The following is a 57671-nucleotide window of genomic DNA, read 5'->3' on the forward strand; positions in this document are numbered from 1 at the left end:
GCGTCCCCCCGTGATTGGTCCACCGGGCCTGCGGGGTCCGCCCGGGGGCGGCGGGCACCACGCGAGTGGGGGCCCGGCACCTGGTGCGGGGCCGCCTCTCGCGACGTGGACGAGGCTCAGGCCTCCGCGGCGACGGCCTCGGGCGAGACGGCCGGCAGCGACTGCGGCTTCGGCTTGCCGAGACCCGCGGCGCTCATGGCGCCGCCGACGACCGCGGCGACGGCGAGCAGGGCCATGCCCGCCCAGAAGCCGACGGGGTCGCCCATCACCATGAAGGCGCCCGCGACGCAGAAACCGATGAAGGCGATGATGACACCGGTCCAGGCGGCCGGGGTGTGTCCGTGGCTGCTGTCCGCCATGGTTGCTCCTCGTTGCTCAATGCGTGGCTGATGCGCGGCCCCGTACCCCGCGCGTGGTACCGCGCTGGGTGGTGAGCCTGACGCTCTTGCCCATTGTCCCGCACTCGCGGGAATGGGCGGCACTCGGGGTCCGGGGCCCCGCTATGCCTCGTGTGTGGGGTCCTCGCCCCGGTCGAGGGCCTTCCACAGCTCCTCGGGGCGCTCGGGATCGACGGGTCGGGCCGCCTTGCGGGGCCGCGGGGTGCCGTCTCGCTCGTAGCGTCCGCCCATCGACGGCCAGGAGCGGCCGTAGCGCAGGGCGAGCAGACCGGCCAGGAGGATGAGCGCGCCGCCCGCGGCACCGACGTACGGCCAGACGGTGTGACCGAGGGAGCCGATGGTGGCGGCGGTGTTGCCGGAGACCTCTGCGGCCTTCTCGTCGAGGGCCGCGCTGTCGGTCGCGCCGAGGACGGCGGCGACGACGGCGCCCGCGCCGCTGAGCGCGAGGAGCCCGGCGACGAGCATGCGCCCGGCGCGGCGGACCGCGAAGACGGCGACGAGGGCCGCGAGCCCCACTATGGCGAGAGCCGCGGGCACTCCCGTGACGTCACTGCCCTTGGCGGCGAGCGGGAAGCTGCCGCCGGGCACGGTCGCGGACCCGGAGGCCCACTCCTGCCGCGAGGAGAGCAGGGCCACCGCCGCGCCGAGGGCGCCGAACAGGAGCGCTGCGGCGAGGCTGCGGCGGCCGTTGCGCGCGGCGGCCGTCTCCGGGGAGGCGGTCCCGGCTTCGGTTCGGGGGGATGGCACTGCGGAAGTCACCTCACCACTATCCCCCACGTCGTCAGGCGTCGTGCATCCGGTTGGCCGTGTGCACGGCACGCAGCACCGCCGCCGCCTTGTTGCGGCACTCGGTGTCTTCGGCGACGGGATCGGAGTCGGCGACGATACCCGCTCCGGCCTGCACATATGCGGTGTTGTCGCGCAGGAGCGCGGTGCGGATGGCGATGGCCGTGTCGGAGTCCCCGGCGAAGTCGAGATATCCGACACATCCGCCGTACAGACCGCGCCGGGAGGGTTCGAGCTCGTCGATGATCTGCATCGCGCGCGGCTTGGGCGCGCCCGAGAGGGTGCCCGCGGGGAAGCAGGCGGTGAGGACGTCGAAGGCGGTGGTGCCCGGGGCGACCCGGCCGGTGACGGTCGACACGATGTGCATGACGTGCGAGTACCGCTCGACGGACATGAAGTCGACGACCTCGACGGAGCCCGGCTCGCAGACGCGGCCGAGGTCGTTGCGGCCGAGGTCGACGAGCATCAGGTGCTCGGCGCGCTCCTTGGGGTCGGCCAGGAGCTCGTCGGCGAGCGCCTGGTCCTCCTGCGGGGTGTCGCCGCGGTGCCTGGTCCCGGCGATGGGGTGCACCATGGCGCGCCCGTCCTCGACCTTGACGAGGGCCTCCGGCGACGAGCCGACCACGTCGAACCCCTCGAAGCGGAAGAGGTACATGTACGGCGACGGGTTGGTGGCACGCAGGACCCGGTAGACGTCGAGTGCGCCGGCCGTGCACGGCGTCTCGAAGCGCTGCGAGGGCACGACCTGGAAGGCCTCGCCCGCCCTGATGCGCTCCTTGATGTCCTCGACGGCCTCCTGGTAGTCCGTGCCGCCCCACAGAGCGGTGAACTGAGGGAGTTCGGACGGGGGGAGCGAGGCGGGGGCCTGGACGACGGGCCGGGAGAGGTCGGCCTCCATCGCGTCGAGGCGGGCCACGGCGTCCGCGTACGCCTCGTCGACACCGGTGTCGAGGTCGTTGTGGTTGATCGCGTTGGCGATCAGCAGGACCGAGCCGTCCCAGTGGTCGAGTACGGCGAGGTCGCTGGTGAGCAGCATCGTCAGCTCGGGGAGCTTCAGGTCGTCGCGCTCGCCGGGGCCGATCTTCTCCAGGCGGCGCACGATGTCGTAGCCGAGGTAGCCGACCATGCCGCCGGTGAACGGGGGCAGGCCCTCGTAGCGGGGGGTGTGGAGGGTCTCGACGGTGGCGCGCAGGGCGGCGAGCGGGTCGCCGTGGGTGGGGACGCCGACGGGCGGGGTGCCGAGCCAGTGCGCCTGGCCGTCGCGGGTGGTGAGGGTGCCGGCGGAGCGGACGCCGACGAAGGAGTAGCGGGACCACGAGCGGCCGTTCTCCGCGGATTCCAGGAGGAACGTGCCGGGGCGTTCACCGGCCAGCTTGCGGTACAGACCGACGGGGGTGTCGCCGTCCGCGAGGAGCTTGCGGCTGACGGGGATCACTCGGCGGTCGGTCGCGAGCTTGCGGAAGGTCTCGAGATCCATAGGAAGAGCTTAGGGCGTGTCCGGGCGGGTCCGGTGCGCCGCCCGGTGCGTGGGACGGGCGGAGCGGCAGTGCTCTCAGGCGCCCGTGCCGGTCACCGTCAGCTCGCCCGCGTCGAAGCAGGTGCGGTCACCGGTGTGGCAGGCCGCGCCGACCTGGTCGACCTTCACCAGGAGGGTGTCCGCGTCGCAGTCGAGGGCGACCGACTTCACGTGCTGGAAGTGGCCGGAGGTGTCGCCCTTGACCCAGTACTCCTGGCGGCTGCGGGACCAGTACGTGCAGCGGCCGGTCGTCAGCGTGCGGTGCAGCGCCTCGTCGTCCATCCAGCCGAGCATGAGCACCTCGCCGGTGTCGTACTGCTGGGCGATCGCGGGGACCAGGCCGTCGGCGCTGCGCTTGAGGCGGGCGGCGACGGCGGGGTCGAGGCTGCTGGGCGGGGGCGTGCTGGTCATACGGACCATTGTGCCGCGCCGCGTGTGCCTCTTCGGGCGGCCGTCCACTGATTGAGAGCAGCGGCGCGGGGCGCCACGTCGAGGGGCGGCGGTCGGGCGACGGGTGGGCGGACCGGTCGGGCGGTCGTACGCTGGCCTTATGTCGACCCATGCAAAGCGTGAACGACTTCTTCTCGCCGACCTGTTGGAGGCGTCGGGCCCCGACGCCCCGACCCTGTGCGAAGGCTGGAACGCCCGTGATCTCGCGGCCCATGTCGTGGTGCGCGAGCGCCGCGCGGACGCCGCGGGCGGGATCCTGATCAAGCAGCTGGCGCAGCGTCTGGAGCGGGTGCAGGCCGAGTTCGCCGAGAAGCCCTACGACGAGCTGATCCAGCTCATCAGGACGGGCCCGCCGCGCTTCTCGCCGTTCTCCCTCAAGCAGATCGACGAGGCGTCGAACGCGGTCGAGTTCTTCGTCCACACGGAGGACGTGCGTCGCGCGCAGCCGGACTGGACGCCGCGCGAGCTCGATCCGGTCTTCGCGGACGTGCTGTGGGCGCGCCTCGAGCGGATGGCCCGTGTGATCGGCCGCAAGTCGCCGGTCGGCCTGGTCCTGCGCCGCCCGGACGGCCGCACGGCGGTGGCGCACAAGGGCACGCCCGTGGTGACGGTGACCGGTGAGCCCGCCGAGCTGCTGATGTTCGCCTTCGGCCGGCAGGACGCGGCGCGGGTGGAGACGGAGGGCGAGAAGGACGCGATCGGGAAGCTGCACGAGGCGAAGCAGCTGGGCATCTGACGCGCGTCCAGGCCGGGACTTCGGCGCGCGCGGCGCAGGCCGTGGACGCCGGGCGAGAGCGGGCCTCGCCGGGGCGCCGCTTCCCGGCGGGCCGCCGGGCGCGACGCCGAGATCGCCCGGCGGCGCGCCCACGACGGCGGCGGGGTCCCCCGCGTCAGCGGACGGGACGGCCCGCCTCGCGCAGTGTCTCCTTGACCTCGCCGATCCGCAGATCGCCGAAGTGGAAGACGGACGCGGCGAGCACCGCGTCGGCGCCCGCGGCGATCGCCGGCGGAAAGTGTTCGAGGCGCCCCGCGCCGCCTGACGCGATCACCGGCACGGTGACGTGCTTGCGGACGGCGGCGATCATCTCGATGTCGTAGCCGTCCTTCGTGCCGTCGGCGTCCATCGAGTTGAGCAGGATCTCGCCCGCGCCGAGCTCGGCGGCCTCGTGCGCCCACTCGACGGCGTCGATCCCGGCGGACTTGCGGCCGCCGTGCGTCGTCACCTCGAACGTGCCGGACGGCGTGCGTCGCGCGTCGACGGACAGGACGAGCACCTGGCGGCCGAACCGCTCGGCGATCTCGCGGATCAGCTCGGGGCGGGCGATGGCGGCCGTGTTCACGCCCACCTTGTCCGCGCCGGCCCGCAGCAGCTTGTCCACGTCGTCCGCCGTGCGGACGCCGCCGCCGACGGTGAGCGGGATGAAGACCTGCTCGGCGGTGCGGCGCACCACGTCGTAGGTCGTCTCGCGGTTGCCGGAGGACGCGGTGATGTCGAGGAACGTCAGCTCGTCGGCGCCCTCGGCGTCGTACACCTTCGCCATCTCGACGGGGTCGCCCGCGTCGCGCAGGTTCTGGAAGTTGACGCCCTTGACGACCCGTCCGTTGTCCACGTCCAGGCAGGGGATGACCCGTACGGCCAGCGTCATGACGGTGTGTCTCCTCGGTACGCCTCCACCTCGACCTCGACGACCAGGCTGGGGTCGATGAAGCCGGAGACGATGATCATGGATGCGGCGGGGCGGACGGCGTCGAACAGCTCCTTGTGGGCCCGGCCCACGTCGTCCACATCGCGCGCATGGGTGATGTACATACGGGTGCGCACCACATGCTCGCTCCCGAGTCCCAGCGTCTTGAGGGCGTCGAACGCGGCCTGGAACGCGTTGAGCGTCTGCTCGTACGGCGTTCCCGCGTCGATGACGCCGTTGACCACGGACGTGCAACCGGACACCAGGACAAGGCCGTTGGGCAGTTCGACCGCGCGCGAGTAGCCCACGGCCTCCTCCCACGGCCCGTCCGAGCCGACCTTGCGTACGCCCTCGCTCATGAGGCCACCGCGGCGAGCGCCTCTTCCAGCGTGAAGGCCTTCGCGTACAGCGCCTTGCCGACGATCGCGCCCTCGACGCCGAGCGGGACGAGCTCGGAGATGGCGCGCAGGTCGTCGAGCGACGAGACGCCGCCGGAGGCGACGACCGGGCGGTCGGTGGCCGCGCAGACGTTCTTCAGGAGCTCCAGGTTCGGGCCCTGCAGCGTGCCGTCCTTGGCGATGTCGGTGACGACGTAGCGGGCGCAGCCCTCGGAGTCGAGGCGCGCGAGCGTCTCGTAGAGGTCGCCGCCGTCGCGGGTCCAGCCGCGGCCGCGCAGCGTGGTGCCGCGCACGTCCAGGCCCACCGCGATCTTGTCGCCGTGCTCGGCGATGACCTTGGCGACCCACTCGGGGGTCTCCAGGGCTGCGGTGCCGAGGTTGACGCGGGTGCAGCCGGTGGCGAGCGCGGCGGCGAGCGTGGCGTCGTCGCGGATGCCGCCGGACAGCTCGACCTTGATGTCCATGGCACCGGTGACCTCGCCGACCAGCGCGCGGTTGTCACCGGTCCCGAACGCGGCGTCCAGGTCCACGAGGTGCAGCCACTCGGCGCCGGATCGCTGCCACGCGAGGGCGGCCTCGAGCGGGGAACCGTAGGAGGTCTCCGAGCCGGACTCGCCGTGCACGAGACGTACGGCCTGACCGTCGCGGACGTCGACGGCGGGGAGGAGTTCGAGCGTGCGGGACATCAGAGGGTTCCGATCCAATTCGTGAGGAGCTGGGCGCCGGCGTCGCCGGACTTCTCGGGGTGGAACTGTGTCGCCCACAGTGCGCCGTTCTCGACGGCGGCGATGAACGGCTCGCCGTGCGTGGCCCAGGTGACCTTGGGCGGGCGCATGTGGACGTTGCCGACCTCGAAGTCCCACTGCTGCACGGCGTAGGAGTGCACGAAGTAGAAGCGGGCCTCGCTGTCGAGACCGGCGAAGAGCTCGGTGTCCTCGGGCGGGCGGACCGTGTTCCAGCCCATGTGCGGGACGATCTCGGCCTTGAGGGGCTCGACCGTGCCGGGCCACTCGTCGAGGCCCTCGGCCTCGACGCCGTGCTCGATGCCGCGCGCGAAGAGGATCTGCATGCCGACGCAGATGCCCATCACGGGGCGTCCGCCGGCGAGGCGGCGGTCGATGATCCAGTCGCCGCGCGCCTCCTTGAGGCCCTTCATGCAGGCGGCGAAGGCGCCGACGCCGGGGACGAGGAGGCCGTCGGCGTTGAGTGCGGTGTCGAAGTCGCGGGTGATCTCGACGTCCGCGCCGGCGCGGGCCAGGGCCCGCTCGGCGGAGCGGACGTTGCCGAACCCGTAGTCGAAGACGACGACCTTCTTGCCGGCCGTGCCGGCGGGCTTGGCTGAAGTCATGACTGGCTGCTCCCTGCCCCTCAGTTCCAGTAGTCGAGCCGCAGGACGCCGGAGACCAGGCACATGGCCGCGGCGATGGAGAGCAGCGCGATCAGGCCCTTGGGCAAGCCCTGCTTGACGAAGGAGATGACGCCGCCGATCAGGAAGAGACCGACGAGGATGAGGATGGTGTTGAGGCCGTTCATGGCTTTACAGGGCGCCCTTCGTGGACGGAAGGATGCCCGCGGCGCGCGGGTCACGCTCGGACGCGTACCGCAGCGCGCGGGCCAGCGCCTTGAACTGGCACTCCACGATGTGGTGCGCGTTGCGCCCGTACGGGACGTGGACGTGCAGCGCGATCTGGGCCTGCGCGACGAACGACTCCAGGATGTGCCGGGTCATCGTCGTGTCGTACGAGCCGATCATGGGGGCCATGTTCTCGGGCTCGGTGTGCACCAGGTAGGGGCGGCCGGAGAGGTCGACCGTGACCTGGGCGAGCGACTCGTCCAGCGGGACGGTGCAGTTGCCGAAGCGGTAGATGCCCACCTTGTCGCCGAGCGCCTGCTTGAAGGCGGCGCCGAGCGCGAGGGCGGTGTCCTCGATGGTGTGGTGCGTGTCGATGTGCAGGTCGCCCTCGGTCTTGACCGTGAGGTCGAAAAGGCCGTGGCGGCCGAGCTGGTCGAGCATGTGGTCGTAGAAGCCCACGCCCGTGGAGACTTCGACCTTGCCGGTGCCGTCGAGGTCGATCTCGACGAGGACCGAGGTCTCCTTGGTGGTCCGCTCCACCCTGCCTACGCGACTCATGCGTTCCGCTCCTTCTTGATTGCGCGTACCGCATCGAGGAACGCGTCGTTCTCGTCCGGGGTGCCCGTGGAGACACGCAGCCACCCGGGTACGCCGTTGTCCCGGACCAGGACGCCCCGGTCGAGGATCTGCTGCCAGACCGCGTGCGCGGCGCCTTCGCCTTCGAACCGGCCGAACTGCACGAAGTTGGCGTCCGAGTCGGTCACTTCGTAACCCGCCGCCCGCAGCTCGGTCACCAGGCGGTCGCGCTCGTCCTTGAGCTGCTCGACGTAACCGAGGAGCGTGTCGGTGTGCTCTAGGGCGGCGAGCGCCGTGGCCTGGGTGACGGCCGACAGGTGGTACGGCAGGCGCACCAGCTGGACGGCGTCGACCACGGCGGGGGCGGCGGCCATGTAGCCGAGGCGCAGGCCCGCCGCGCCGAACGCCTTCGACATGGTGCGCGAGATGACGAGGTTCGGCCGGCCTTCGAGCAGCGGGAGAAGGGACTTCCCGTGGCTGAACTCGATGTAGGCCTCGTCGACGACGACCATGGACGGCCTCGCCGCCTGTGCGGCCTCGTACAGGGCGAGGACCGTCTCGGGCGGGACCGCGCTGCCCGTGGGGTTGTTGGGCGTCGTGATGAAGACGACGTCCGGGCGGTTCTCGGCGATGGCCTTCACGGACGCTTCCACGTCGATGGTGAAGTCCGCGCTGCGCGGTCCGGAGATCCAACCGGTGCCGGTGCCGCGCGCGATGAGGCCGTGCATCGAGTACGAGGGCTCGAAGCCGATGGCGCTGCGGCCGGGGCCGCCGAAGGTCTGCAGGAGCTGCTGGATGACCTCGTTCGAGCCGTTGGCGGCCCAGACGTTCTCGATGCCGACGTGGTGGCCGCCGGTGCGCGTGAGATAGGCGGCGAGCTCGGTGCGCAGCTGGACCGCGTCCCGGTCGGGGTAGCGGTTGAGGTCGCGGGCGCTCTCGCGGACCCGCTCCGCGATCCGCTCGACGAGCGCCTCGGGCAGCGGGTACGGGTTCTCGTTCGTGTTCAGGCGTACGGGTACGTCGAGCTGGGGGGCGCCGTACGGGGACTTGCCGCGCAGCTCGTCCCGTACGGGCAGATCGTCGATGCCGGTCACTGGCCGGGAACCTTCCATTCGAACCTTGCCTTGATCGCCGCGCCGTGCGCGGGCAGGTCCTCCGCCTCGGCGAGCGTGACCACGTGGTGGGCGACGTCGGCGAGTGCGTCGCGCGTGTAGTCCACGATGTGGATGCCGCGCAGGAAGGACTGGACGGACAGACCGGACGAGTGGCAGGCGCAGCCGCCGGTGGGCAGCACGTGGTTGGAGCCCGCGGCGTAGTCGCCGAGGGACACCGGCGCCCAGGGGCCGACGAAGATCGCACCGGCGTTCTTCACGCGCTGGGCGAGGGCTGCGGCGTCGGCGGTCTGGATCTCCAGGTGCTCGGCGCCGTACGCGTCGACGACCCGCAGGCCCTCGTCGACCCCGTCGACCAGGACGATCGCGGACTGCCGGCCGCGCAGGGCCGGGAGGATCCGGTCGTCGATGTGCTTGGTGGCCGCGACCTGCGGCTCCAGCTCCTTCTCGACGGCGTCCGCGAGCTCGGCCGAGTCGGTGACGAGGACGGCGGCGGCGAGCGGGTCGTGCTCGGCCTGGCTGATCAGGTCCGACGCGACGTGCGCCGGGTCGGCGGTGGAGTCCGCGAGGACCGCGATCTCGGTCGGGCCCGCCTCGGCGTCGATGCCGATGAGACCGGTGACGTAGCGCTTGGCCGCGGCGACCCAGATGTTGCCGGGGCCGGTGACCATGTTCGCCGGGGGGCAGGACTCGGTGCCGTACGCGAACATCGCGACGGCCGTGGCGCCGCCCGCGGCGTACACCTCGTCGACGCCGAGCAGCGCGCACGCGGCCAGGATCGTCGGGTGCGGGAGGCCGTCGAACTCGGCCTGGGCGGGGGAGGCGAGGGCGATCGACTCGACCCCGGCCTCCTGCGCGGGCACCACGTTCATGATCACGGAGGACGGGTAGACGGAGCGGCCGCCCGGCGCGTACAGGCCGACGCGCTCGACGGGCACCCACTTCTCGGTGACCGAGCCGCCGGGGACGACCTGCGTGGTGTGGGTGGTGCGGCGCTGCTCGCGGTGGACGATGCGGGCCCGGCGGATCGACTCCTCCAGAGCGGCGCGCACGGCGGGGTCGAGCTGCTCCAGGGCGTTCTGGAGGGCCTTGGCGGGAACCCGTACGGACTCCAGCTTCACGCCGTCGAACTGCTCCGCGTAGTCGATCAGCGCCGCGTCGCCACGATGATGCACGGCCTCGCAGATCGGACGCACCTTCTCGAGGGCGGCCGAGACGTCGAAGTCGGCTCGGGGCAGCAGGTCGCGCAGTGCGGGGCCCTCGGGGAGGGCGTCGCCGCGCAGATCGATTCGGGAGATCACGTGCTCAATTCTCGCAGACGTCACATCAGCGCCCGACGTCCGTATCAATGGCTGATACGGATCACCGCGGGAGACCGGAGGATGACCTTCACCAGTAGCGTTCAGGCCGTCACTCAGCGGGCATGAACAGTTGTACTAAACCCGCGAGTAGCGGAGCCGTACCGGGACGTGCGGGGCTCCGTGAGGATCCGGGGGTCTACGGGGAGGAAGACGAGTCGTGGTCGACGGTACCGGCACCGGTGAACCGCCGGACGGTCTCACGGGCGCCGAGATCGGCATGTGGCAGGCCTTCCGCAACGGCAGTGTCTACGACCTGAGCTCGGGCGACCCGGACGTGGACGACCCGCACGGCGGACACGCCTGGGGGCCCGGCCGCAGCGTGCGGGCGCGGATCGTGGCCTGGCTGCTGCTCGACGGGCCGCCCGCGCTGTCGGGGCGTGTCGCGTCGCTCAAGCTCAAGGGCGTACAGATCACCGACGTGCTCGACGTCGCGGGCGGCGGGGTCGTGCCGTACGTCGAGATGAAGCAGTGCCGCTTCGAGAAGGAGATCCTGCTTCCCGAGGCGCGGTTCACCACCCTGCGCCTGGTCGACTGCTCGATCCCCCGCCTGGAGGGCGCCCGCGTCCACACGGAGGGCGATCTGCATCTGCCGCGCTGCCGCTTCCACAGCGGTGTACGCCTCACCGACGCGCACATCGGTACGGACCTGCTGCTCAACCAGGCCGTCGTGTACCGCGACCGGCGCGGCAAGTCGATCATGGCGGACGGCATGTCCGTCGGCCAGGACCTCCAGGCCGAGATGCTGGAGACGCACGGCGAGGTGAGCCTGCGCGGCGCGCAGATCGGCGTGTCGCTCAGCCTGCGCGGCAGCCGGCTCTCCAACGCGTACGGGCGCCGCGCGCTCAACGCGCCGCAGCTGACGGTCGAGCGGTCCCTGTATCTGACCCCCGCCGGTGTCGGCAATCCGCTCCAGACCAGCGGCACGACACCGGCCCAGGGCACCCGCGTGCAGCGCTTCGAGTGCCAGGGCGGGGTCCGGCTCGACGACGGCCGGTTCGGCGACGCCGTCGACCTCGACCAGGCGCGCTTCCATCTGGAGAACGACCAGGAGGTGTCGCTGCGCCGCATCCAGACGCCCGAGCTGCGCTTCCTGTGCGAGCGGCCGCAGCGCGGGCGGATCGTCCTGTCCGGCGCGAAGGTCGTCAACCTCATCGACAGGGCGGCGAGCTGGCCGGGCCCCGGCGGTCTGCGCGTGGGCGGCTTCACGTACGAGAACCTGATCCCCACCGGTCCGTTCCCGCTGTCGCGGCGCCTGGAATGGCTGTCGGCCGCGACTCCGGAGTACAGCCCGGAGCCGTACGAGAAGCTCGCGGCCGTGCTGCGCAACAGCGGCGAGGACGCCGACGCGCGCGAGGTACTGCTCGCCAAGCAGCGCCGCCGCCGCGAGACGCTGCCGCCCGCCGCGAAGATCTGGGGATACATCCAGGACTGGACGGTCGCCTACGGGTACCGCCCTGGGCGGGCCGCGGTGTGGATGGCCGTGCTGTGGGCGGCGAGCACGCTGGCCTTCTCCCACTCGTCACATCCGGCCATCAAACCGGGTGAGTCGCCGAACTGGAGTCCGGCACTCTTCTCGCTCGATCTCATCCTGCCCGTCATCGACCTGGGCCAGGACGGCTACTGGCAGCTGCGGGGCGGCTGGCAGTGGGCCGCAACCGCGCTGATCCTGCTCGGCTGGATCCTCGCCACGACGGTCGCCGCGGGGGCCACCCGGCTGCTCCGCAGAAACTGACCGGGCACCCTCGCATTTTTTGCCGGACCGCGGGCAACCATGGGCGCATTTCAGCCGTCATCCCAGCGCAACCATCAACAGAGCGACGGGGAGCGGGGTCCACACCTTGGCACTGCTGCGCGCCCTCATCCGCACCGCGCGGATGGTCCGCCACACCTCGGGCCTCGCGGCCGGCCTGCCCGCCGACGACGACGTCCTCCTCGACGTCCCCGACGAACGCCTGGCGCCCGCGCTCGTCGACGCGGGCCGGGGCGAGTACGAGGCGGCCGCCAAGCTGCTCGCCGCCACCCGCGAGGCCGGCGAGTGGGAGAACAGGGACCGCTACGTCACCCGGCTCGCCGCCTTCGCCAGATCGCGCGGCGAATGGTTCGACGACTGGCGGTTCGCGGCGCCCCACGACCCGGACGCCCTCCTCGTCAAGGCCGAGCTGGAAGTCGCGCGCGGCTGGGAGTCGCCCGCCCGCGCCGAGCTGCTGCGCGAGGTGACGCCGCTGATCACCGCCGCCGCCGAGGGCGACCCCGGCGACCCGGTGCCCTGGCGGGTCGCCCTCGACCACGCGCGCGGCACGAATGCCTCGCACACCGTCTTCGAGAAGCTCTGGACCGAGGCCGTGCGCCGCTCCCCGCACCACTACGGCTGCCATGTGTCGGCGCTCCAGTACCTGTCGGCCGCCTGGTACGGCTCGCACCGCGAGTGCTTCGACTTCGCCGAGCGCGCGGCGCAGGACGCCCTGCCCGGATCCCTGGTGCAGGCGCTCCCGGTGCGGGCCGCGTTCGCGTACCTGACGAGCGAGGAGGGCCCGGGGCCTGCGGCGAAGGTGCCCCGCGAGCGCCTGGACGAGGCCGCCGATCTGGCGATCGCCCTGTCCCGCGAGTACACCGCCGACGACCCCTGGCCGGCCGAGGTCCGCAACCTCCTGACCTACGTCCTGGTCCGCCTGGAGCGCTGGTCCGACGCCCTGGAACAGCTGCGCCTGACCGGCCCGTACGCGACGTCGTTCCCCTGGGACCGGATCTCGGACGACCCGCTCGGACAGTTCCTGGAACTGCGTGACGGCGTACGCATCGAGGTCGCCGCGAACCGCACGCTCGGCGGCCGCGACACCGGTCGCGGACCTCTCGCCTCCGGCTCCCATTAGGCTTGACCGTCGTGACCACCGTCCGGCTTCCGCTCTTTCCGCTCAACTCGGTGCTGTTCCCGGGACTCGTGCTTCCGCTGAACGTGTTCGAGGAGCGCTATCGCGCCATGATGCGCGACCTGCTGAAGACCTCCTCCGGGGGTTCCGAGGCTTCCGGCGACCCCGCCGACTCCGACGAGCCGCGGCGGTTCGCCGTCGTGGCGATCCGCGACGGCCACGAGGTCGCGCCCAGCGCCCCTGGCATGCCGGATCAGGCGGCGAAGACCGCGGCCGAGGCGGGCCCGGCCGCGGGCTTCGGAGACGACCCGATCAAGGCCCTGCACGGCGTGGGCTGCATCGCCGACGCCGCGACGATCCGCGAGCGCGCCGACGGCAGCTTCGAGGTGCTCGCCACCGGCACGACCCGCGTGAAGGTGCACTCGGTCGACGCGTCGGGCGCCTATCTGACGGCCGAGGTCGAGGAGCTGCCCGAGGAGCCGGGTGACGAGGCGGGCGCCCTCGCCGAAGGGGTGCTGCGCGCCTTCCGCTCCTACCAGAAGCGGCTCGCGGGCGCCCGTGAGCGCTCCCTGGCCACGGGCGCCGACCTGCCGGACGACCCGTCCGTCGTGTCGTACCTGGTGGCCGCGGCGGCCGTCCTCGACGTGCCGACGAAGCAGCGCCTCCTCCAGGCCCCGGACACGGCGTCGCGGCTGCGCGACGAGCTGAAACTCCTTCGCGCCGAGACGGCGATCATCCGTAATCTGCCGTCCTTGCCGGCCGGCGACCTGACCCGGCAGGCGACCAGCCTCAACTGACGTGGCCGGTCCCGACTGACGTGACGTAAGGCATGAGGACGTTGGCGAAGAAGTCCAAGAAGCAGCAGTCCGGGGGAACTCCCGCGACCGTGGCGCTCACCGCCGCGGGCACGCCCTTCACGACGCACGCGTACGAGCACGACCCGGCCCATCCCTCGTACGGGGACGAGGCGGCGGAGGCGATGGGCGTCTCCCCCGACCGGGTGTTCAAGACGCTCGTCGCCGACGTGGACGGCGAGCTGACCGTCGCCGTCGTGCCCGTGGCCGGCCAGCTCGACCTGAAGGCCCTGGCCACGGCGGTCGGCGGCAAGCGGGCCGCGATGGCCGACCCGGCGGCGGCGGAGCGCACCACGGGCTACGTGCGGGGCGGCATCTCCCCGCTGGGCCAGCGCAAGAAGCTGCGTACGGTCCTGGACGACTCGGCGCGGGCGCACGACACGATCTGTGTCTCGGCGGGCCGCCGCGGCCTGGAGGTGGAGCTGGCCCCCACGGACCTGGCGACGCTCACGTCCGCGGTCCTGGCCCCCATCGGCCGCACCTGACGCCGCCAGGCCTCCGGCTACCCGGAATCCCCGCCACCTCTCGACGCACGACATGTCCTCGGCTAAATACCGATGACATGTCGAAGAGGACGCGCAAGCGGAAGTGGCGGGTCAGGAAGCACAAGGCCAATCACGGGCGCAGGCCCGCCTGAGAGCCGCCCTCAGGGAGCCGGAGGGGTGTCCTGCGGGTAGTGGGTGTCGAAGTACGGGTCGGGATCGCGGGGCCCGAACAGGCCGGTCAGGCCGAGGTGGACGATCATCGCGGCGAGCGGCCAGGCGAGGAGCGCGCCCTTCGCATTGAGTTCGAGCGGCGCGTCGAACGTGACGCCCTTGCCGACCTCCTTGGCGTGGGCCGCCACGTCCTGCGTCGGGCCGAGCCAGATCCCGAACCGCCAGGCGAGAAGCCCGCCGAGGAGTCCGCCGAGGGCCAGGGCGATGACGAGCGGTACGCCGCCGCGCTTGCGCCACAGGAAAACGGCGACCGCGCTGACCACGCCGAACGCGACGCCGAGCAGGGTGAACGTCCCGTCGACGCCGACGGCCTGCTCGCCCTCGGTGTCCTTGAGGTAGACGGCCTGCGCGTCCGCGACGAGCGGCACGTGCGGCGCGAGCCACATCCACAGCGCGCCCAGGAGCAGCCCGCACACGGCCAGCGAGACGGTGACGACGGCGGCCTCCCGCAACTCGGTCCTCATCCCTGGCCCGTCCTCCTGGTGCTGGTGAGCGTGAGACGGCACAGCTCCCGCGGGCCCGGAGGCCTGCCAGGGGTCGTGCTGGGGTTGCTGGGGTCGTGGCGTCAGCGGTGCGGTCACTCTGCCATCGTGCCAGGCATGCGCGGACCGCGCGTCACCGGACGGCTGCCCGGCGGTATGCCCAGGTCGCGAGGGCCAGCGAGGCGACGCCGACGCCCGCGCAGACACCCAGATCGAGGAGCACGACGCCCCAGTCCGGATGCGCCCCGAAGGTACGGGCGAAGGCCTCCACGCCGTACGTCGACGGCAGCAGATCGCGCGCGTACTGGATGATCCCCGGCATGCGGTCGGCCGGCAGGACGCCGAGCAGGAGCGCCGCGGACATGCCCAACTGACCGAGCAGCGTGGCGAGTTCGGGCCGCGGCGCGAGCAGCCCGAGTGCGGCGCCGAGCCCTGCGAGCGCGGCACCGGCGAGCGGGATGACGGCGGCGAGCACCCACAGGTGCGCGAGCGGGAGCTGGAACATGACACAGCCGACGACGGCGGTCACCACGGTCCCCGGCGCGGTGAAGGAGGCGTACGCACCGGCGGCGCCCAGCACCACGGCGGCGGGCGGCACGGGCAGTGTCGCGTAGTGGTCGAGCCCGCCGGCGGCCCGCAACTGCCCGAAATACTGCGCGAGCAGATTAAGAGCCACAAACGCCACCACCAGCACGCTGGACCCGGCGACAACGGCCTGGGCCTCCCGGCCCCCGTCCACCACGCCCCGCATCAGGATCATGATGCCGACGGACTGGAAGGTGGCGACGAAGAGCAGCGGGATCCTGGCGACGCGCGCCCGCGAGAGCTGAGCGCGGTACACGGCCGCGAGGGACGGCAGGAGCCGGGCCCTCGGGGCGAGCTCGCCGACGGCGTCGACCTCGGCGCTCAGCCCGCTCGCGCCCGCCCGGGCGCCGCCCTGAAGGATCTCAGCGGGTACGACACTCACGGTGCGCGACTCCTGTCGTGACTGTTCCGTCGGGTACTACGTCCATGGGGGCCGCCGTGTTCAAGACTTCACCAGCCCCTTGGCCTCGCCGCCGAGCGCCAGGTACACATCTTCCAGGCTCGGCGTGGTCAGGGAGAAATCGTCGAGGGCGGCGAACGCGGGGCCGCCGGTGACGGCGGCGACGGCGGCCCGCGCCTCGTCGGGGCCGAGCCGCAGCGACCAGCGGCGCCCGGACTCGGCAGCAGAGGCCCGCAGCGCGGCGACGGCAGGCACATCGAGCGGCGCCCGCTCCCGCCACACGAGCTCGACACGCACCTCGCCGGCGACCTTCTCCTTCAGTCCGGCCGGGGTGTCGCAGGCGATGACGCGCCCACGGTCCAGAACAGCGACGCGATCGAGCACGGTCTCGGCCTCGATGACGTTGTGGGTGACCAGCACAACCGTGGCGCCGCTCTCGGCCCGCCGCCGGTCGACGGCGGCCCAGACGGCCCGACGGGCGACGGGATCCATCCCCGTGGTCGGCTCATCCAGCACCAGCAGCGGCCGCTCCCCCACAAGGGCAGCAGCAAAGCAGGCAAGCCGCCGCTGCCCGCCGGAAAGCTTCTTCAGGGGCCGCGACGCGATCGCCCCGAGCCCCAGCTCCTCGACCACGGCGTCCCGCTCGGCGCGGGCCGTACGCAGATCGAGCCCCCGCAGCCGCCCCGTCGTCTCGGCGGCGAGCGACACGGTCAGCTCGTCCAGGGCGCTCGACTCCTGCCCCAGGTAGGCCAGCATCCGCGAGGCCCGCTCCGGATACCGGACGATGTCGTGCCCCAGGATCCCGACGCTCCCGCTGTCGGGCCGCATCAGCCCGGTCAGCTGCCGCACGAGGGTGGACTTACCGGCGCCGTTCGGCCCGAGCAGCCCGAAGATCTCCCCGCGCCGGATCTCGAGGGACACCCCGTCGGTGGCCCGGACCGCGGCACTCCCGGGCGCTCCGCGACGCCCGCGGGTGGCGGGATACGTACGCACGAGATCCCGCACGACGCACACCACATCTCCCCGTCGCCCTCTGGGGGCCGCCTGTGCCGTGCGCGTACTCACGAAGGACGAGACTACGGGGTCGCACCCTCCGGACGACGCCCGGGTAGGGACATGCCACCGAAATCGGGACGCCCTCCCCACCCACGTACACAGATCGGTCGCCCCCGGCACGAAGGCAGCCGCACCCGCGACACAACGGAAGGGGCCCACCGGCGCGAGCCGGATCACCCCGACATGGGGCCACCCGCACCCGCACCCGCACCCGCACCCGCACCCGCACCCGCACCCGCCAAGAACACCACCCAAGGCAAGACCGCCCCGCCCCGCCCCGACTACTCCGCAGTCACCCGCTCCGCGGAGCTGCGCACATCAACCTCGCGCCAGAACCCGGCCCGGATCGCATACCGATCGTGCTCGTCGATCTGATCGTCCTTATGGGCAAGGAGCCCGAACCGCGCGGCATACCGCAGCAGTTCCCCGTCAATGCGATGCGGCACCCGGGGATACATGGTGGACAGCTTCTGCAACTCCACCCGGTCCCCCAGCCGCTCCATCCAACGCCGGGCGAACACCTGCCCCACCTCGAAGGGGTCACCTCCGACGGTGGTGATGTCCTCCTCGCGGTCGGCCCACCGCTGCTCCGCGGTGGTCAGCTGCGCCAGCGTCGGCAGGGACGCCGCGTCCGCGGACTCCCCCACGCCCCCGGGCCGCTCGACCCACCCCTTGTCGGACGACCACCGCAGCGTCGCGTTGGCGGGGTGCTGCGCGGGGTGGACATGAGGATGCGCGCCGAGCCCAGGAGCGGCACCGGGCCCCCGCAGGGCCGCGAGGTCCTTGGGCGTGGGCACGCCCTTCCCCACGCCACCCCGCTCGTCCTCGGTCCCTCCCCCGTCACCTTCACGCGCGGCCACACCATGATCGGCACCGTCACCGCCCGCCGCGCCCCCCGGCACCCCGCCGGAGACCGAGGCGCCGCCACCCCCCGGCACATCGGACAGATCCGCGGAGTGGTCCGCCGCGGAGGCGAGCGCCGACTCGGGCAGCGGCGCGGACAGAATCGCCGCGATCTCCGGCCGCGGAGCGGGCTGCGGCGCACAGATCCCGCCGACTTCCTTGGCCCGCACGGCCTTGGTGATCCAGGCCCGGTCGAGCACGCGCCGCTCATCGGCCTCGGCGACGAGGTCCTCGGACTGGTTGTAGTCGCCGTCAGCGGCCTGCACGGCCCACAGATGCACGGCGACCCCGTGCTCCTTCGCGGCCATCATGCCGGGCAGCAGATCGCCGTCGCCGGTGACGAGCACGATGTCGGAGCAGGCGCGGTTACGGGCGAGTTCGGTCAGCTCGGCGTGCATCGCCGCGTCGACCCCCTTCTGCGCCCACCGCCCGTCGCTCCGTGTCAGCGCACCGAGCCGCACGGTCACGCGGGGCATCACGCGGAGCCGGCGGTGCTCGGGCTGGGGCACCCGGTCCGGCGCCCCGTCGAACCAGTAGATCCGCAGAAGTGGCCGCTCGGTGTCGGATTCGGCGCGCTCACGCAGCCCCTGGATGAGGGCGACGTGATCGACGGTGATCCGGGACCGGGACGGCTCCCCCGCGAGGAGACTCGCGGCGGCCCCCAGCAGGTAACCGGCGTCCACCAGGACGATGCAACGGTCCACGCGATCCACCCTCTTTCGCTGAATTACCGGCGTCCGGAGGTCCCACGGTGTCGACGATCGCGGGTTCGCTTCGGGTTTCCTTCGAGTCTGCCCGACCACGCGGAGGTTAACGGCCCGAACTCGATCTTCGGCGTGGCGGATCCGGACGAAATTCCCGAGGCCGCCCGCTCACAGAACTCCCGATGCGGCTCCGACAACGCCCTGACAGCGCTTATTACGCACGGTAATTCTCTGAAATGCGTGCCCCGTCAGCATATGTGAATCTGAATCCGGCCCTGGCCCCTAGACCCCCCGCAGGAGGCAGTCACCATGGCCAAGAACAAGAACCGTAAGCAGGGCGACCAGCGCAGCCGCGCTTCCGCCTCCGAGCAGGCGTCCGAGAAGGCCAAGTCGGCCGGTATGGAAGCCCAGTCGGAGATGCAGTCGCAGGCTCAGGGCACCCCCGCGGATGTTGCCCGTAAGCACCAGCGCCGCTTCGGCCACAACTGACGCCTTCCGCAAGGCAGGTAGCCCTTAGGGCACACGGTGAGGGGCGTTCCCGGAATCTTCCGGGAACGCCCCTCACTCACGTAACCACCCACGCCTCAGGCCTCGCGGCCCGCCGCCTCAGCCCGCCAGGCAGGACGGCCCGAGCAGCACCTTGAGGTCGCCGAAGAGCGCGGGATCGGGCTGCACGCGATGCCGGTCGAGCCGCAGCACCGTTGTCTTACGGGCCCCTTGGAGCTTGATCCGCACCTCGCTGTTGCCCTTGTGGTGGCTGAGGATCTCGCCGAGCCTGCTGACCATCGGCGGGGTCACCTTCACCGTGGGGATGGTGATCGTCACGGGCGCGTTGGTCCCGGCGTTCGACAGGTCGGGGACCATGAGTTCCATCGCGACGAGGCGCGGCACGTCCTCGCGCTTGTCGAGGCGGCCCTTGACGAACACGACGGCGTCCTCGACGAGTTGGGTCGACACCAGCTGGTACGTCGCCGGGAAGAACATGCACTCGATGGAGCCGGCCAGGTCCTCGACGGTCGCGATGGCCCAGGCGTTGCCCTGCTTGGTCATCTTGCGCTGGAGGCCGGAGATGATGCCGCCGATGGTGACGATCGACCCGTCCGAGTAGTCGCCGCCGGTGAGCTGGCCGATGCCCGCGTCCGCCTTGTCGGACAGCACGTGCTCGAGTCCGAACAGCGGGTGGTCGGAGACGTACAGGCCGAGCATCTCGCGCTCCTGGGCGAGGAGATACGTCTTCTCCCACTCGTCCTCGGAGAATTCGACGTCGAGCCCGAAGCCCGGCTCGCTGCTGTCCTCCTCGCCCATGCCGCCGAAGAGGTCGAACTGGCCCTCGGCCTCCTTGCGCTTGACCTGTACGACGTTGTCGATCATCGGCTCGTACTGTGCGGTGAGGCCCTTGCGGGTGTGCCCCATCGTGTCGAACGCGCCTGCCTTGATCAGCGATTCCGTGGTGCGCTTGTTGCACGCGGCGGCCTCGACCTTGTCGAGGTAGTCGGGGAAGGAGGCGTACTTCCCCTTCGCCTTGCGGCTGCGGATGATCGACTCGACCACGTTCGTACCGACGTTACGGACGGCGGAGAGGCCGAAGAGGATCACGTCGTCGCCCTGGGCGGCGAAGTTGTGCTCGGACTCGTTCACATTCGGCGGGAGGACCTTGATGCCCATGCGGCGGCACTCGTTGAGATAGACCGCGGACTTGTCCTTGTCGTCCTTCACCGACGTGAGCAGCGCGGCCATGTACTCGGCCGGGTAGTTCGCCTTGAGGTAGGCGGTCCAGTAGGTGACGAGGCCGTACGCGGAGGAATGTGCCTTGTTGAACGCGTATCCGGCGAACGGCACCAGGACGTCCCACAGGGCCTGGATCGCCGCGTCGGAGAAGCCCTTCTTCTTGGCGCCGGCCTGGAAGAGGACGAAGTTCTTCTCCAGCTCCTCGGGCTTCTTCTTGCCCATCACGCGGCGCAGGATGTCGGCCTCGCCGAGCGAGTAGCCGGCGATGATCTGGGCGGCCTTCTGCACCTGCTCCTGGTACACGATGAGGCCGTAGGTGAGACCCAGGGTCTCCTTCAGCGGCTCTTCGAGCTCCGGGTGGATCGGGGTGATCTCCTGGCGCCCGTTCTTGCGCTCCGCGTAGTTCGTGTGCGAGTTCATTCCCATCGGGCCCGGGCGGTACAGGGCCGAGACGGCGGAAATGTCCTCGAAGTTGTCGGGCTGCATCTGGCGGAGCAGGGAGCGCATCGGGCCGCCGTCGAACTGGAACACGCCGAGCGTGTCACCGCGGCAGAGCATCTCGTACGTCTTGGGGTCGTCCAGCGGCAGGCTGAGCATCTCCAGGTCGACGCCCTTGTTGGCCCTCACCATCTTGACGGCGTCGTCCATGATCGTGAGGTTGCGCAGGCCGAGGAAGTCCATCTTCAGCAGGCCGAGCGACTCGCACTGCGGGTAGTCCCACTGCGTGATGGTCACGCCGTCCGTGTGCCGCGTCCAGAGCGGGGCGTGGTCGACGATGGGCTCGCTGGACATGATGACGCCGGCGGCGTGCACGCCCATCTGCCGGACCAGGCCCTCGACGCCCTTGGCGGTGTCGATGACCTTCTTGACGTCCGGCTCGTTCTCGTACATCCCCCGGATCTCGCCCGCCTCGCTGTAGCGCGGGTGGGCGGGGTCGGTGATGCCCGAGAGGTCGATGCCCTTGCCGAGGACGTCGGCGGGCATCGCCTTGGTGAGGCGGTCGCCCATCGCGTACGGGTAGCCGAGGACGCGCGCGGAGTCCTTGATCGCGTTCTTGGCCTTGATCTTGCCGTAGGTGCCGATCATGGCGACCTTGTCGGCGCCGTACTTCTCGGTCACGTACCTGATCACTTCGACGCGCCTGCGCTCGTCGAAGTCGATGTCGACATCGGGCATGGAGACGCGCTCGGGGTTGAGGAACCGCTCGAAGATCAGTCCGTGCGTGATCGGGTCGAGGTCGGTGATGCCCATGGCGTACGCGACGATCGAACCGGCCGCCGAACCACGGCCCGGGCCCACCGCGATCCCGTTGTTCTTGGCCCACATGATGAAGTCGGCGACGACCAGGAAGTACCCCGGGAACCCCATCTGGATGATGATGTCCATCTCGTACTCGGCCTGCTTCTGCCGGTCCTCGGGGACGCCGCCCGGGTAGCGGCGGTTCATGCCGACCCGGACCTCTTCCTGGAACCAGGTGACCTCGGTGAAGCCGTCCGGGATCTCGAACTTGGGCATCAGGTCGCGCTTCTCGAACATGCCCGTGGTGTCGATCTGCTCGGCGACCAGGAGCGTGTTGGCGCAGCCCTCCTGCCAGGCGTCCGAGGAGTCGATGGCGTACATCTCGTCGGTCGTCTTGAGGTAGTAGCCCGTGCCGTCGAAGCGGAAGCGGTCCGGGTCCGAGAGGTTCTTGCCGGTCTGGATGCACAGCAGGGCGTCGTGCGCGGTCGCCTCGTGCGCGTACGTGTAGTGCGAGTCGTTCGTCACCAGGGGCGGGATGCCGAGCTTCTTGCCGACCCGCAGCAGGTCGTCGCGGACCCGGCGCTCGATGTCGATGCCGTGGTCCATCAGCTCCAGGAAGTACCGGTCCTTGCCGAAGATGTCCTGGTACTCGGCCGCCGCCTTGACCGCCTCGTCGAACTGGCCGAGGCGAAGGCGCGTCTGGAGCTCACCGGACGGGCAGCCGGTCGAGGCGATGAGCCCCTCCGACCACTGGGAGATCGTCTCCTTGTCCATGCGCGGCCACTTCGTCAGCCAGCCCTCCGCGTACGCGTCCGAGGACAGCTTGAAGAGGTTGTGCAGGCCCGTGCTGTTCGCCGCCCAGATCGTCTTGTGGGTGTAACCGCCCGAACCGGAGACGTCGTCCCGCTTCTGGTGCGGCTGGCCCCACTGGACCTTGCGCTTGTTGCGCCGGGACTCGGGGGCGACGTACGCCTCGATCCCGATGATCGGGACGACGCCCGCCTTCTTCGCCGAGTGGAAGAAGTCGTACGCCCCGTGGAGGTTGCCGTGGTCGGACATGGCGATGTGCGTCATGCCCATTTCATTGCAGGCGTTGAACATGTCCTTGAGCCGCGCGGCACCGTCCAGCAGCGAGTACTGGGTGTGGACGTGCAGGTGCGTGAACGGCGGCTTTGACACGACTTCGGCCTCCAACGAGAACGGACGGAAACGGACCGGTGACGGGCAGCGGTCGGTCTCGGGGGACAGCTTGGAAGTCTACGGGTGGCCACTGACATCCGAGATGAACACTGCGACGCGCAGCGTCCCGATGAGGGCAGAGGTCGGGTGGTGGAAGGGCGGGCACTCGGGGGTACGGTCGTGCGTTGGACAGAGCAGGACAGCTGTCCCCCACGTCACGATCCACGGTCACCGTCCGCCGTCACCCCCGACGGCACAGTCCGCACCAGGAGGCACCCCGCGATGTCGGTCCCGCAGCCCACCGCTGAGCAGCGCGGCGAGCAGATCCTCACCGTCTTCGACACCGCGTTCGGCGAGCTCCTGGCCGCCGATCCCGCGGCGTTCCGGGTCAAGTTCCGGAAGATGGCCTCGTCCGCCTTCGCGTTCTACCGCGGCACGGCGTGCCTGTTCTACGCGGACCTGGAGCGCGAGCGGCACGGCGGCCCGTACCTGGACGACCGCACGGGCCGGGTGTGGATCCACGGCGATCTGCACGCGGAGAACTTCGGCACGTACATGGACTCCACGGGCCGCCTGATCTTCAATGTGAACGACTTCGACGAGGCGTACGTCGGCCCCTTCACCTGGGACCTCAAGCGCTTCGCCGCCTCCGTGGCGCTGATCGGCTACTCCAAGGCACTCAGTGACAAGCAGATCACCGAGCTGGTGGGCACATACGCCGGCGCGTACCGCGAGCGGATCCACGCGCTGGCGACGGGCGCGAAGAACGACGAGGTGCCGCCCTTCACCCTGGACACCGCCGAGGGCCCGCTCCTGGACGCGCTGCGCGACGCCCGCTCCCTGACGCGCTTCGGGCTGCTCGACTCGATGACGGAGATCCGTGACTTCGAGCGCCGCTTCGCGCCCGGCGGCGGCTCCATCGAGCTCGACGCGGCCACGCGCTACAAGGTCCTCGCGGCCTTCGACGGGTACCTGGAGACGCTCCCCGAGTCGTCCCTGACCCGCCCCGACTCGTACCGCGTGAAGGACGTCGTGGGGCGGCGCGGCATCGGCATCGGCTCCGCGGGCCTGCCCTCGTACAACATCCTTCTGGAGGGCAACAGCGACGCCCTGGAGAACGATGTCGTGATCTACCTCAAGCAGGCGCAGACCCCGGCCGTGTCGCGGCACATCACGGACGCGGCGATCCGGGACTACTTCGAGCACGAGGGCCACCGCACGGTCATCTCTCAGCGCGCTCTCCAGGCGCACGCGGACCCGTGGCTGGGCTGGACCGAGCTGGACGGCTCGGGGCAGCTGGTCGCCGAGGTGTCGCCGTACGCGGTGGACCTCGACTGGTCGGACATCGACGACCTGGACGAGATCGCGGCGGTCGTCGCCGACCTCGGCCGGGCCACGGCGACGATGCACGCGGCGGCCGACGACCTGTCCGGGCAGTCCCTGGTGCCGTTCTCCACGGAGCGGGCCATCGACGCGGCCATCGCGGCGGACGAGGACGGCTTCGCCGGTCTGCTGGTCGACTTCGCGCACGACTACGGGGCACGCGCGCGTGCGGACCACCAGATCTTCGTCGACCTCTTCCGCAACGGCCGGATCCCGGGCCTGTAGGCCGCAGGGGCCGACAACGCTCCCGTAACACACAGCGACCCTTTAGGGGTCTCTTACAGGAACGCATGGCACACTCCTCCGCGATGGACGACATATCCGGGACCCAGCTCAGAGCCGTGCGCGCGGCGCTCTTCACGGCGCTCGTCGTGACGCTCTCCGCCGCGTCGCACGTCCTGCTGTCCCGGGTCCCCCTTCCGGTGGTGACGGTGGCGGCCACGGCCTTCGCCGTCTTCGTCCTCGCGTACGCGCTGGCGGGGCGCGAGCGGAGCTTCGGCCGGATCGCCGCCCTGCTCGTCCCGCTGGAGCTGGCCGCCGACACGGTGTTCACCACGGGTCAGCACGTCTGTTACGGCGCGGCGGGCGGGCCCGTCGCCGGGCCGCTGCGCGCGGTCGGCCTCGACGTCCTGTGCGGCGGCGGCCTCGGTGCGCCGCTGGCCCGCATGACCGGCGGACACACCGACAAGGCCGCCACGCTCCTCGCGCACACCGATCCGGCAGCCGCCTGGCTGCTCCTCGGCGCACATGTCGCCGTCGGCCTTCTTGCCGCCGCCTGGCTGCGCCGCGGCGAGCAGGCGCTGGCCCAGCTGCTGCGCGCGGTCGCCGGGTTCACCTTCCGGCCGCTGCTGATCGCCTTCGCCGCGGTACGGGCCCACCTGGAGCCCGTACGCCGCCTGCCGCGGCGCCCCTCGCGCCGGGTGCGCGCCGCGCGTACGCAGCTGTGGGCGCACTCCGTGGGACGGCGCGGACCGCCGTGCGTGGCCCTGGCCGCCTGAGGCCGGGCCCGGCACAGCAGTCCCCCCGAAGACTTCGCAGAACCCACACGGAGAACGATCATGAGCCAGAGGAACAGCCAGGCCGCGAAGAGGGCCGCCCGGGAGCGGCTTCGCGTCGAGCGCGAGAAGCAGGCCAAGAAGGAGAAGGCGAAGCGGCAGGTGACCGTCGCCGGTGCCATCGTCGCCGTCCTGGCGATCGCCGGCGGCATCGGCTTCGCCGTGATGCAGGCCAACAAGCCCAGCTACTGGGAGGCCGCGAAGGACGACAAGCTGGTCGCGCCCGCGAACTCGTCGGGCAAGAACGGGACCACGGTCGTCATCGGCAAGGACAGCGCGAAGAAGACCCTCGAGATGTACGAGGACCCGCGCTGCCCGATCTGCGCCACCTTCGAGCAGACCGTCGGCTCGAACGTCGACAAGGACGTCGAGGCCGGCAAGTACAAGATCCAGTACATCGGTGCGACGTTCATCGACAACAGCGACAACGGCGAGGGCTCCAAGAACGCCCTCAGCGCCCTGGGCGCCGCGCTGAACGTCAGCCCGGAGGCGTTCCTCGAGTACAAGACCGCGCTGTACTCGAAGGCGAACCACCCCGATGAGAGGGACGACAAGTTCAAGAAGGACGCCTACCTGATCAAGGTGGCGAACACCGTCGACGCCCTCAAGAACAACAAGGCGTTCCAGAAGGACGTCAAGGACGGCACCTACGACAAGTGGGCGCTGACCATGTCGAAGAAGTTCGACGACAGCGACGTCAAGGGCACGCCGACCCTCAAGATGGACGGCAAGACCCTCACCGGGCCCGACGGGAACGCCCCGATGACGGTGGCCGACTACACGACCGCGATCGACAAGGCCCTCAAGGCCTGACGGTCCTGCCGGCGGACTGCTCTGCCGGCTGACGCGCCGTCGAAGTGTGGGCGAACTCTTCGGAGTTCGCCCACACTTTGCTTTTACTGGTCAGTAATGTGATCGCTCGTGACCAGTCGACTCAAGATAGACAGACCTCTCGGCACCGCAGCCGGGACGGCCGATTCCCTTGCCCCGCGCCGCCGTTCGGTCGTGAAGGCCGCCGCCGCCACGGCCGGCGCCGCAGCCCTCGCCCCGCTCGCCACCGCGCCCGCCGCCCACGCGGCCGACGGGCCCGCCTTCCTGCACGGCGTCGCGTCGGGCGACCCGCTGCCCGACGGCGTCCTCCTGTGGACGCGCGTGACGCCCACCCCCGATGCCGCGCCCGGCTCCGGGAAGGGCCCCGACACGGACGTCCGCTGGGAAGTCGCGCAGGACAAGGACTTCCGCCAGGTCGTCGCCCACGGCACCACCACGGCCCGGGCGTCCGCCGACCACACGGTCAAGGCCGACGTAAGGGGCCTGCTCCCTGCGAGCGTCTATTACTTCCGCTTCTCCGTAGAAGGCGCTCAGAGCGCCTTCTCCCCCGTGGGCCGCACGCGCACGGCGCCCGCGCTCGACGCGCAGGCCGCCGGGGTCCGGTTCGGCGTGGTCTCGTGCTCCAACTGGGAGGCCGGCTACTTCTCGGCGTACCGCCATCTCGCCGCCCGCACCGACCTGGACGCCGTCCTCCATCTCGGCGACTACATCTACGAGTACAAGACCGGCGAGTACCCCGAGGCCAAGTACGTCGTCCGGCAGCACGAGCCGCGGCACGAGATCCTCACGCTCGCCGACTACCGCGTGCGCCACGGCCTGCACAAGACCGACGCCGACGTGATGGCCGTGCACGCCGCGCACCCGCTGATCGCCATCTGGGACGACCACGAGTTCGCCAACGACGCCTGGTCGGGCGGCGCCGAGAACCACACACCCGGCACCGAGGGCGACTGGGCCGCACGCCAGCAGGCCGCCAAGCAGGCCTACTTCGAGTGGATGCCGGTGCGCCCGTCCACCGCGGGCACGGTCTACCGCCGCCTGCGCTTCGGCAAGCTGGCCGATCTGCACCTGCTCGACCTGCGCTCGTTCCGCTCGCAGCAGTCGACCGTCGGCAACGGCGACGTGGACTCCCCCGAGCGCTCGATCACCGGCCGCGCCCAGCTCGACTGGCTGAAGGCGGGCCTGGCCGCGTCGGACGCCTCGTGGAAGCTGGTCGGCACCTCGGTGATGATCTCGCCGGTCGCTTTCGGCTCGCTGCCCGCCCATCTGCTGGAGCCGCTAGCCGAGTTGCTCGGCCTGCCGACCGGCGGCCTCGCGATCAACGTCGACCAGTGGGACGGCTACACGCACGACCGCAAGGAGCTGATCGCGCACCTGCGGGACAAGGCGATCCGCAACACGGTCTTCCTCACCGGCGACATCCACATGGCCTGGGCGAACGACGTGCCGGTGACGGCCGGAACGTATCCGCTCTCCCCGTCCGCGGCCACGGAGTTCGTCGTCACGTCGGTGACCTCCGACAACCTCGACGACATCCTGCACGTGGCTCCGAACACCATCTCGACGGTGGCGGAGGGCGCCATCAAGGCGGCCAACCGGCATGTGAAGTGGCTGGACATGGACGCGCACGGCTACGGCGTCCTCGACGTCACCGTCGAGCGCTCGCAGATGGACTACTACGTCGTCTCCGACCGCAAGGATCCGGCCGCGACGACCTCCTGGGCGCGCTCCTACCGCACGCTCAGCGGCACGCAGAAGGTCGAGCGGGTGAACACGCCGGTGCGCTGACCCGGACTTCGCGTGGCGGACAAGGGGCCAATTCCGGCCACTCGTCGGCGCGTTAAGAACAGATCACAGCACTACGGCGGGTGGTGCTGTCCGCGGATCGAATGCGGACACACCGCCCGCCGCGGTAACCGCTCCCGTTACGTACGGATCCCAAACTCCGGACGCCACGCGAAAATTTCTTCCCGTTGCCCCGAATTGCCGGAGGAAGAGCGGTAGTTGATTGGGCCAGAACTTCGCTCTTCAAGGACTGACATGGCCACGTAATCTCCCCGCGGCGGCGAGGAAGTTCCTCACCCACCCGTCCGCGAGGAGTCCGCATGACCACGCTTGCCCGAATATCTCCGCTGATGCGCCGCCGGCTGATCGGCACCGCGCTGGTGGCCGGAACCCTGGCCATCGCCCCGCTGTCCGCACCGTCGGGCAGCGCCGCGACCGCCAAGGCCTCGGCCTCCGCGCAGAAGTGCGCCGACAGCGGCAACGCCGTGGCACGCGAGAAGAAGCCCACCGGCGCCGGTCACGCGCAGGAGCCGAACGAGGTCAGCGCGGCCAAGGCCAAGTCCATGGACGCGGACCTGCAGCGCAGACTCGACAGGATGCGCGCCGACGGCACGCTCTCCAGAGGCCTCGCCGCCGCGTCGACCACGATCCCGGTCTACGTCCACGTCATCCACGACGGCGCGACCGGCAACCTCTCGGCGACCGACATCACCAAGCAGATCGACGTCCTGAACGCGGCCTACAGCGGCCAGGGCACCGGCAACAACGACTCGGGCTTCCAGTTCACCCTGGCCGGCACCGACTACACGGACAACGCCGCCTGGTACAACGGCATCACGCCGGGCTCCGCCGCCGAGAAGTCCATGAAGTCCACGCTCCGCAAGGGCGGCGCGAACGCGCTCAACTTCTACACGGCCAACCTCGGCCAGGACCTGCTCGGCTGGGCGACCTTCCCGTCCTCGTACAAGTCGAACCCGTCCGACGACGGCGTGGTCATCCTCGACACCTCGCTCCCGGGCGGCTCGGCCACCAACTACAACGAGGGCGACACCGGCACCCACGAGATCGGCCACTGGATGGGGCTGTACCACACGTTCCAGGGCGGCTGTAACGGCAACGGTGACTACGTCTCCGACACCCCGGCCGAGAAGAGCGCCGCTTTCCAGTGCCCGACCGGGCGCGACACCTGCACCAACAAGACGGGTGTCGACCCGATCCACAACTTCATGGACTACACGTACGACTCCTGCATGTACCAGTTCACCGCGGGCCAGGTGCAGCGGATGAAGGACAGCTGGACGGCGTACCGCGCGGGCTAGCGGACCGCGGTACGGCCTAGAGCGAATCGAGGAAGCCGAGCGCCACCCGCCAGGTGGCCTCGGCCGCCTCCGCGTCGTAGTCCGGCAGTTCGGGGTCGGTGTAGAGGTGGCCGGCGCCCGCGTACCGGTAGACCTCCACGTCGGCGCCGGTCCGGCCCATCTGGAGGTACCAGGCGCTCAGCCAGTCGTCCGTCTCGAACGGGTCGGGCTCGGCGACGTGCAGCTGTACGGGCAGCTCGTCGACGGAGGCGTTCTCGGCGATGTCCGAGGTGCCGTGCAGGAGCAGCAGGCCGCGCGCCTTGTCGTCGCCGAGGGCCAGGGTCTGCGCGATCGAGGCGCCGAGGGAGAACCCGGCGTAGACGAGCCCGCGCTCGGAGTACGGAGCGGCGGCGAGGATGGCGCGCTTGAGCAGCTCGTCCTTGCCGATCTCCTCGTTGAAGGCCATGCCGTCCTCGACGGTGTCGAAGGTGCGGCCCTCGAAGAGGTCCGGGGTCCACACCTCGTGTCCGGCGGCCCGCAGCCGGTCGGCCGCGTCACGGACGGCGGGACGCAGGCCGTACGTCGAGTGGAAAAGCATGATGTTCATGGGGCCCATGGTGCCATCCGGGGGCGCCCGTCACCGTCAGCGGCCGCGCTCCTCAGCGCAGGCTGCGCACGTCGAGGTGGCGCAGCACGCGGTCCACGATCTCGGGGTCGGCGCCCGGCTCGCTGCGCGCCGCGAGCACCTCGTGGCGGGCGGCGGAGAGCATCTCGTTCTGGATGTGGCGTACGCGCCTGATCCTTGAGAAGCGCTTGGCGTGGGCCTCCTTGCGTTCCTCGCTGCCCAGTTCGGGGTCGATGCGCAGCCCGATGTCGTAGGCCCTGCGGGCCATCTGGTCGGAGAGGTCGTCGGGCAGCTCCTCGACCTCCTCGATCTCCTTGAGGCGACGCTTGGCGGCCCTGGCCGCGCGGAGCGCGAGCTGCTGCTCGAACTCCTTCTCCTTCTCGGCGTCCGCCTTGACCCCCAGCTTCTTCACCAGCCAGGGCAGGCTCAGCCCCTGGAGCACGAGGGTGCCCATGATGACGCCGAACGCGATGAAGACGATCTCGTCGCGGTCGGGGAACGGTGACTTGTCGTCCATCGTGAACGGGATGGCGAGGGCCAGCGCGACGGAGGCGACCCCGCGCATTCCGGCCCACCACATGATCACGGTCTCGCGCCAGGAGATGGGGATGTCCTCGTCGAGATCCCGCCGCGCATGCAGACGCCGCGTCAGCCAGGTAGCCGGAAGCAGCCACAGCAGGCGTACGAAGATGACGACCGCCACGACGGTGCCGGCCCAGCCGAGCATCTCGCCCCAGCGGCCGGACGCGGTCCTGATCGCGTTGTGCAGTTCGAGACCGATGAGGCCGAAGGCGACTCCGGTGACGAGTGTGTCGACGATGTCCCAGAAGGCGCGGCCGGTCAGCCGGGTCATGACGTCGTCCGCGTCGAACGCGTACTCGGCGAGGAAGAGCGCCGTGACGAGTACGGCGAGCACCCCGGAGCCGTGCAGCTCCTCGGCCAGTACATACGAGGCGTACGGCATCAGGAGCGTCAGGCCGATCTGGAGCGTGGAGTCGTCGAGGAAGTCCATCAGCTTGTTCGCGGTCCAGCCGATCACGAGCCCGACGACGAGCGCCACGACGGCGGACAGGAGCAGCGAGACGACGGCCTCCGGCCACGAGAAACTGCCGCTCACGACGGCGGCGATGGCCACGTGGTAGAGCACGATCGCGGTCACGTCGTTGAACAGGCCCTCGCCCTCCAGGGTCGACACCAGGCGGCGGGGCAGGCCGAGTTGGCCGGCCACCGCGGTCGCGGCGACGGGGTCGGGCGGTGCGACGAGGGCGCCGAGCACGACGGCCGCGGCGATCGGCAGGCCCGGCACGATGGCGTTGGCGACGAACGCGACGGCCGCCGTGGTGACGAAGACCAGGGCCACGGCGAGCAGGAAGATCGGTCTCTTGTTCGCGGCGAACTGTCGCCATGACGTGCGCTTCACGGCCGCGTAGAGCAGGGGCGGCAGCAGGATCGGGAGGATCAGGTCGGGCGGGACCTCGACGTTCGGCACGGCCGGGAGGAGCGCCAGGCTGATGCCGAGCAGCGTCATCAGCACGGGCGCGGGCAGCCCGAGCCGGTCTCCGAGCGGCACGCTCAGCACGGCCCCGAGCAACAGCACGAACAGCAGGGCCAACTGATCCACGGTGTGCACCCCGGCGGGTAACGGCGGTCAAGCCATCGGACGATCAAGTCCCCAGCGTGCCACGCACATCGCTCTGTGGTGATTTGTGGCGCGAGTCGGCACCGTCGGGACCGGACACCCCTTAGGGAGCGTCCGGCTGCCCCAGCGCCTTCCGCATCGCCCGGTGCGGAATCCCCGCGTCGGGAAACTCCGGCCCGTACACGGCATAGCCGAGGCGCTCGTAGAACCCCAGCGCATGTGTCTGCGCGTGCAGGTCCACGGCGACGAGCCCACGCTCCGCCGCGGCGTCCTCGATGGCCCGCACGAGGGCCGCGCCCACGCCGAGCCCGCGCGCGGCCTTCGCCACCGCGAGCCGGCCGAGCGCGCCGACCCCGGCGTCCCCGCCGTTCTTCGCCACCGCGGCGGCGCCGGTCAGCAGCCGCCCCGTGCCGAGCGGCTCACCGTCGGCGCGCAGCGCCAGCACGTGCACCGTGCCGGGACCGGCGTCGTACTCGTCGTACTCGAGCTCCTGAGGAACCCGCTGCTCGACGACGAAGACCTCCTGGCGCACCGCGAAGCACGCCTTGCGGTCGGCCTCGCTGTCGGCGACCCGCACCACGTACGCGCAAGAGGGCTGCGGCGCGGTCACGAGCTCTCAGCCCGGACGCGGTCCAGGGCCGTCTGCAGGTCCTCGGGGTACTCGCTGGAGAACTCGACCCACTCGCCGTCGGCCGGGTGCTCGAAGCCGAGGCGCACGGCGTGCAGCCACTGCCGGGTGAGGCCGAGCCGCTTGGCGAGCGTCGGGTCGGCGCCGTACGTCAGGTCGCCGACGCAGGGGTGCCGGTGGGCGGACATGTGCACGCGGATCTGGTGCGTGCGCCCCGTCTCCAGCTTGATGTCGAGGAGGCTGGCGGCGCGGAACGCCTCGATGAGGTCGTAGTGCGTGACGGAGGGCTTGCCCTCGGCCGTCACGGCCCACTTGTAGTCGTGGTTCGGGTGGCGCCCGATGGGGGCGTCGATCGTGCCGCTCATCGGGTCCGGGTGGCCCTGGACCAGCGAGTGGTAGCGCTTGTCGACGACGCGCTCCTTGAACTGGCGCTTCAGCGTCGTGTACGCGCGCTCCGACTTGGCGACGACCATGAGGCCGGAGGTGCCGACGTCGAGCCGGTGGACGATGCCCTGGCGCTCGGCGGCGCCGGACGTGGAGATCCGGTACCCGGCGGCGGCGAGGCCGCCGATCACGGTCGTCCCGGTCCAGCCGGGGCTGGGGTGCGCGGCGACGCCGACCGGCTTCATGATCACGACGATGTCGTCGTCGTCATGGACGATCTCCATGCCCTCGACGGGCTCGGCGACGATCTGCACCGGGGCGGGCGCCTGCGGCATCTCCACCTCGAGCCAGGCACCGCCGTGCACACGCTCGGACTTCCCGACCACCGAGCCGTCCACCGCGACCTTCCCCGCCGCGGCGAGCTCGGCGGCCTTGGTGCGGGAGAAGCCGAACATGCGGGAGATGGCGGCGTCTACGCGCTCGCCCTCCAGGCCGTCGGGCACGGGCAGGGTTCGGATCTCGGGAATCGTGCTCACCCATTGAGTATGCAGGAGCCCGCCGACACTCCGGACCGCGCTACCGGACCACGCCAGGGGCAAGCCCCTGGTCGCTCAGTCCTTGTGGACGGTCCCGTCCGGGTCGAGGCCGCGGAACGACAGGAGCACGATCAGGATGCCGCCGCACACGATCGCCGAGTCGGCGAGGTTGAACACGGCGAAGCTCTTCGGCGCGATGAAGTCGACCACGGCCCCTTCGAAGACGCCGGGCGAACGGAAGATCCGGTCGGTGAGATTGCCCAGCGCCCCGCCGAGGAGCAGGCCGAGCGCGATCGCCCAGGGCAGGCTGTAGAGCTTGCGGGCGAGCCGGGCGATCACGACGATCACGGCCGCGGCGATCACGGTGAAGATGATCGTGAAGGCCTCGCCGATGCCGAACGCGGCGCCCGCGTTCCTGATCGCCTCGAGCCGCAGCCAGTCACCGAGGAGCTCGATCGGCTCGTGGTGCTCCAGCTTCGCGACCACGATCATCTTGCTGACCAGGTCGAGGGCGTACGCGAGGGCGGCCACCGCGAACAGCACGGCGATCTTCCGCTTGCCCTTGGGCCGCTCCTGGGCCTCCCCGCCGTTGTCCGGCCCGTCTGCCCCCGCATCCGGGGTGTCCGGAGTACCGATGACGCGCTCCGCCTCTGCCACGTGAGTCCCTCAACCTAGGTACCTGACTGAGGACGAGAGTACGGCACACACGTACGCCCTCAGCAGCCCAGGAGCGACTCCATGACGGAGCGCGCCGCCGGGTCAGTAACGGCGCTCCTGCTTCTGCTTGCACTCGACGCACAGGGTCGCCCGCGGGAAGGCCTGCATCCGCGCCTTGCCGATCGGGTTCCCGCAGTTCTCGCAGATCCCGTACGTGCCCGCGTCGAGCCGCTCCAGGGCGCGCTCGGTCTGCTGGAGCATCTCCCTGGCGTTCGCGGCCAGCGACAGCTCGTGCTCCCGCGTGATGTTCTTCGTGCCGGTGTCCGCCTCGTCGTCGCCGGCGCCGTCCCCGGAGTCCCTCATGAGCCCGACGAGCGCCTTCTCCGACGACTCGATCTCGCTGTTCAGGCGCAGCGCCTCGCTCTGGAGCTCCGCCCGCGCCTCCGCGACCTCGGCCGGGGTCCAGGGGTCCTCGCCCGGCCGTACCGCGAGCTCGCCCGGCTCCACGGCCGCGACCCGCGCATTCGGCACCGCGCGGGACGTCTTCGCCGTGGCCGTGCCGGGGGTCTTCTTCGCAACCACAGTCGTGGCTCCCGTCGTCTCCGCGGCCGACGCCGCGCCATCGGCCGCGGACGCGACCGCCTTCTTCTGTGCGCTCTTGTGGCCAGTGGCCTTCTTGACCGCGTTCTTCCTGGCGCCCGTTCTCCCGGCCGAGCCCTCCTCGGCGACGGCGCTTTCCGCTTCCCCGGAGGCATGCGCGGTCTTCGCGCTCTGCGTGGCCTTCGTGGACTTCGCAGCCTTTGCCGACTGCGCGGTCTTGTTGGCGGTCTTGGTGGGACCGGAGGTCTTGGTTACGGTCTCGGCCGCCGCCATCGCGGCCTTCGCCGTCTTCTTGGCGGCCGCGCTCTTCGTACCCGTGCTCCCCGCGCTCTTCGTAGCATTCTTCGTGGCCGCCGCGCTCTTCTTGGCCACCGTCTTCGTCGCGATGCTTTTCTTCCCGGCGGCCCGCTTCTTCGCCGCCGGGACCGCGTCGGCCGACGCGGTCGCAGGCACCGCTTCCTCGACCGCGGCCTTCGCGCCGACGGACGCCTCACGCACCCCCGCCGGTCTCTTTTTCGCCACCATGGCCGCGGCCCCTTCACATTTTGTGATCTTGCTCGCGAATCGTGCTGGGACGATAAATCGACTTCTGACCCGCGGCAACGGGGCACACCGCCCGATGCGCCCGCCCCGCACGTCCCGCGCGGCAGACTTGCAAGCGTTGTGCCCAGCTCCCCGCCGGGTAATCCGCCGAGGCGCCCGGCCCCGCGATCCGTCGGGCCCCGTGTCGCCATTCGGGTCAGCCCGCGAGGCCGTGACCAGCCCGGCAAGAGCCCTGAAGGGCCCGCACGGCAGCACCTCAGAGGAATAAACTGAGGCATAAACAGAGAAGGTGCATCATCATGCGCAAAGTAGTCGACTGCCGTGACGTGCCGAGCGAGACGAACTGCACCCTCGCCATCACGGGTGAGGAGGACGAGGTGGTCCGCGCCGCGGCCGAGCACTCCGTGTCCGTCCACGGTCACACCGACACCCCCGAGCTGCGGAACATGATCCGCAGCAACCTCAAGGACGAGATCCCCCAGCACGCCTGACACCGGCCGCCCCCGGTCCCTGCCGCCGCCCGCCCCAAAACCGGTCGGCCGCGTGCGCCCGCGCCCCGTACACTGGGCGGAGCGAGAAGCGTGGATGGGGCCGAGTAGCGGCGTACGCAGCCAAGAGCGACCCGGGGGCGGTGGAAGCCCGGGGGCGAGCGCGACGCGAAGATCACCCCGGAGCCGCCGGAAGAAAGCCCCGCTCGCGGGGCGAGTAGAGCCGGCATCGCGACCCCAATGAGGGGGCTCACCGGAGCAGTCAGCGCCCCGGAGGGCCAAGGAGGGTGGTACCGCGGGAGCGCGCCGCACACGGCGTATGTCACAGACGAAGCTCTCGTCCCTCCGACGGAGACGGAAGAAACAGTGTCCGCCGGAGGAAGATCGATGACGTACCGCCAGGTGCCCGCCCAGGTCGACCTGCCCGCCCTCGAGCACGCCGTGCTCGACTTCTGGCGCGAGCAGAAGATCTTTGCCAAGAGCTTGGAGCAGTCCGAGGGACGCCCCGAGTGGGTGTTCTACGAGGGTCCGCCCACGGCCAACGGCATGCCGGGCGCCCACCACATCGAGGCCCGCGTCTTCAAGGACGTCTTCCCGCGCTTTCGCACCATGCGCGGCTATCACGTGGCCCGCAAGGCCGGCTGGGACTGCCACGGCCTGCCCGTGGAGCTGGCGGTCGAGCAGGAGCTCGGCTTCAACGGCAAGAAGGACATCGAGGCGTTCGGCATCGCCGAGTTCAACGCCATGTGCCGCGAGTCCGTGACCCGGCACACCGACGCCTTCACCGACCTGACGACCCGCATGGGTTACTGGGTCGACCTCGACGACGCGTACCGCACGATGGACCCCGCGTACATCGAGTCCGTGTGGTGGTCGCTCAAGGAGATCTTCAACAAGGGCCTGCTGACCCAGGACCACCGTGTCGCCCCCTGGTGCCCCCGCTGCGGCACCGGGCTGTCGGACCACGAGCTGGCACAGGGCTACGAGACGGTCGTCGATCCCTCCGTCTACGTCCGTTTTCCGCTCACCTCCGGTCCGCTGGCCGGCGAGGCCTCGCTCCTCGTCTGGACGACGACCCCCTGGACGCTCGTCTCGAACACGGCGGTCGCCGCGCACCCCGGCGTCACCTACGTCGTCGCGACGGACGGCAACGAGAAGGTCGTCGTCGCCGAGCCCCTCGTCGAGAAGTCGCTCGGCGAGGGCTGGGAGAGGACCGGCGAGTCCTTCACCGGCGCCGAGATGGAGCGCTGGAAGTACCAACGCCCGTTCGAGCTCGTGGAGTTCCCGGCCGAGGCCCACTACGTGGTCAACGCCGACTACGTCACGACCGAGGACGGCACCGGTCTCGTCCACCAGTCCCCCGCGTTCGGTGAGGACGACCTCAAGGTCTGCAAGTCGTACGGCCTGCCGGTGGTGAACCCGGTCCGTCCCGACGGCACCTTCGAGGAGGACGTCCCGCTCGTGGGCGGTGTCTTCTTCAAGAAGGCGGACGAACAGCTCACCGAGGACCTCAAGGACCGCGGCCTGCTCTTCCTGCACGTCCCGTACGAGCACAGCTACCCGCACTGCTGGCGCTGTCACACGGCGCTGCTCTACTACGCGCAGCCGTCCTGGTACATCCGCACCACGGAGATCAAGGACCGTCTTCTCCAGGAGAACGAGAAGACCAACTGGTTCCCTTCGAGCGTGAAGCACGGCCGCTTCGGCGACTGGCTGAACAACAACATCGACTGGGCGCTGTCCCGCAGCCGCTACTGGGGCACCCCCCTCCCGCTGTGGCGCTGCGAGGACGACCACCTCACCTGCGTCGGCTCGCTGGCCGAGCTCGGCGAGCTGACCGGCACCGACCTGGCGGACCTCGACCCGCACCGCCCCTTCATCGACGAGGTCACCTTCGCGTGCCCCCAGTGCGAGAAGACGGCCACGCGCGTGCCCGAGGTCATCGACGCCTGGTACGACTCGGGTTCGATGCCGTTCGCGCAGTGGGGCTACCCGTACAAGAACAAGGAGCTCTTCGAGAGCCGGTACCCGGCGCAGTTCATCTCGGAGGCCATCGACCAGACCCGCGGGTGGTTCTACACCCTCATGGCGGTCGGCACGCTCGTCTTCGACAAGTCGTCCTACGAGAACGTGGTGTGCCTCGGCCACATCCTCGCCGAGGACGGCCGCAAGATGTCCAAGCACCTGGGGAACACCCTCCAGCCGATCCCGCTGATGGACCAGCACGGCGCCGACGCCGTGCGCTGGTTCATGGCCGCCGGCGGCTCCCCCTGGGCCGCGCGCCGCGTCGGCCACGGCACGATCCAGGAAGTGGTCCGCAAGACCCTCCTGACGTACTGGAACACGGTCGCCTTCCAGGCCCTGTACGCCCGTACGTCGGACTGGTCCCCCAGTGAGGCCGACCCGGCCCCCGCCGAGCGCACCGTGCTCGACCGCTGGCTGCTCTCCGAGCTGCACGCGCTCACCGACCAGGTGACGCAGGCCCTGGAGGCGTACGACACCCAGCGCGCCGGCAAGCTGCTCTCCTCGTTCGTCGACGACCTGTCGAACTGGTACGTGCGCCGCTCGCGCCGCCGCTTCTGGCAGGGCGACAAGGGGGCCCTGCGCACCCTGCACGAGGTCATCGAGACGGTCACGCGCCTGATGGCGCCGCTGACGCCGTTCATCACGGAGCGGGTCTGGCAGGACCTGGTGGTCCCGGTCACGCCGGACGCCCCCGAGTCGGTCCACCTGTCCACCTGGCCGGAGGCGGACCTCTCCGCCATCGACCCGGACCTGTCGCGGCAGATGGTCCTCGTCCGCCGCCTCGTCGAGCTGGGCCGCGCCACGCGCGCGGAGTCGGGCGTCAAGACCCGTCAGCCGCTGTCCCGCGCGCTGGTCGCGGCCGCGGGCTTCGAGACGCTCAGCCCTCAGCTGCACGCCCAGATCACCGAGGAGCTCAACGTCTCCTCGCTGGCGTCGCTCTCCGAGGTCGGCGGCTCCCTGGTCGACACGACCGCCAAGGCGAACTTCCGCGCCCTGGGCAAGCGGTTCGGCAAGGGCGTCCAGGCCGTCGCGAAGGCGGTCGCGGAAGCGGACGCCGCCGCGCTCTCGCTCGGCCTGCGCGAAGGCACGGCGTCGGTCGAGGTCGACGGCGAGACGATCACGCTGGCCCCCGACGAGGTCATCATCACGGAGACCCCGCGCGAGGGCTGGTCCGTCGCCTCGGACTCCGGCGCGACGGTGGCGCTCGACCTGGAGATCACGGAGGAGCTGCGTCAGGCGGGCCTGGCCCGAGACGCGATCCGCCTGATCCAGGAGGCCCGTAAGAACAGCGGCCTGGACGTCGCGGACCGGATCGCCCTGCGGTGGACGTCCACGGAGCCCGCGGTCGTCTCGGCCCTGTCCGAGCACGCCACGCTGATCGCGGACGAGGTGCTCGCCACGGACTTCGCCCAGGGCGCGGCCGACGACACCTACGGCGAGACGTTCACGGACGAGCCGCTCGCCCTCACGTTCCGCCTGCGCAAGGCGTAACCCGCGGCCGAAGGCCCGGTCCCGCCAAAGATCTTGGCGGGACCGGGCCTTCGGCGTTTCGTACTCACGCACAGATGAACGTTTCTGCACCTCGCCGGCACACCCTGAAGACGGCAAAGGGCCGGGCCCCCGGAAATCCGGGGGCCCGGCCCTTGAACGCTGCCGACGCCTAAGGCGTGGTCACGCCCGTCAGTTGTCGTCCTCGTCGATGAGGAAACCGCGCATCGGCGACGGAGCCTGCTGCATCGGCGCGGGACCCTGCGGCCGCACCGGCGCCATCGGCTGGGTCATCGCCGGCGACATCTGCTGCTGGCCACCGTAGGACGGACCGGCCTGAGGCTGGTTGCCACCCATGGTCTGGTTGCCGCCGTAGGACGGGGCACCCGCACCGGCCGACGCCATGGAAGGCGCGGGCGACGGCGGCAGCGACGCGGTGGCCGGCGTCCGCGGGGGAGCCAGCGAGTCGTCGGCCTGGGTCTCCAGCTGACGCAGCTGCGACTCGAGGTAGGACTTCAGACGCGTGCGGTACTCGCGCTCGAAGCCACGCAGATCCTCGACCTTGCGCTCCAGCGTGGCGCGGGCGGACTCCAGGGAGCCCATCGCGACGCGGTGCTTCTCCTGCGCGTCCCGCTCCAGGGCGTCGGCCTTGGCACGGGCGTCACGCTCGAGACCCTCGGCGCGGCTGCGGGCCTCGCCGACGATCTTGTTGGCCTCGGAACGGGCCTCCGCGATCGCCTGGTCGGCGGTCTGCTGCGCAAGGGAGAGGACACGGGCGGCGCTGTCGCCACCGGGGCCCTGACCGGGCTGCGGCATCTGCGGACCGTGACCGCCCATGGGGCCACCCATGGGACCACCCATGGGACCACCCATCGGGCCGCCCATCTGCTGCTGCAGCTGGCCCTGGCCCATCTGTCCCTGACCGAGCTGGTTCTGCCCGGGGTGGCCCTGGCCGGGGTGACCCTGGCCCATCGGACCGGGACCCTGCGGACCGGGACCCTGCGGACCGTGTCCACCGGGACCTGCGGGCAGCTGCGGCGCACCGCTGGGCAGCTGGGGCGGGCCGCCCATGGGGCCACCCATCTGCTGCTGCGGCTGCACCGGCTGCGGACCCGATATTGCGGCGGGCACCGGCGCACCGGGACCGCGCTGGTCCTGCGGTTCCGGAGGCTTGCGCATGCCCCCCTGCTGCTGGTTCTGCGCAGCGGCGCGGGTGGCTGCGGCGAGCTTCGCGCGCAGGTCCTCGTTCTCTCGGAGAAGGCGAGTCAGTTCGCCTTCGACCTCGTCGAGGAAGGCATCGACCTCGTCCTCGTCATAGCCTTCTCGGAGGCGGACGGTCGTGAACTGCTTGTTCCGCACGTCCTCGGGGGTCAACGGCATCTCTTCACCTCAACGTAGTCGTCGGCATTCGGCAAGACCGTATCGTTCACAGCCGGCTCACGACGGAGATCAGGATGTAGACGATGATCATCAGTACGAAGAAGGACAGGTCGAGCGCCACGCCCCCGAGACGCAGCGGCGGAATGAACCGCCGCAGAAGCTTGAGCGGTGGATCAGTGACAGTGTAGGTGGCCTCAAGTACGACCACCATCGCCTTGCCGGGTTGCCACGAGCGGGCGAACTGGAAGACATAGTCCATGACCAGCCGGAAGATCAGCACGATGAGGAAACACATCAGCGCGATGTAGACAACATCCAAAACCACGCTCATGTCCGCGGTTCCCTCTCCCCTGTGTCTCGTGCCTCGTTGCCAGTACTGCACCGGCACTTCACCGGTGCTGCGTCTCAGCTCTGATTGAAGAACCCGCCCTCTGCGATGCGGGCCTTGTCCTCTGCCGTGACATCGACGTTAGCAGGCGACAACAGGAACACCTTCTGCGTCACCCGCTCAATGCTGCCGTGCAGACCGAAGACAAGACCGGCGGCAAAGTCGACAAGTCGCTTCGCGTCGGTGTCGTCCATCTCCGTCAGATTCATGATCACAGGAGTGCCCTCACGGAAGTGTTCCCCGATGGTACGGGCCTCGTTGTACGTCCGGGGGTGCAGCGTCGTGATGCGGTAGGGCTCCCGCTCGGACACAACCTTGGGCATGATCACCGGTGCGTTCTTCTCCAGGCTCTGGCGTTCAGGTGTGATGGATGCCACGGGGGCGATTCGCGCCGGACGTCCGGATTCCGCGGGCAGCGGGACCGGTTCGCGCTGGGCGGGGGGCTGTACCACTCGTACCGATTCGTCCCGTTGGGACTGATGTGGCTGATGAGTGTTGTGCGACTGATGCGAGGGTTCGTGCCGCCTGCGGTCCCGCTCGGGTTCGGGGTCCAACTCGGGCTCGAAGTCGTCGTCGGGGTCGAAGCCCCGGCCGTCGTACCCATCGTCCTCCACGAGGCCGAGGTAGACCGCCATCTTGCGCATCGCGCCGGCCATTGCTCTGAGTCCTCCGCTCTGTGGTGGATCGGCTGACGTCAACCGAAGTGCCTGCGATCCACGCGATCTCCCCGCCCATCAGCGAGAATGACCATATTTTCTGCTGTGGTCCGACTTCTTGGCGACGTTACCCGAGCCTGGGTCGGACTCCGAGTACCGCCGTACCGACGCGCACATGTGTCGCTCCGGCCGCCACGGCCTGTTCGAGGTCCGCACTCATCCCTGCTGACACCATGTTCGCAGCCGGATGAGCCCGGCGCAGGTCAGTCGACAAATCCATCAGCCGCTCGAACGCGGCCTGTTGGCGGTCCGCGTACGGACCCGTCAGCGGTGCGACCGTCATCAGACCGTCGAGGCGCAAACCGGGAGCGTCCGCCACAAGTGCCGCCAACTCCCCGATTCCGCCCGGCCCCACGCCACCGCGCTCGCCCCGCCCGTTCTCCCCGGCGTCGAGCGCGACCTGGATCAGGCAGCCGAGTTCGCGCTCCGCGCGCACGGCCGCCGTCGACAGCGACGTGACGAGCTTCGAGCGGTCGACGGACTGCACGACATCGGCATAACCGACCACGGAGCGCACCTTGTTGGTCTGCAGCTGACCGACAAAGTGCCACCGGAGCGGCAGATCCGCGCATTCCGCCGCCTTGGGCGCCGCGTCCTGGTCGCGGTTCTCGGCGACATCGCGCACACCGAGTTCCGACAAGATCCGCACATCGCTCGCGGGATACGTCTTCGTGACCACGATCAGGGTCACTTCCTCGCGCTTACGGCCTGCGGCGACGCATGCCGAAGCGATGCGTTCCTCCACCTTTGCCAGATTTGCCGCGAGTTGAGCCTTACGGTCCGTCATGTCCCATCAGTCCAGCCAGACATAGCCTGCGAGCCGACCGGTGGTGCGGTCGCGGCGGTACGAGAAGTGGTCGTGCGACTCCAGGGTGCACACCGGCGACTGCTGCCGGTCACGCACCCCGAGCCGCTCCAGCTGGGCGTGCACTCCGGCGGTCACATCGACGGCCGGGGTGCCCCAGCTGGTTTCGGCGTACGCCGCGGGTTCCACGGCGGCCACCTCGGCGCGCATCCCGTCCGGGACTTCGTAGCACTTCCCGCAGACGGCGGGGCCGGTGCGGGCCACGATGCGGGCGGGTTCGGCGCCGAGTTCCACCATCGCCGCGACCGCCGCGGGCACGACTCCGGCGACCATGCCGGGGCGTCCGGCGTGGGCGGCGGCGGCGATTCCCGCGACGGGGTCGGCGAGCAGGACCGGGGTGCAGTCCGCGGTGAGCACGGCGAGAGCGAGTCCGCGCCGTGCGGTGACGATCGCGTCGACGGACGGAATGTCCGCGGCCGTGCCCCAGGGCCCGTCGACCACCGCGACGTCCGGGCCGTGCACCTGGTTCATCCAGACCACGTGCGCCGGGTCGAAGCCGAGCGACTGTGCCGCGCTCTTGCGGTTGGCGCGGACGGCGGCCGGGTCGTCGCCGACCGCGCCGCCGAGGTTGAGCTCCTCGTACGGAGCGGCGCTCACCCCGCCCCACCGGTCGGTGAAGGCGAAGTGGGCGCCGCTCGCGTGGTCGCGCTGTCCTATCACTTCAGGAGGTCACTTCTGCAGGTCACTTGTGCCGGTCACTTCAGGAAGTCCGGTACGTCCAGCTCTTCGGCCTGGCTGTCCTGGTAGGGACGGGCCGGCGGAACCTGCGGCGGGGCGACCGGGGTGGACGGCATCTCGTTCGCCGGGGCGGCCTCGACGGGCTCCGGAGTCTTCGGTTCGTCGCGCGGGGTGACGCTGCCGAGGCTGCCGAAGGACGGGCGGGCCTCGGTGGCTCGCGGCGCCGGCTCCTCGCGCTTGGCGGACGCGCCGCCGATCACGTTGTCCCGCTTGGACGGCGGCTGTCCGCCGTCGAAGCCGGCCGCGATGACCGTGACCCGCACCTCGTCGCCCAGGGCGTCGTCGATGACGGCACCGAAGATGATGTTGGCCTCGGGGTGTGCGGCCTCACTGACCAGCTGCGCCGCCTCGTTGATCTCGAAGAGACCGAGGTCGGAGCCGCCGGAGATGGAGAGCAGCACGCCGCGGGCGCCGTCGATGGACGCCTCGAGGAGCGGCGAGGAGATCGCCATCTCCGCGGCGGCCACCGCGCGGTCGTCGCCGCGGGCGGAGCCGATGCCCATGAGCGCTGAACCGGCCTCGGACATGACCGACTTGACGTCGGCGAAGTCGAGGTTGATCAGGCCGGGCGTGGTGATCAGGTCGGTGATGCCCTGGACACCGGACAGCAGGACCTGGTCGGCCGACTTGAAGGCGTCGAGGACGGAGACCTGCCGGTCCGAGATGGACAGGAGACGGTCGTTGGGGATGACGATGAGGGTGTCGACCTCTTCGCGGAGCTCGGCGATGCCGTCCTCCGCCTGGTTCGCCCGGCGCCGGCCCTCGAAGGTGAACGGCCGGGTGACCACACCGATCGTCAGGGCTCCCAGCGAGCGTGCGATGTTGGCGACGACAGGTGCGCCGCCGGTGCCGGTGCCACCGCCTTCGCCGGCGGTGACGAAGACCATGTCGGCCCCCTTGAGGACCTCCTCGATCTCCTCGCGGTGATCCTCGGCCGCCTTGCGTCCGACGGCCGGATTGGCTCCGGCGCCGAGTCCGCGGGTGAGTTCACGGCCGACGTCGAGCTTGACGTCCGCGTCGCTCATCAACAGGGCTTGCGCGTCGGTGTTGATGGCGATGAACTCGACGCCCTTGAGACCGACCTCGATCATCCGGTTGATGGCATTGACACCACCGCCGCCGACACCGATGACTTTGATGACTGCGAGGTAGTTCTGCGGTGCTGCCACGTCGAAGGCCTCTCGCCTCGAGTTACGTGTCGCCGCCTCGCATTGGTACGTTGCGACGACTGATGCCGAATTGGGGCGGCCCGGACTGCTTGTCTGCCGACCCGAACCCTAACGCTGAAGTTTAGGGTTACCAGTGTGTCTGTTCCCTGGACTCTTCCGAACAGGACACTAAGTCGACAAGTGGCGCACGTTCAACGAACACGCCGAACCTCCCGTTTTTCTTTTCACCCTATGTGATCAGCCGTAGCAGTGCCCAACCAGGGTGCTGGCCTGCGCTGATGTGCGTCAACTCCCCGATGACGCAGGGGCGGTGGGGACACTTACGTCGAAGTGCCGCGCCTTCGGGGCCGCTTTCATGAGGGCGGTGAGCGTGGTCGCCTTGGTGTCGCCCTTCTCACCGCTTCCCCATGCGACGGTGCGGTCACCGCTCAGTTCCAGAGACACATCGTCGTACGAACGGACCCTGACCGCACGGGTGTCACGGGCCACGGCCGGGGGCAGATCGCCCGCGACGCGGACCGCCTCACGCACCAGACGGTCGGGCCCGAAGCGCCGAAGGCTTGCCGCGGCGCCCGACTGATCCGGCGTCAATTCCAGTCGGGGAACACCCCGGGGGGCCTTCTGCACGGTCGCGAAACGGACACCCTTGGCGTCAATTTCGACGAACTTGCCCGCGTTGGCGCCCCCTTCGCGATTTCCGCCCTTATCGCCGTTTTTGCCGTTTTCAGCAATCAGGACCGGCTTGCGCTCGGTCACTTTCAATCCGATTCCGTGCGGCCAGGAACGCGTGACCTCAACCGAGTCGATCCGGGGCAATTTCCGGCGAAGACGGTCCTCAATAGCGCCCGTATCGACGGAAATCAGCGGGGCGCCGACCGGAACGGCCGCGGCCGCGCGCACTTGAGCGGGCGTCAGGACTCCGGTCCCCGAGGTCGTCACGCGCTCCACCCTCAGCCACTGAGAGCCGTACAGGAGCCAGATGGCGCCGGCGCCGAGCAGGAGGAGCGCGACCCCCGCCACGATCAGGAGCCGCGGGCGCGGCAGGCGCAGGCGGCCCCGAGGGGGCCGGGGCGGGCCGGACTTCGGCTTGTGCCGCTCGCCGCGGTCTGCGGTCGTCGGTCCGGCCACGCGCACGCTCCCCTTCTCCTGGCTCCGTTCGCCTCCGGGGCGCCTCAGCCGGTGTCGAGAGCCCGACCGTGCTCAGCCCTTCGGGCCTCCGCGCGCTCGCCCTCTCGACACCGGCGTGCCCGTTCGGCTCACTCGCCGATGCGTTACTGGCGGTGGCGCGAGGCGATCGCCTCGCGCACCATGCCGACGAGCAGCTCGTCGGCGTCCCGGCGGCCGAACTCGGAGGCGGCGCGGGACATCTCGTACAGCCGGTGCGGGTCGCCGAGCACGGGCAGGACGTTGCCCATGATCCACTCGGGCGTCAGTTCCGCGTCGTCGACCAGCAATCCGCCACCGGCCTTGACCACCGGCTGGGCGTTGAGCCGCTGTTCGCCGTTGCCGATGGGCAGCGGGACGTAGGCGGCGGGGAGCCCGACGGCGGAGAGTTCGGCGACGGTCATCGCGCCCGCGCGGCAGAGCATCATGTCGGCCGCGGCGTACGCGAGGTCCATCCGATCCACGTACGGTACCGGGATGTACGGGGGCATCCCCGGCATCTGCTGGACGTGCGGCAGTTCGTTCTTCGGGCCGACGACGTGCAGGATCTGGATGCCGGACTGCTGGAGCAGCGGAGCGACCCGCTGGACGACCTCGTTGAGGCGGCGGGCGCCCTGGGAGCCGCCGGAGACGAGGAGCGTCGGCAGGTTCGGGTCGAGGCCGAAGGCGGCGCGCGCCTCGGGCCGCACGCGCGCCCGGTCGAGCGTGGCGATGGTGCGGCGCAGCGGGATGCCGATGTAGCGGGAGCCGCGCAGCTTGCTGTCGGGCGTGGAGACCGCGACGCCTGCCGCGTACCGGGAACCGATCTTGTTGGCGAGCCCGGGGCGGGCGTTGGCCTCGTGCACGACGATCGGCACACCGAGGCGCTTGGCCGCGAGGTATCCGGGCAGGGCGACATAGCCGCCGAAGCCGACGACGCAGTCCGCCTTGGTGCGCTCCAGGATCTGCTCGGCCGCCTTGATCGTGCCGCGCAGCCGGCCCGGGACGGTGATCAGTTCAGGGGTTGGCTTGCGCGGCAGCGGTACGGCGGGGATCAGCGCGAGTTCGTATCCACGCTCGGGTACGAGCCGCGTCTCGAGCCCCTTCTCCGTACCGAGGGCCGTGATGCCCACGGTCGGGTCCTGCCTGCGCAGGGCGTCCGCGAGGGCGAGCGCGGGCTCGATGTGGCCGGCGGTCCCCCCGCCGGCGAGTACGACATGCACCGAAATTCACCGCTCTCCGGACGTACGCGCCGTGGCGCGCCGTCGCATCGTGTTCCATCTCATCCGAGGCTGCCGCATGGCCAGGGCCGCCCGCGCCGCGGGTTCCTGCCGCGCGAACGCGATCAGAAGTCCTACGGCGAACATGGTCGGCAGCAACGCTGACCCCCCGTACGAGAACAGCGGGAGCGGGACACCGGCGATCGGCAGGAGACCGAGCACCGCACCGAGGTTGACCACGGCCTGAGCCGTGATCCAGGTGGTCACGCCACCCGCGGCGTACCTCACGAAGGGGTCCTCCGTGCGTCCGGCCACGCGGATACCCGCATAGCCTAGAGCCGCATACAGGGCGAGCACCGACAGAGTCCCCGCAAGACCCAGTTCCTCACCGGTGACGGCGAAGATGAAGTCGGTGTGCGCTTCGGGGAGTTGGCCCCATTTCTCCACACTCGCACCGAGCCCGGATCCGAAGAATCCGCCCGAAGCGAGGGCGTAGATGCCGTGCAGTCCCTGCCAGCAGATGTCGTCGGGGCCCGCGTCCGTGGAGCCGAGGCAGGACAGGCGTGCCATGCGGTTCGGGCTGGTCCTGATGAGGAAGACGCCGATGGCGGCCGCGACGGAGAGCACACCGACGAACAGACGGGTGGGCGCACCGGCCAGCCAGAGCAGTCCGAAGAGGATGGCGGTGAGCAGGATCGCCGTGCCCATGTCGCCGCCGAGCATGATCAGTCCGAGCAGCAGGAAGGCCACCGGGACGAGCGGCACCAGCATGTGTTTCCACTGGCTGAGCAGCCGCTTGTCGTGCTTGCGCGCCATGAGGTCCGCGCCCCACAGGACGAGGGCGAGCTTCCCGAACTCGCTGGGCTGGAGCATGAAGGGGCCGCCCAGCGAGATCCAGTTCTGGTTGCCCCCGATGGAGACTCCTATCCCCGGCACCTGCACGAGGACCATCAGGAAGACGCTGCCGGCGAGCAGCGGGTAGGCCAGCGCGCGGTGCAGCTTCACCGGCATCCGCATGGCGGCGAACAGCAGTGCCCCGCCGATCACCGCCGCGAGGAACTGCTTGCGGAAGTAGTACGAGCTGGGCAGCCCGTTCTGCAGGGCCGTGATCATCGAGGCCGAGTAGACCATCACCAGGCCGAGCACGGTGATCAGGAGGCTGGAGCCGAGGATCAGGTAGTACGCGGTGAGGGGGCGGTCCCAGGCACGGCGGGCCTGGGTGTAGAGGCGCCGTACGGGGCTGACGCGGGCCGGCCCGGCCGGCTTCTTCGGGGGTCGTGCCGCCGGGGACCGCCGGGCCGCCCGCGCGCTGCTGCCGGGCATCAGCTCACCCCACCGCTGTACGACGATGACGCTGCCACGATCCCCTCCCGAGGGTGCCCGGCGTCACCGGGCACCCGAAGGCCCCGTCAGACGCTCGTGGAGCCGAGTTCGCGGACCGCATCCGCGAACGCGTCGCCACGCTTGTTGTAGTTGGTGAACATGTCCATCGACGCACAGGCCGGGGCCATCAGCACGGTGTCCCCCGGCCGGGCGAGCCGCGCGGCCTCCCGGACCGCCTGCGACATCGCACCAGTGTCGGTCCGGTCGAGGTCGACCACCGGGACGTGAGGGGCGTGTCGCGCGAGGGCTTCCCGGATCAGCGCGCGGTCCTGGCCGAACAGGACGACGCCGCGCAGCCGCTTCGCCGACCTGGTGACGAGCTCGTCGAAGGTCGCGCCCTTGGCGAGGCCGCCCGCGATCCACACGATCGACTCGTATGCGGCCAAAGAGGCTTCCGCGGCATGGGTGTTGGTCGCCTTGGAGTCGTCGATGTAGGCGACTGAGTCGACGTCGGCCACGTGCGCGATGCGGTGCGCGTCCGGCGTGAAGGCGCGCAGTCCGTCGCGTACGGCGGCGGGCTCGACGCCGAAGGCGCGTGCGAGGGCGGCTGCCGCGAGGGCGTTCGCGATGTTGTGCGGGGCGGGCGGGTCGACGTCCGCGACCTCGGCGAGCTCCTGGGCGTTCTTGTGCCGGTTGTCGACGAAGGCCCGGTCGACGAGGATGCCGTCCACGACGCCGAGTTGGGAGGGGCCCGGCGTGCCGAGGGTGAAGCCGATCGCGCGACAGCCCTCCTCGACGTCGGCCTCGCGGACCAGGTCCTCGGTCGACGGCTTGTCGGTGGCGTCGGCGTTGTAGACGCAGGCGACCTGATTGCCCTCGTAGATACGGCCCTTGTCGGCCGCGTACGCCTCCATGGAGCCGTGCCAGTCGAGGTGGTCGGGCGCGAGGTTGAGGACCGCCCCGGAGTGGGCGCGCAGCGAGGGCGCCCAGTGCAGCTGGTACGAGGAGAGCTCGACGGCGAACACGTCGTACGCCTCGTCGCCTTCGAGGACGACGTCGATGATCGGCGTACCGATGTTGCCGACGGCGGCCGTGCGCAGGCCCGCCGCCTCCAGGATCGACGCGAGCATCTGCGTCGTGGTGGTCTTGCCGTTGGTGCCCGTGATGGCGAGCCAGGGTGCGGCGCCGGGGCCGCGCAGGCGCCAGGCGATCTCCACGTCCCCGACGACGTCCACGCCGGCCTCGGCCGCCGCCGCGAAGAGCGGGGACGAGGGCTTCCAGCCCGGTGACGTGACGACGAGTTCGGTGCCTTCGGGGAGCGTCTCGGCGTCCCCGAGCCGGGCCGCGACGCCGAGCTGCGCGAGCTCGGCCGCCCTGGCGCGGTGCGCCTCGCTGTCGCCGCCGTCCACGACCGTGACCGACGCGCCGAGGCCGGCCAGGGCGCGGGCGGCGCTGATGCCGCTCACGCCGAGACCGGCGACGGTGACCCGCTTGTTCTGCCAGTCGGACCCAGTGGTCACTTGTCGGCTGCCCATCCCGCGTAGAAGAGACCGAGTCCGACGATCACGCACATGCCCTGGATGATCCAGAAGCGGACCACCACAAGGACTTCCGACCAGCCCTTGAGTTCGAAGTGGTGTTGCAGTGGCGCCATGCGGAAGACGCGCTTGCCGGTGAGCCGGAAGGAGCCGACCTGGATGACCACGGACATGGTGATCAGGACGAACAGGCCGCCGAGCAGCGCGAGCAGGAACTCCGTGCGGGAGCAGATGGCCAGACCCGCGAGGGCGCCGCCGAGCGCGAGGGAGCCGGTGTCACCCATGAAGATCTTCGCGGGTGAGGTGTTCCACCACAGGAAGCCGAAGCAGGCGCCCATCAGTGCGGATGCGACGACCGCCAGGTCCAGTGGGTCTCTGACCTCGAAACAGGCGGCGGGGTTGGTGAGGGTCTGCGCGTTGGCGCAGGACTCCTGGAACTGCCAGACACCGATGAAGGTGTACGCGCCGAAGACCATCACGGAGGCGCCGGTGGCGAGGCCGTCGAGGCCGTCCGTGAGGTTCACGCCGTTCGACATCGCGAGGATCATGAACAGCGCCCAGACCACGAACAGGACCGGGCCGATCGTCCAGCCGAAGTCCTGCACGAAGGAGAGCTTCGTGGAGGCCGGGGTGTTGCCGCGGTTGTCGGCGAACTGGAGCGAGAGCACCGCGAAGGCGATGCCGACGGTCAGCTGTCCGGCCATCTTCGCCTTGGCCCGCAGGCCGAGCGAGCGGCGCTTGACGATCTTGATGTAGTCGTCGAGGAAGCCGACCAGGCCCATGCCGCCCATCAGACCGAGCACCAGCAGGCCCGACAGGGTCGGCGCGGCGCCGGTGATGATCTTGCTCATGAAGTACGCGATGAACGTCGCCAGGATGAAGGCGATACCACCCATCGTCGGCGTACCGCGCTTGGCATGGTGCTCGCGCGGGCCGTCGTCACGGATGTACTGGCCATAGCCCTTGCGCGCAAGGAGCTTGATCAGCAGGGGCGTCCCGATCAGGGTCAGGAAGAGCCCGATCACACCCGCGAAGAGGATCTGCTTCATCATCGGGCAGCGACCTCGCCCACGTTGTCGCCGTCGACGGCGAGCAGCGCCTGCGCGACGCTCTCCAGGCCCACCGACCTCGAGGCCTTCACGAGCACGACGTCACCCGGGCGCAGCTCGCTGCGCAGTAGGTCGACAGCCGCCTGTGCGTCGGACACGTGCACCGACTCCTCACCCCACGAACCCTCGTTATAGGCGCCCAGTTGCAGCCAGGACGCTTCCCTGCCCCCGACTGCCACGAGCTTGCTGACGTTGAGCCGGACGGCAAGCCGTCCGACCGCGTCGTGCTCGGCCAGCGCCTCGTCCCCGAGCTCGGCCATATGACCGAGCACCGCCCATGTACGACCCCCCGTTGCCCGCCGGGTCTCGCCCATCGCTGCGAGCGCTCGCAGAGCGGCTCGCATGGACTCGGGGTTCGCGTTGTAGGCGTCGTTGACGACTGTCACGCCGTCCGGGCGCTCGGTGACCTCCATACGCCAGCGGGACAGTGTGCCCGCCTCGGAGAGCGCGAGGGCGATCTCCTCCACGGACATGCCAAGGTCATGGGCGACGGCGGCCGCGGCGAGCGCGTTCGACACGTGGTGCTCACCGTACAGGCGCAAGGTCACGTCGCTGCACCCGGAGGGTGTGCGAAGGCTGAAGGTAGGCTGTCCGTTCTCCGTGAGCCGGACATTCTCGGCGCGTACGTCGGCGTCGGCGCCCTCTCCGAAGAGCAGCACCTTCGCCTTCGTGCGGGAGGCCATCGCGCGGACCAGCGGGTCGTCGGCGTTGAGGATCGCGGTGCCGTCGGCCGGCAGGCTCTCGACGAGCTCGCCCTTGGCCTCGGCGATCTGCTCGCGGCCGCCGAACTCGCCGATGTGCGCGGTGCCGACGTTGAGGACGACGCCGATCCTCGGCGGGGTCAGACCGGTGAGGTACCGGATGTGGCCCTTGCCGCGCGCGCCCATCTCCAGGACGAGGTAGCGGGTGTCGTCGGTGGCGCTCAGCGCGGTCAGCGGCAGGCCGATCTCGTTGTTGAGCGAGCCCGGTGTGAAGACCGTGGGCGCCTTGCGGCGCAGGACCTGGGCGATCAGGTCCTTGGTGCTGGTCTTGCCGGCGGAACCGGTGAGCGCGACGAGGGTGGCGCCGAGCCGTTCGACGACGGTGCGCGCCAGCGCGCCGAGGGCGGCCTGCACGTCGTCGACAACGATGGCGGGCACCCCGACCGGGCGCGAGGCGAGCACGGCGGCCGCTCCGGCGTCCACCACGGCGGCCGCGTAGTCGTGGCCGTCGACGCGCTCGCCGACGAAGGCGACGAAGAGGCTGCCGGGCTCCACTTCACGGGAGTCCCTGACCACCGGTCCGGTGACCTGGACGGACGGATCCGGTATGTCGTACGTCTGCCCGCCGACGACTGTGGCGATCTCGGCGAGGGAGAGGGCGATCACAACTTCATCCCTGGGTTTGCTGGATAGCTTCGCGAAGCACCAGGCGGTCGTCGAAGGGACGCACCACCCCGGCGATGTCCTGGCCCTGCTCGTGGCCCTTGCCCGCGATCAGGACGGTGTCGCCCGGCTGTGCGCGGGCGACCACGGCGGCGATGGCCGCCGCCCTGTCCTCGAAGACCTGGACCTCGCCGCGCTCGTGGGCCGGCACCTCGGCGGCGCCGGCGAGCATCGTGGCGAGGATCGCGAGGGGGTCCTCGGAGCGGGGGTTGTCCGATGTCAGCACGGCGGTGTCGGCGAGCCGGGCGGCGGCGGCGCCCATCGGCATCCTCTTGGTGATGTCACGGTCTCCGCCGCAGCCGAGCACGATGTGCAGCTTGTTCTCGGTGACCTTGCGCAGCGCGCGCAGCACGGACTCCACGGCGTCGGTCTTGTGCGCGTAGTCGACGACCGCGAGGTAGGGCTGGCCGGCGTCGACGCGCTCCAGACGGCCGGGGACGCCCGGCACGGCGGCGACGCCGTCCGCGGCCTGCTGCGGGTCGATGCCCGCGACGGCGAGCGCGACGATCGCGGCGAGCGCGTTGGCCACGTTGAACGGCCCGGCGAGCGGGGACTTGGCGGTGATCCGCTCGCCCTTGGGGCCGACGGCCACGAAGGCGGAGTCGAACGGGCCGACCTCGACGTCCTCGGCACGCCAGTCGGCGTCCGGGTGGCCCTCGGCGGAGAAGGTCACGACGGGCACCTCGGACTCGCCGGCCAGGCGGCGGCCGTACTCGTCGTCGAAGTTCACGACGCCCTGTTTGCTGCGTGCACGCGTGAACAGCTGCGCCTTGGCCCGGAAGTAGTCCTCCATGTCGGAGTGGAACTCCATGTGTTCCGGGCTGAGGTTGTTGAAGACCGCCACGTCGAAGACGCAGCCGTCGACCCGGCCGAGCACGAGGGCGTGGCTGGAGACCTCCATGGCGACCGCGTCCACGCCGCGCTCGCGCATCACCGCGAACAGGGCCTGGAGGTCGGTGGCTTCGGGGGTGGTGCGCTCCGACTTGATGCGCTCGTCGCCGATGCGCATCTCGACGGTGCCGATGAGTCCGGTGCTGCGCATCGTGCGCAGGCCGCCCTCGATGAGGTAGGCCGTCGTGGTCTTGCCGGAGGTGCCGGTGATCCCAATCTGGAGCAGATCGCGGCCGGGGTGGCCGTAGATCGTGGCCGCCAGCTCGCCCATCCGGCCGCGCGGGTTCTCCACGACGAGGGCCGGCAGACCGGCCGCCTCGACGCGTTCGGCGCCCGACGGGTCGGTGAGGGCGGCGACGGCGCCGAGGCTCGCGGCCTGGGCGGCGAAGTCGGCGCCGTGGAAGCGGGCGCCGGGCAGGGCCGCGTAGATGTCTCCGGGGCGCACGGCGCGCGAGTCGTGCGTGATGCCGGTGCTCCCCGTCGACGCCGTGGGCTCTTCGGGCGCGGGGACACCCAGCTGATCTGCGAGATCGGCAAGTCGCGTCGCGGCGACCTGCACCGGTCGCGGCGGTCCCGGATATGTCACGGGAGCGCCCTTCTGCGTGGTTTGGGACTGATCAGCTTGTGGCACGGCGGTGAGCGTACCGGGCGCACCGCCCATGGAGCGAAGCGAGGGGCGTGGCGCGGGCTGGTTCCCGGGGTCCGGGGTGATCGTTGTCACGGGCTGTACCTGGTCACTCTCGGGGCTCGGATCAGGGCTGGAAGCTGACGGGCAGCCGGGCGGGCTCGGCGCCGGTGGGCGGGACCTGGAGCGTCTTGAGGGCGAACTCCATGACCTGCTTGTAGATGGGGCCGCAGATCTGGCCACCGAAGTAGCTGCCCTTGGTGGCGTTCTGGATCGCGCAGTAGACGGTGACGCGGGGCTGGTCGGCGGGGGCGAAACCGGCGAAGGACGAGGTGTAGCCCTTGTATCTGCCGGTGGCCGGATCTACTCGGTTGGCGGTGCCGGTCTTTCCGGCGACGCGGTAGCCGGGAATGCGCGCCTTGGCGCCGGTGCCCTCCTCGTCGTCCACGACGGACTCGAGCATCTGCGCGACCGTCTTGGCCGTTTTCGCGCTGACGACCCGGCTCTCCTTGGGCTTCGGGGCCGGGGTGAACCTGCCGTCGGGTCCCTTGGTGCCGCGTACGAGGGTGGGCTCCACGCGTACGCCGCCGTTGGCGATGGTCGAGTAGACGGAGGCCGCCTGCATCGCGTTGATGGAGAAACCCTGGCCGAAAGGGATCGTGTACTGCTGCGAGGTCGACCACTTGTCGGCGGGGGCCAGGATGCCCGGGGTCTCGCCCGGGAAGTCGAGCCCGGTGGGGCGGCCGATGCCGAACTTGCGCAGGTACGACGAGAGCACCTGGTTGGCCTGGGGCTGGGTCTTGCCGAGCTGGCCCGTGGCCAGGATGGTGCCGATGTTGCTGGACTTGGCGAGCACGCCGTTCAGCGTGAGGTGCCAGGTGGCGTGGTCGATGTCGTCCTGGAAGAGCCGGTCGCCGCGGTGCAGCCGGTTGGGCACCGTGACATGGGTGTCCGGGGTGGCCGCGTTCTCCTCGAGCACGGCGGCCATCGACATGACCTTCGCGGTGGAGCCGGGCTCGTACGCGTCCTGGAGCGCGGCGTTGCCCATGGCGGTGGAGTTGGCCTGCGAGAGGTCGTTGGGGTCGAAGCCGGGCGCGTTGGCCATCGCCAGGACCTCACCGGTCCGGGTGTCCTGCACTATCACGTAGCCGCGGTCCGCGCCGGACTTCTTCACCTGGTCGGTGATGGCCTTCTGGGCGGCCCACTGGATGTCGCGGTCGATGGTGAGCTCGACCTCCGAACCGGGCACGGCGGGCCGCTCGTTGCTGCCGGCCGTGGGCACCTGGCGGCCGCCGGACTGGGCGTACTTGATCTCGCCGGGCTTGCCCGCAAGATCCTTGTTCAGCTGCTGCTCGACACCGCCGCCCCCCTTGCCGTCGGCGTTGACCCAGCCCAGTATCCCGGCGGCCAGATCGCCGTTCGGGTACACGCGCTTGCTGCTGGGGTCGGCGAAGACTCCGGCGATGACGCTCGCAGACTTCTCCCGGTCCGCCTTCTCCGCGAGCGTGCTCTTGAGGTCCTTGATCTGCTTCCAGACCTGGGGGGTCTGGCGGCGGGCCAGCAGGACGTAGCGCGTCCTGGGGGTCCGCAGCTTCTTCGCGACCACGTCGGCGTCCATACCGAGGATCGGGGCGAGGAGCGTCGCGGCCTGCTCGGGCGCGTCCTTCGGCACCGCCGGGGGCGGAGTGTTCTTGCCGGCCACGGTGTCCGCCGGCCGGAACATCGTGGGGTCGGCCGTGATGTCGTACGCGTCCACGCTGGTGGCGAGCGCGACGCCGCTGCGGTCCGTGATCCCGCCGCGTTCGGCCGCGAGGACGTGCTCGACGTACCGGTGCTGTTCGGCCTTGGCCGCGTACACGCTGGCGTCGACGGCCTGCACCTGGAGCAGGCGTACGACGAAGGCGATGAGGACGAGGGTGAGGCCGAGGCTGACCATGCGCAGCCGGGGGCGCGGGCTGCCGAGGCGCAGGGCGACGGGCGCCTTGACGGGGGCCGGCCGCGGGCGCCGCGCGCCGGGGCCGGGGCGCCGGGGGGCTGGGCGGCCGTTCCTCGCGGGCGCTGGGACCCGGCGTCGCGGGGGCTCCCTGTCGGTCATTCCGTCACCTGCCGGAGGTCGAGGGCGCGGGTTTCACCTGCGAGGACGTGGGGTTCGGCGTGGCCTTGGGGGTCGCTGACGGGGTCGGCGAAGGGCTCGGCGTCCTGCCCACGACCTCGGGCGGGGGCGGCGCGGGGCGCCACAGCGCGGAGGGGGCCGCCGCGCCGGGGACGCCGCGCACGGTGCCGTCGGGGTTGAGGAAGGCCGGGTCGCCGCCGGGGACCATGCCCAGCTCGCGGGCGCGGCGCTGCAGGGAGTCGGGGGCCGCATACGCGTCGACGTCGCGCTGGAGTGCCTGCTCGTCCTCGGTGAGGTCGGTCGTCTGCTTCTTGATGTCGTTCAGCCTGAACGACCCTTCGTTGAGCGCCGAGTTCAGCATCAGGAGCGTGATCAGCCCGCCGCCGAGCAGCAGCACGACGAGGAGCACGAACGGTGTGCGGGCGGCCTGGCTGCCGCCCGCGGGCCCCGAGGGCAGCAGCCGCGCGAGTCGCGCGGCCCTCCCCCGCAGTTCACCCCTGGGACTCATCGGCCCCTCCTCGCGCGCCCGGAGCTCACCCGGCGACCTCCTCGCGGATGCGCTGTGCACCCCGCAGCCGCGCCGGGGCCGCCCGGCGGTTCTCGGCGACCTCTTCCTCCGTGGGGAGCTCGGCGCCGCGCGTGAGCAGTTTGAGCCGCGGCTGGTAGCGCTCGGGGACGACCGGGAGCCCGGGCGGCGCGGTGTTCGCGGCGCCGGCCGCGAACACCTGCTTCACGAGCCGGTCCTCGAGCGAGTGGTACGACAGGACCGCGATACGTCCCCCTACGGCGAGCGCCTGCACGGCGGCCGGAATCGCCCGCTCCAGGACGCTGAGCTCGCCGTTCACCTCGATACGCAGGGCCTGGAAAGTGCGCTTGGCGGGGTTGCCGCCGGTGCGCTTGGCGGCCTGCGGCAGCGCGTCGCGGATCAGTTCCACGAGCCGGGCGCTGTTGCTGAACGGCTCCTTCTCGCGCTCTCGCACGACCGCCGAGACGATCCGCTTGGCCTGCTTCTCCTCGCCGTACGCGCGCAGGATCCGCACCAGCTCGCCCGGGGGGTACGTGTTGAGGACCTCGGCGGCGCTCATTCCGGTCGTCTGGTCCATGCGCATGTCGAGCGGCGCGTCCTGCGCGTAGGCGAAGCCGCGGTCGGCCTCGTCGAGTTGCATGGAGGACACGCCCAGGTCGAAGAGGACGCCCTGCACGCGCGGGATGCCGAGCCGGCCGAGGACCTCGGGCAGCTCGTCGTAGACGGCGTGTACGAGGGTGGCGCGGTCGCCGAACGGGGCGAGGCGCTCACCGGAGAGGCGCAGGGCCTCCTTGTCGCGGTCGAGACCGACGAGGCGGCAGGAGGGGAACGTGGAGAGGAGGGCCTCGCTGTGTCCGCCGAGGCCGAGCGTGCAGTCGACGACGACCGCGCCGGGCTCGGCGAGGGCCGGGGCCAACAGGTCCAGGCAGCGCTGGAGCATCACCGGGACATGTCGGGTCTGGCTCAAGGGGCCCTCTCAGTTCCGGCGCGGCGCCCACGCACCGCCGGGGTGCCCGTCGCGCACGTGGTGAAGAGTCCGGTGAAGTGCCGGGATCTTCGGTGTTTCCTGGGGTTTCCGCGTCACTTTAGTCCACGGTGTCGCCCGGTCAATCAACCGGCCTGCGCGTCGCGCGCCTCCTCTTCGCGACGCCACGGACCAGGCGAATTCACCCGTACGGGCGAGTCGGCGCCGCCTCTGTGGGTTACCTCACAACAAGCCGCGATGGCGTTCTTTGTCCCCTCTCACAGCGGGCTTGTCCCGGGAGTGACCATTACCGTCATAGCTATGACGACTTCCGCATCCCTCCCTGCCGAGTCCGAAGGCGCCATACCCGTCGACGGCACCGTGACCGACCGACTTGTCGAGGCGAACCAGCGCTACGCAGCGGCGTTCGCCGACCCCGGCATGGACGCCCGGCCCGTCCTGAAGGTGGCCGTCGTGGCGTGCATGGACGCCCGGCTCGACCTGCACGACGCCCTGGGTCTCGAACTGGGCGACTGCCACACCATCCGCAACGCGGGCGGCGTCGTCACCGATGACGTCATCCGCTCGCTCACCATCAGCCAGCGGGCGCTCGGCACCCGCAGTGTGGTCCTCATCCACCACACCGGCTGCGGCCTGGAGAGCCTCACGGAGGAGTTCCGCCACGAGCTGGAGATGGAGGTCGGCCAGCGCCCGGCCTGGGCCGTCGAGGCGTTCCGCGATGTCGACCAGGACGTGCGCCAGTCGATGCAGCGCGTGCGGACGTCCCCGTTCCTGGTGGACACCGAGAATGTGCGCGGATTCGTCTTCGATGTGAAGACGGGTCTCCTCCGGGAGATCGATCCCGCGTAACAAAAGGCCGTAAGACCCGACATACCGCTGGCAGTTATCCACAGGCGGATGACACGAACCGGTAACGGCAACAAGAATGCGGAGTGGCACCTCGTGCGAGGAGACGGAACTCGTCGCGCGTGGTGTCCGTGTTTCG

53 protein-coding genes are annotated in these 57671 nt (G+C 70.5%); 14 read left to right on the forward strand and 39 right to left on the reverse strand.

The window, feature by feature from the left end; all coding sequences use genetic code 11:
* Positions 1-116 precede the first annotated feature (116 nt).
* From ACWIGU_RS20905 to hisI, 4 genes are all read right to left on the reverse strand, one after another.
* Positions 117-359: an HGxxPAAW family protein gene (locus tag ACWIGU_RS20905; protein WP_356283316.1), complete on the reverse strand. Its 243-nt coding sequence runs from the start codon at positions 357-359 to the stop codon at positions 117-119.
* A 141-nt stretch (positions 360-500) separates the two neighbouring features.
* Entirely contained in the window at positions 501-1157 is a 657-nt protein-coding gene (locus ACWIGU_RS20910; RefSeq protein ID WP_399970074.1) for a TIGR02234 family membrane protein, read from the reverse strand.
* A 22-nt stretch (positions 1158-1179) separates the two neighbouring features.
* A complete protein-coding gene (locus tag ACWIGU_RS20915) occupies positions 1180-2661 on the reverse strand; it encodes an anthranilate synthase component I (protein WP_454402927.1) in 1482 nt (493 codons plus the stop codon).
* Positions 2662-2736: 75 nt separating this feature from the next.
* Entirely contained in the window at positions 2737-3111 is a 375-nt protein-coding gene (hisI, locus tag ACWIGU_RS20920) for a phosphoribosyl-AMP cyclohydrolase (RefSeq protein ID WP_100592257.1), read from the reverse strand.
* A gap of 139 nt (positions 3112-3250) precedes the next feature.
* Between hisI and ACWIGU_RS20925 the strand changes: the two genes are divergently transcribed.
* Positions 3251-3886, forward strand: coding sequence for a TIGR03085 family metal-binding protein (locus ACWIGU_RS20925; protein WP_454402929.1), 636 nt, complete (start codon positions 3251-3253; stop codon positions 3884-3886).
* Between the two features lie 154 nt (positions 3887-4040).
* On the opposite strand, the gene hisF is transcribed toward ACWIGU_RS20925, so the two are convergent.
* Genes hisF through hisD form a run of 8 tightly spaced genes read right to left on the reverse strand, consistent with a single transcriptional unit; the run spans position 4041 to position 9795 of the window.
* The gene (gene hisF, locus ACWIGU_RS20930) at positions 4041-4796 is read right to left on the reverse strand and encodes an imidazole glycerol phosphate synthase subunit HisF (protein WP_454402931.1); all 756 of its coding nucleotides are present in this window, start codon (positions 4794-4796) and stop codon (positions 4041-4043) included.
* Positions 4793-5194, reverse strand: a complete 402-nt coding sequence (locus ACWIGU_RS20935) for a RidA family protein (protein ID WP_454402933.1) — start codon at positions 5192-5194, stop codon at positions 4793-4795. Before ACWIGU_RS20935 ends, hisF begins: the two co-directional genes overlap by 4 nt.
* Positions 5191-5919, reverse strand: coding sequence for a bifunctional 1-(5-phosphoribosyl)-5-((5-phosphoribosylamino)methylideneamino)imidazole-4-carboxamide isomerase/phosphoribosylanthranilate isomerase PriA (gene priA / locus ACWIGU_RS20940; RefSeq protein ID WP_454402935.1), 729 nt, complete (start codon positions 5917-5919; stop codon positions 5191-5193). The genes ACWIGU_RS20935 and priA overlap by 4 nt, the downstream gene beginning before the upstream one ends.
* Entirely contained in the window at positions 5919-6581 is a 663-nt protein-coding gene (hisH, locus tag ACWIGU_RS20945) for an imidazole glycerol phosphate synthase subunit HisH (protein ID WP_356283343.1), read from the reverse strand. The genes priA and hisH overlap by 1 nt, the downstream gene beginning before the upstream one ends.
* A 20-nt stretch (positions 6582-6601) precedes the next feature.
* Entirely contained in the window at positions 6602-6766 is a 165-nt protein-coding gene (locus tag ACWIGU_RS20950; protein ID WP_356283346.1) for a hypothetical protein, read from the reverse strand.
* A 4-nt stretch (positions 6767-6770) separates the two neighbouring features.
* A complete protein-coding gene (hisB, locus tag ACWIGU_RS20955) occupies positions 6771-7364 on the reverse strand; it encodes an imidazoleglycerol-phosphate dehydratase HisB (protein ID WP_100592249.1) in 594 nt (197 codons plus the stop codon).
* Positions 7361-8476, reverse strand: a complete 1116-nt coding sequence (locus ACWIGU_RS20960; protein WP_356283349.1) for a histidinol-phosphate transaminase — start codon at positions 8474-8476, stop codon at positions 7361-7363. The genes hisB and ACWIGU_RS20960 overlap by 4 nt, the downstream gene beginning before the upstream one ends.
* Positions 8473-9795, reverse strand: a complete 1323-nt coding sequence (gene hisD / locus ACWIGU_RS20965; protein WP_454402938.1) for a histidinol dehydrogenase — start codon at positions 9793-9795, stop codon at positions 8473-8475. The genes ACWIGU_RS20960 and hisD overlap by 4 nt, the downstream gene beginning before the upstream one ends.
* Before the next feature lie 277 nt (positions 9796-10072).
* On the opposite strand from hisD, the gene ACWIGU_RS20970 reads away from it, so the two are divergent.
* The 4 genes from ACWIGU_RS20970 to ybaK all read left to right on the forward strand — a co-directional run bounded on the left by ACWIGU_RS20970 (position 10073) and on the right by ybaK (position 14061).
* Positions 10073-11587, forward strand: a complete 1515-nt coding sequence (locus ACWIGU_RS20970; RefSeq protein ID WP_454403102.1) for an oxidoreductase — start codon at positions 10073-10075, stop codon at positions 11585-11587.
* A 142-nt stretch (positions 11588-11729) separates the two neighbouring features.
* On the forward strand, positions 11730-12725 hold the full coding sequence (locus ACWIGU_RS20975; RefSeq protein WP_454403104.1) for a hypothetical protein: 996 nt from the start codon (positions 11730-11732) through the stop codon (positions 12723-12725).
* A gap of 11 nt (positions 12726-12736) precedes the next feature.
* Positions 12737-13519: an LON peptidase substrate-binding domain-containing protein gene (locus tag ACWIGU_RS20980; RefSeq protein WP_329574149.1), complete on the forward strand. Its 783-nt coding sequence runs from the start codon at positions 12737-12739 to the stop codon at positions 13517-13519.
* Positions 13520-13560: 41 nt separating this feature from the next.
* A complete protein-coding gene (gene ybaK / locus ACWIGU_RS20985) occupies positions 13561-14061 on the forward strand; it encodes a Cys-tRNA(Pro) deacylase (protein WP_100592244.1) in 501 nt (166 codons plus the stop codon).
* 161 nt (positions 14062-14222) lie between these two features.
* Here ybaK and ACWIGU_RS20990 read toward each other — a convergent pair whose 3' ends face one another.
* From ACWIGU_RS20990 to ACWIGU_RS21005, 4 genes are all read right to left on the reverse strand, one after another.
* Entirely contained in the window at positions 14223-14873 is a 651-nt protein-coding gene (locus tag ACWIGU_RS20990; protein ID WP_454402940.1) for an AAA family ATPase, read from the reverse strand.
* A gap of 34 nt (positions 14874-14907) precedes the next feature.
* The gene (locus ACWIGU_RS20995; protein ID WP_454402942.1) at positions 14908-15741 is read right to left on the reverse strand and encodes an ABC transporter permease; all 834 of its coding nucleotides are present in this window, start codon (positions 15739-15741) and stop codon (positions 14908-14910) included.
* A 60-nt stretch (positions 15742-15801) separates the two neighbouring features.
* Positions 15802-16824 carry an ABC transporter ATP-binding protein gene (locus ACWIGU_RS21000; RefSeq protein WP_454402944.1) on the reverse strand — a complete coding sequence of 341 codons (1023 nt, stop codon included), beginning with the start codon at positions 16822-16824 and terminating at the stop codon, positions 15802-15804.
* A gap of 272 nt (positions 16825-17096) precedes the next feature.
* The gene (locus ACWIGU_RS21005; protein ID WP_454402946.1) at positions 17097-18422 is read right to left on the reverse strand and encodes an NYN domain-containing protein; all 1326 of its coding nucleotides are present in this window, start codon (positions 18420-18422) and stop codon (positions 17097-17099) included.
* 309 nt (positions 18423-18731) lie between these two features.
* On the opposite strand from ACWIGU_RS21005, the gene ACWIGU_RS21010 reads away from it, so the two are divergent.
* Positions 18732-18911 (forward strand): hypothetical protein, encoded by a 180-nt coding sequence (locus ACWIGU_RS21010; protein ID WP_326776187.1) that lies wholly within the window; start codon positions 18732-18734, stop codon positions 18909-18911.
* Positions 18912-19028: 117 nt separating this feature from the next.
* On the opposite strand, the gene dnaE is transcribed toward ACWIGU_RS21010, so the two are convergent.
* Positions 19029-22568 carry a DNA polymerase III subunit alpha gene (gene dnaE, locus ACWIGU_RS21015; RefSeq protein ID WP_454402948.1) on the reverse strand — a complete coding sequence of 1180 codons (3540 nt, stop codon included), beginning with the start codon at positions 22566-22568 and terminating at the stop codon, positions 19029-19031.
* A 282-nt stretch (positions 22569-22850) separates the two neighbouring features.
* On the opposite strand from dnaE, the gene ACWIGU_RS21020 reads away from it, so the two are divergent.
* The 5 genes from ACWIGU_RS21020 to ACWIGU_RS21040 all read left to right on the forward strand — a co-directional run bounded on the left by ACWIGU_RS21020 (position 22851) and on the right by ACWIGU_RS21040 (position 28941).
* Positions 22851-24176 (forward strand): DUF2252 domain-containing protein, encoded by a 1326-nt coding sequence (locus tag ACWIGU_RS21020; protein ID WP_454402950.1) that lies wholly within the window; start codon positions 22851-22853, stop codon positions 24174-24176.
* Positions 24177-24259: 83 nt separating this feature from the next.
* On the forward strand, positions 24260-24949 hold the full coding sequence (locus tag ACWIGU_RS21025) for a hypothetical protein (protein WP_454402952.1): 690 nt from the start codon (positions 24260-24262) through the stop codon (positions 24947-24949).
* Between the two features lie 60 nt (positions 24950-25009).
* Complete coding sequence (locus tag ACWIGU_RS21030) at positions 25010-25819, forward strand: thioredoxin domain-containing protein (RefSeq protein ID WP_454402954.1); 810 nt, start codon at positions 25010-25012, stop codon at positions 25817-25819.
* A gap of 108 nt (positions 25820-25927) precedes the next feature.
* Positions 25928-27625 carry an alkaline phosphatase D family protein gene (locus ACWIGU_RS21035; RefSeq protein WP_454402956.1) on the forward strand — a complete coding sequence of 566 codons (1698 nt, stop codon included), beginning with the start codon at positions 25928-25930 and terminating at the stop codon, positions 27623-27625.
* A gap of 317 nt (positions 27626-27942) precedes the next feature.
* Entirely contained in the window at positions 27943-28941 is a 999-nt protein-coding gene (locus ACWIGU_RS21040; protein WP_454402958.1) for a zinc metalloprotease, read from the forward strand.
* Between the two features lie 16 nt (positions 28942-28957).
* Here the strand turns inward: ACWIGU_RS21040 and ACWIGU_RS21045 are convergent, their stop codons facing one another.
* From ACWIGU_RS21045 to ACWIGU_RS21070, 6 genes are all read right to left on the reverse strand, one after another.
* Positions 28958-29527, reverse strand: a complete 570-nt coding sequence (locus tag ACWIGU_RS21045; RefSeq protein WP_356283383.1) for a dienelactone hydrolase family protein — start codon at positions 29525-29527, stop codon at positions 28958-28960.
* 52 nt (positions 29528-29579) lie between these two features.
* Positions 29580-31166 carry a Na+/H+ antiporter gene (locus ACWIGU_RS21050; protein WP_454402960.1) on the reverse strand — a complete coding sequence of 529 codons (1587 nt, stop codon included), beginning with the start codon at positions 31164-31166 and terminating at the stop codon, positions 29580-29582.
* A 121-nt stretch (positions 31167-31287) separates the two neighbouring features.
* Positions 31288-31794 (reverse strand): GNAT family N-acetyltransferase, encoded by a 507-nt coding sequence (locus tag ACWIGU_RS21055; RefSeq protein ID WP_454402962.1) that lies wholly within the window; start codon positions 31792-31794, stop codon positions 31288-31290.
* Entirely contained in the window at positions 31791-32732 is a 942-nt protein-coding gene (locus tag ACWIGU_RS21060; protein ID WP_100592232.1) for an RluA family pseudouridine synthase, read from the reverse strand. Before ACWIGU_RS21060 ends, ACWIGU_RS21055 begins: the two co-directional genes overlap by 4 nt.
* Positions 32733-32807: 75 nt before the next feature.
* Positions 32808-33389 carry a signal peptidase II gene (gene lspA, locus ACWIGU_RS21065; protein WP_356283390.1) on the reverse strand — a complete coding sequence of 194 codons (582 nt, stop codon included), beginning with the start codon at positions 33387-33389 and terminating at the stop codon, positions 32808-32810.
* A gap of 102 nt (positions 33390-33491) precedes the next feature.
* Positions 33492-34514 (reverse strand): TraR/DksA family transcriptional regulator, encoded by a 1023-nt coding sequence (locus ACWIGU_RS21070; RefSeq protein ID WP_454402965.1) that lies wholly within the window; start codon positions 34512-34514, stop codon positions 33492-33494.
* 317 nt (positions 34515-34831) lie between these two features.
* Here ACWIGU_RS21070 and ACWIGU_RS21075 point away from each other — a divergent pair, with 317 nt between their 5' ends.
* Both ACWIGU_RS21075 and ileS read left to right on the forward strand, forming a co-directional pair.
* Positions 34832-35023 carry a DUF1059 domain-containing protein gene (locus ACWIGU_RS21075; RefSeq protein WP_100592229.1) on the forward strand — a complete coding sequence of 64 codons (192 nt, stop codon included), beginning with the start codon at positions 34832-34834 and terminating at the stop codon, positions 35021-35023.
* 384 nt (positions 35024-35407) lie between these two features.
* Complete coding sequence (ileS, locus tag ACWIGU_RS21080) at positions 35408-38536, forward strand: isoleucine--tRNA ligase (protein WP_454402967.1); 3129 nt, start codon at positions 35408-35410, stop codon at positions 38534-38536.
* A 189-nt stretch (positions 38537-38725) separates the two neighbouring features.
* On the opposite strand, the gene ACWIGU_RS21085 is transcribed toward ileS, so the two are convergent.
* The 16 genes from ACWIGU_RS21085 to rsmH all read right to left on the reverse strand — a co-directional run bounded on the left by ACWIGU_RS21085 (position 38726) and on the right by rsmH (position 56668).
* Positions 38726-39913, reverse strand: coding sequence for a DivIVA domain-containing protein (locus ACWIGU_RS21085; RefSeq protein ID WP_356283402.1), 1188 nt, complete (start codon positions 39911-39913; stop codon positions 38726-38728).
* Positions 39914-39959: 46 nt separating this feature from the next.
* Complete coding sequence (locus ACWIGU_RS21090) at positions 39960-40244, reverse strand: YggT family protein (RefSeq protein WP_033318070.1); 285 nt, start codon at positions 40242-40244, stop codon at positions 39960-39962.
* Positions 40245-40318: 74 nt separating this feature from the next.
* Positions 40319-40957: a cell division protein SepF gene (locus ACWIGU_RS21095; protein ID WP_227294226.1), complete on the reverse strand. Its 639-nt coding sequence runs from the start codon at positions 40955-40957 to the stop codon at positions 40319-40321.
* A gap of 127 nt (positions 40958-41084) precedes the next feature.
* The gene (locus tag ACWIGU_RS21100; RefSeq protein WP_454402970.1) at positions 41085-41804 is read right to left on the reverse strand and encodes a YggS family pyridoxal phosphate-dependent enzyme; all 720 of its coding nucleotides are present in this window, start codon (positions 41802-41804) and stop codon (positions 41085-41087) included.
* Positions 41805-41810: 6 nt separating this feature from the next.
* On the reverse strand, positions 41811-42542 hold the full coding sequence (gene pgeF / locus ACWIGU_RS21105) for a peptidoglycan editing factor PgeF (protein ID WP_356283409.1): 732 nt from the start codon (positions 42540-42542) through the stop codon (positions 41811-41813).
* 35 nt (positions 42543-42577) lie between these two features.
* Complete coding sequence (ftsZ, locus tag ACWIGU_RS21110; protein ID WP_454402971.1) at positions 42578-43789, reverse strand: cell division protein FtsZ; 1212 nt, start codon at positions 43787-43789, stop codon at positions 42578-42580.
* A gap of 285 nt (positions 43790-44074) precedes the next feature.
* Positions 44075-44917 carry a cell division protein FtsQ/DivIB gene (locus ACWIGU_RS21115; protein WP_454402973.1) on the reverse strand — a complete coding sequence of 281 codons (843 nt, stop codon included), beginning with the start codon at positions 44915-44917 and terminating at the stop codon, positions 44075-44077.
* Between the two features lie 143 nt (positions 44918-45060).
* Positions 45061-46155: an undecaprenyldiphospho-muramoylpentapeptide beta-N-acetylglucosaminyltransferase gene (gene murG, locus ACWIGU_RS21120; protein ID WP_356283418.1), complete on the reverse strand. Its 1095-nt coding sequence runs from the start codon at positions 46153-46155 to the stop codon at positions 45061-45063.
* 6 nt (positions 46156-46161) lie between these two features.
* Positions 46162-47475 carry a putative lipid II flippase FtsW gene (gene ftsW, locus ACWIGU_RS21125; RefSeq protein WP_454402975.1) on the reverse strand — a complete coding sequence of 438 codons (1314 nt, stop codon included), beginning with the start codon at positions 47473-47475 and terminating at the stop codon, positions 46162-46164.
* An 86-nt stretch (positions 47476-47561) separates the two neighbouring features.
* A complete protein-coding gene (gene murD, locus ACWIGU_RS21130; protein WP_454402977.1) occupies positions 47562-48995 on the reverse strand; it encodes a UDP-N-acetylmuramoyl-L-alanine--D-glutamate ligase in 1434 nt (477 codons plus the stop codon).
* On the reverse strand, positions 48992-50065 hold the full coding sequence (gene mraY / locus ACWIGU_RS21135; protein WP_100592220.1) for a phospho-N-acetylmuramoyl-pentapeptide-transferase: 1074 nt from the start codon (positions 50063-50065) through the stop codon (positions 48992-48994). Before mraY ends, murD begins: the two co-directional genes overlap by 4 nt.
* On the reverse strand, positions 50062-51489 hold the full coding sequence (locus ACWIGU_RS21140) for a UDP-N-acetylmuramoyl-tripeptide--D-alanyl-D-alanine ligase (RefSeq protein ID WP_454402979.1): 1428 nt from the start codon (positions 51487-51489) through the stop codon (positions 50062-50064). Before ACWIGU_RS21140 ends, mraY begins: the two co-directional genes overlap by 4 nt.
* Positions 51490-51493: 4 nt before the next feature.
* On the reverse strand, positions 51494-53158 hold the full coding sequence (locus ACWIGU_RS21145) for a UDP-N-acetylmuramoyl-L-alanyl-D-glutamate--2,6-diaminopimelate ligase (RefSeq protein ID WP_454402981.1): 1665 nt from the start codon (positions 53156-53158) through the stop codon (positions 51494-51496).
* Positions 53159-53189: 31 nt separating this feature from the next.
* Positions 53190-55157: a peptidoglycan D,D-transpeptidase FtsI family protein gene (locus ACWIGU_RS21150; protein ID WP_454402983.1), complete on the reverse strand. Its 1968-nt coding sequence runs from the start codon at positions 55155-55157 to the stop codon at positions 53190-53192.
* Between the two features lie 4 nt (positions 55158-55161).
* Positions 55162-55683 carry a hypothetical protein gene (locus ACWIGU_RS21155; RefSeq protein WP_454402984.1) on the reverse strand — a complete coding sequence of 174 codons (522 nt, stop codon included), beginning with the start codon at positions 55681-55683 and terminating at the stop codon, positions 55162-55164.
* A 25-nt stretch (positions 55684-55708) separates the two neighbouring features.
* On the reverse strand, positions 55709-56668 hold the full coding sequence (gene rsmH / locus ACWIGU_RS21160) for a 16S rRNA (cytosine(1402)-N(4))-methyltransferase RsmH (protein WP_454402986.1): 960 nt from the start codon (positions 56666-56668) through the stop codon (positions 55709-55711).
* Between the two features lie 318 nt (positions 56669-56986).
* Between rsmH and ACWIGU_RS21165 the strand changes: the two genes are divergently transcribed.
* Positions 56987-57535 (forward strand): beta-class carbonic anhydrase, encoded by a 549-nt coding sequence (locus ACWIGU_RS21165; protein WP_454402988.1) that lies wholly within the window; start codon positions 56987-56989, stop codon positions 57533-57535.
* Positions 57536-57671: the final 136 nt, after the last annotated feature.

The organism is Streptomyces sp. NPDC055400, assembly GCF_053644375.1.

Coding starts and splice junctions, on each gene's coding strand:
- ACWIGU_RS21150 (WP_454402983.1), bottom strand. CDS start 55,157: ATGACCGACAGGGAGCCCCCGCGACGCCGGGTCCCAGCGCCCGCGAGG.
- ACWIGU_RS20975 (WP_454403104.1), top strand. CDS start 11,730: ATGGTCCGCCACACCTCGGGCCTCGCGGCCGGCCTGCCCGCCGACGAC.
- ACWIGU_RS21070 (WP_454402965.1), bottom strand. CDS start 34,514: ATGGTGGCGAAAAAGAGACCGGCGGGGGTGCGTGAGGCGTCCGTCGGC.
- ACWIGU_RS21090 (WP_033318070.1), bottom strand. CDS start 40,244: ATGAGCGTGGTTTTGGATGTTGTCTACATCGCGCTGATGTGTTTCCTC.
- ACWIGU_RS21095 (WP_227294226.1), bottom strand. CDS start 40,957: ATGGCCGGCGCGATGCGCAAGATGGCGGTCTACCTCGGCCTCGTGGAG.
- ACWIGU_RS21165 (WP_454402988.1), top strand. CDS start 56,987: ATGACGACTTCCGCATCCCTCCCTGCCGAGTCCGAAGGCGCCATACCC.
- ileS (WP_454402967.1), top strand. CDS start 35,408: ATGACGTACCGCCAGGTGCCCGCCCAGGTCGACCTGCCCGCCCTCGAG.
- hisH (WP_356283343.1), bottom strand. CDS start 6,581: ATGACTTCAGCCAAGCCCGCCGGCACGGCCGGCAAGAAGGTCGTCGTC.
- ACWIGU_RS20950 (WP_356283346.1), bottom strand. CDS start 6,766: ATGAACGGCCTCAACACCATCCTCATCCTCGTCGGTCTCTTCCTGATC.
- ACWIGU_RS21100 (WP_454402970.1), bottom strand. CDS start 41,804: ATGACGGACCGTAAGGCTCAACTCGCGGCAAATCTGGCAAAGGTGGAG.
- ACWIGU_RS21075 (WP_100592229.1), top strand. CDS start 34,832: ATGCGCAAAGTAGTCGACTGCCGTGACGTGCCGAGCGAGACGAACTGC.
- ACWIGU_RS20905 (WP_356283316.1), bottom strand. CDS start 359: ATGGCGGACAGCAGCCACGGACACACCCCGGCCGCCTGGACCGGTGTC.
- ACWIGU_RS20915 (WP_454402927.1), bottom strand. CDS start 2,661: ATGGATCTCGAGACCTTCCGCAAGCTCGCGACCGACCGCCGAGTGATC.
- ACWIGU_RS20935 (WP_454402933.1), bottom strand. CDS start 5,194: ATGAGCGAGGGCGTACGCAAGGTCGGCTCGGACGGGCCGTGGGAGGAG.
- ACWIGU_RS21030 (WP_454402954.1), top strand. CDS start 25,010: ATGAGCCAGAGGAACAGCCAGGCCGCGAAGAGGGCCGCCCGGGAGCGG.
- ACWIGU_RS21040 (WP_454402958.1), top strand. CDS start 27,943: ATGACCACGCTTGCCCGAATATCTCCGCTGATGCGCCGCCGGCTGATC.
- ACWIGU_RS20925 (WP_454402929.1), top strand. CDS start 3,251: ATGTCGACCCATGCAAAGCGTGAACGACTTCTTCTCGCCGACCTGTTG.
- priA (WP_454402935.1), bottom strand. CDS start 5,919: ATGTCCCGCACGCTCGAACTCCTCCCCGCCGTCGACGTCCGCGACGGT.
- ACWIGU_RS21010 (WP_326776187.1), top strand. CDS start 18,732: ATGGCCAAGAACAAGAACCGTAAGCAGGGCGACCAGCGCAGCCGCGCT.
- ACWIGU_RS21085 (WP_356283402.1), bottom strand. CDS start 39,913: ATGCCGTTGACCCCCGAGGACGTGCGGAACAAGCAGTTCACGACCGTC.
- ACWIGU_RS21020 (WP_454402950.1), top strand. CDS start 22,851: ATGTCGGTCCCGCAGCCCACCGCTGAGCAGCGCGGCGAGCAGATCCTC.
- hisB (WP_100592249.1), bottom strand. CDS start 7,364: ATGAGTCGCGTAGGCAGGGTGGAGCGGACCACCAAGGAGACCTCGGTC.
- hisF (WP_454402931.1), bottom strand. CDS start 4,796: ATGACGCTGGCCGTACGGGTCATCCCCTGCCTGGACGTGGACAACGGA.
- ACWIGU_RS20970 (WP_454403102.1), top strand. CDS start 10,073: ATGTGGCAGGCCTTCCGCAACGGCAGTGTCTACGACCTGAGCTCGGGC.
- ftsW (WP_454402975.1), bottom strand. CDS start 47,475: ATGCCCGGCAGCAGCGCGCGGGCGGCCCGGCGGTCCCCGGCGGCACGA.
- ACWIGU_RS21025 (WP_454402952.1), top strand. CDS start 24,260: ATGGACGACATATCCGGGACCCAGCTCAGAGCCGTGCGCGCGGCGCTC.
- ACWIGU_RS21155 (WP_454402984.1), bottom strand. CDS start 55,683: ATGAGTCCCAGGGGTGAACTGCGGGGGAGGGCCGCGCGACTCGCGCGG.
- ACWIGU_RS21045 (WP_356283383.1), bottom strand. CDS start 29,527: ATGAACATCATGCTTTTCCACTCGACGTACGGCCTGCGTCCCGCCGTC.
- hisI (WP_100592257.1), bottom strand. CDS start 3,111: ATGACCAGCACGCCCCCGCCCAGCAGCCTCGACCCCGCCGTCGCCGCC.
- mraY (WP_100592220.1), bottom strand. CDS start 50,065: ATGATGAAGCAGATCCTCTTCGCGGGTGTGATCGGGCTCTTCCTGACC.